The following is a 57,671-nucleotide window of genomic DNA, read 5'->3' on the forward strand; positions in this document are numbered from 1 at the left end:
CAAAAGGAACATTATGAAAACAAAATCAAAGCCCTTAAATACGACTTAGAAAAGAAAAAGGAGTTGAGTTTTAAAAGAAAACTTAGCAAGGAAGAATTACTAGAGCTTAGAAAAATACTAGCCCGTGATTATGGAATGATTTGCATAAAAGAATGGGAAATGAGTTTAGTTGCCGAAAAAATAGGAAAAGATACTGTTTTTGAAGCTGTTGTTAAGAAGCTTGAAAAAGAGCTTGATTATTGGAAAAATTATGAAAAATACGAAGAAAAATGGAAAAAAATATTAAGGAGATGAAAATGGGAATTTTAAAAAGACTTGATGAAACTATCATTATCGAAGATGATAGACAAAGTGAAAAAGAATTAGTTGAGTATTGCATTTTAGAACGTATTTCTTTAAATGATGCAAACTTAGAAAATCTAAATTTAAGTGGTTTGGATTTTGATAATGTATTTATAAATGGTGCTAGTTTTAAAAACGCTAATTTAAATGATATTTCAAGCAAGAATGCATCTTTTATAGATTGCGATTTTAGTGGAGCAAGTTTCTATTTTTGTAATTTTTTAAGAACAGAATTTGAAAATTGTATATTTGAAAATGTAAGTCTTAGGGACTGTATAGGAGATATGAAAAATATCTTTAGTATTGTCGTGGATACCTATGTTGTGACTTTTACAAAAACTATGATGAATTTAGGTTGTAATACTAAAACAATAAAAGAATGGCGTAATTTAAGCGTTGATGATTTAGAAGATGAAGAACAGAAATGGCTTTGGAATTATTACAAGGATACTATTTTTGAAATTATAGATAAAAGATTAGGAGTTTAAAATGGTTAGATTAGATATCGGAGATTACTACACAAGAAAAGAAGTTGAAAATCTTTTAAAAGTAAAAGAGCCTATAGTTCACAAATACGCCAAACAAGGCAAATTTAGAGAGTTTAAACAACATAGAAATTGTTCGGGATTGTATCCTAAACAAGATATTGAAAATTTTATAAAAAAATATTTCGGACTTGTTGATTTAGATCAGCAATCTCATCAAGATAATCTCCCCACCACTGCATAAGGATAGCTTTTTCCTTTAAATTTAAAGCATGATTATATGCAGATTTAATCTTATTTTTTTCTACATGCGCTAAACACAATTCTATAATATCGCTACTCATTTGGTGTTTATTTCTATTTTCATGGGCTAGGGTGCTAAACATAGCACGAAAGCCATGCGGTGTAAAATCATCATTAGAGTAGCCCATTCTTCTAAACATGGATCTAATTGTGTTATCGCTTATAATTTCACTTTTACTTCTTAAACTATAAAATAAATAGCCCTTATTAATACTCATCTCTTTGTATTTTTTAAGCATATATACACATTGAGAATTTAAAGGTATAGTATGTGCTCTTTTCATCTTCATATCTTCTTGCGGTATGTACCAAATACCATTTTCCAAATCAATATCTTCCCATTTTGCACTTCTTATACTAAAACTTCTTTGTGCAGTTAATAAAGAAAACATTGCTGCAATTTTTACACTAATATATCCCTTATAATCAATTATATTATCTACTAATGCTTTAATTTCTTTAGTTTCTAACAAGGTGGCATGATTTTTACTTGCTTTATTTATAAGCAATTCTTTTCTATTTAGATTTGCCATGGGGTTACTTTTAATATATTCTTTTATAACACCATGTCTAAAAATTTCATTTAAAAGAGTAAAGAACTTATCGGCACCTTCTCTTATATTTTCTTTTCTAAATTTTTCAAAACTTTTTAAAATATCCTTGATTTGCAATTTATCTAATATAATTTCTCCATAAATTCCAAAAGCAAATCTTTGTAAATAACTCATATAGCTTTTGTAGGTTTTTTCGCTTAATTCAAGTTTTTTAAGATCCATTTTTTCCAATGCTAATTCTTTAAATGTTATTTCATACTTTTCTCTTATACTGTCATTTTCAGCTAAATTTACTTTTAGATTATCTCTTTGTTTTCTAGCGTTAGCAAGATTGAGGGTAGGGTATTCTCCTAGAGTTATTCTTTTGTATCTTAAAGTTTTAGGACATTTATAATTAAATATAAAAGTTTTCTTACCGCTTGGATAAATACAAAGAAGTAGGTTGTCAAAATCAGCAATATAGTATTTTTTGTCTTTAGCTTTTAAGGCTTTTATTTTGGTATCGTTTAGCACTTTTATTCCTTTAGGTCAATAAAGTCAATAGCAAATTTTAGCTAGGTCAATAACAAAGTCAATAAAAAATATCTGCAAGTATAATCAATTAAAATAAATTAAAAATAATCTAAAGCAATTAGATATCTACGAAAAGCCTATTTTATAGATAATTAAAAAGAAGTAAAAAAAATTGAAAAAAGCTAAAAGAAGTATAAATGGTGCGGTTAGCGAGATTTGAACTCGCACACGCGGAGCGCACCACCCCCTCAAGATGGCGTGTCTACCAATTCCACCATAACCGCAAATTTTAGAATTAAAGAAATAAAAAGCCCTACTTAAAATAGAGCTTTTTTAAGATTAAGCAAAAACTATAAAAGGATTTGCATAAAGTGCTATAAGAGCAATTACAAGAGCGTAAATAACTTGCGCTTCTATCATTGCCAATGCAATAAACATTGTTGTCATTAATTTTGGCCCAAGTCCTGGGTTTCTAGCTGTTCCTGCTATAGTAGCCGCTGCAGTATTACCCATACCGATAGCACCACCTAGTGCAGCAACGCCAAGTCCTAAACCTGCCGCTAAAACAGAAAACGCTTTGATCCATACATTGATAGCTTCTTGTTCAACAGGTGCATTAGCTTCAGCTGCGAAAGCAGTTGCTGCAAGAGCTAAAAATAGAAAAAAGATTTTTTTCATTTTTGTAACCTTTCTTTAAAATTTATAGAGAGTTTTAATGTTTTAATTTTAAACCAGTTCGGCTTGCGTATCCCTACTTAAGATTTAAAATTAAGTTGAAAATATATCAAAAATTATCTTTAATTTTATTGAAATTTACTAAATTTCACATTTTTAAAGTATTTTTATTACTTTCATTAAAGATTAAAACTTTTTTTGCTTTAATAATACTTTAAAATAATTTTTTAATACAAGGTTGTAAATTTTGAACTCTAAATTTTCGAAAATAGGTTTTATTTTAGCAGTTGCCGGTTCAGCTGTGGGCTTAGGAAATGCTTGGAAATTTCCTACTTTGGTAGGACAAAGCGGCGGTTCTGCTTTTATATTGCTTTATATTATTTTAACTTTGGGTGTAGGTTTTGTTATTTTTCTAGCCGAGCTTAGTATAGGAAAGATTAGTGAAAAAGATCCTGTGAATGCTTATGAAAAACTTGCTCCTTCAAATAAAAAAGCTTGGTCTTATGCAGGTTTTACTATGATAGGAGCAATTTTAATCGTTTCTTTTTATGCTTTAGTAATTGGCTGGATACTTAAATATGCATATTTAAGTATTAGCGGAAATTTATATCCCGATCTTAATACAAGTTCTGCTGAATTTGGAAAATTAATTTCAAGCGATTTTGTAAGCCAATTTGTATGTTTTACCTTGATTTTTTTAATTGTTTTTTACACAGTATCTAAGGGTGTAAAAAATGGCATTGAAAAACTAAATGTTTGGATGATGCCAGCTTTATTTATCTTACTTGTTTTGATGCTTATTTATGCAATGACTAAAGATGGTTTTATGATGGCGGTTGAATTTCTTTTCGTGCCTGATTTTTCTAAGATTAGTACTTCTAATGTGCTTGAGGCTTTAGGACTTGCTTTTTTTAGTTTATCTTTGGGGGTAGGGACTATTATCACTTATTCGGCAAGTTTACCTGAGCGTACAAATTTTATTACCAGCACTCTAAATATCATTTTTATCAATCTTTTAATCGGACTTTTAATGGGTTTAGTCGTTTTTACCTTTATCTTTGAGTTTGGTTTTGATGCAAGCAAAGAGGGTCCAGGTCTGATTTTTGTTTCTTTGGCGACTTTATTTCAAAAACTTGGAGCTATAGGACATATTTTAGGAGCAGCTTTTTTTATATCTTTGATTTTTGCAGGTATTACTTCAGCAGTTTCAATGATAGAGCCTTTTGCTTTTTACTTAATTAATAGCTTTGGAATGAGCCGTAAAAAAGCTTTAATTTTGATAGGAATTATAGTTTATACTTTAGGAATTTTGTGTATTTTGTCTTCTTTGGATTCAACTGCATTTAAAATTTTTGGTCTTAGTGTTTTTGATCTTTTAGACACTTTATCAAGTAAAATTATTATGCCTTTGGGTGGAATTTTAGCTGCTATTTTTGTGGGTTTTGTGATCAAAAAAGAAGCTTTGCAAATTTTATTTGGTCCTTATATGAAGGGTATATTTTTTGAACTTTGGTATATCTTTTTAAGATTTATTTCGCCTTTGGCGGTTATTGTTGTTATGATTAGTGCTTTTTTAAAGTAAAATCGGATTAAAAATGAGAACATATTTTTCAAAAATAGGTTTCATTTTAGCTGTTGCAGGCGGGGCTGTAGGTTTGGGAAATGCTTGGAAATTTCCAACCCTAAGTGCTGAAAATGGCGGTTTTGTTTTTGTTCTTTTGTATTTATTTTTTACTCTTAGTATAGGGTTTAGTATCTTTTTAGCTGAAGTATCAATGGGGCGTTTAAGTAGAAGTGATTTGGCAAATGCTTACTATACTCTTGCAAAAAGTCATGCCAGAAAATGGCGTTATGGTGGAATTTTCACCTTAGGTGGAATTTTTGTTCTTTCTTTTTATTTGGTAATTATGGGTTGGGTTTTAAAATATGCCTTGACTAGTCTTTATTATTTACCTAAAAATTTAGAGCAAGCAGGAAGTGATTTTTCTACTTTAATCAGTGCTGATTTAAGCAATTCTATTTTATTTTTTTCTTTATCTTTTTTTCTTACTTTATTGATTGTGTCTAAGGGTTTAATAAAAGGCATTGAAAGACTGAATGTGGTTATAATGCCAAGTCTTTTTATCATGCTTATTTTTATGCTACTTTATTGTATGAGTTTTCAAAATGGTTTTAAGCAAGCTTTTTCTTATCTTTTTTATCCTGATTTTTCAAATTTTAAATTAAGTTCTATTGCTGAAGCTTTAGGGCTTGCTTTTTTTACATTATGTTTAGGAATAGGCTGTATAGTGACTTATTCTGCGGCTTTAAGCAAAAAAATAAATTTTATCAAAAGTTCTATTTTTATAGTTTTGATTAATCTTCTTATCTCATTTATCATGGGGCTTATAGTTTTTACTTTTATATTTGAATTTGAGGCAAATCCAAATATAAAAGGTCCAGGAATAGTATTTGTATCTTTGATGAGTTTATTTAATGAGCTTGGAATTTTAGGTTATGTTTTAGCCTTTTGTTTTTTCTTGGCACTTTTTTTCGCAGGTATTACTTCTGCGGTTTCAATGATAGAGCCTCTGACTTTCTATGTGGTTAATAATTATAAAATTTCTCGTATTAAAGCTTTATCATTTATAGGTTTTATCGTTTTTGTATTGGGAATTTGTTGTATTTTATCTTTAAATATTCATTTTTCTAGTTTTTTTAATTTTTTTGGAAAAGATTTTTTTACTCTTTTAGATAAGGTGACTTCTAATATATTACTTCCCCTAGGGGCGATTGTAAGTTCTATATTTGTAGGTTTTTTTGTGGATAAAAAGCGAATTTATAAAATATTTTCCAAATTTGTAAATCGTCAAATATTTACAATTTGGCTATTTTTTATTCGTTTTATATCACCTATAGCAATTATTTGCATAATGTGTTATCAAATTTTTGTTAAAATTTCTTAATTATTTCATATCAAGGAAAATAAATGGCTAAAAAATTTATAGATGTTATGGATACAAGTTTTAGAGATGGTTTTCAATCTGTTTACGGGGCTAGAGTCTTAATGCAAGATTTTTTTCCAGCAGTGGAAGCAGCTAAAGAAGCAGGGATAACTCATTTTGAATTTGGAGGTGGAGCAAGGTTTCAAAGCCTTTATTTTTACCTTAATGAAGATGCTTTTGAAATGATGGATAAATTCCGTTCGATTGTTGGAAAAGATGCGAATTTGCAAACTTTAGCAAGAGGTGTAAATACTGTTACTTTGGATACAGGAAGTAAAGAGCTTATTGATTTACATGCCAAGCTTTTTGCTAAGCATGGCACTACAACAATTAGAAATTTTGATGCTTTAAACGATGTAAATAATCTTAAATTCAGTGGAGAATGTATTAAAAAATACGGCTTAAAACATGAAATCACAATTACTTTGATGGATTTACCACCAAATTGTCAAAGTGCCCACGATGTACCATTTTATGAAAGAATATTAAAAGAAATTTTAGCTGCTGAAATTCCTTTTGATAGTATTTGTTTTAAGGATGCTAGCGGAACTTCAAATCCAAATAAAATTTATGAAACCATTAAAATGGCTAGAAAAAATTTACCACAAGATGTGCATATAAGACTTCATACACATGAAACTGCAGGAGTGAGTATAGCTTGTTATTTAGCAGCATTGGAAGCCGGGGTTGATGGTATAGATTTAGCAGCAGCTCCTGTGAGTGGGGGTACTTCACAGCCTGATATTTTAACTATGATGCATGCTTTAAAAGGTAAAAATTATGATTTGGGTGGATTAGAAGAAGAAAAGATTTTAAAATACGAAGCAGTTTTAAGAGATTCTTTAAAAGAGTATTTTTTACCGCCTGAAGCTACAATGGTAAGTCCTTTAATCCCATTCTCTCCTATGCCAGGAGGAGCTTTAACTGCTAATACTCAAATGATGAGGGATAATAATATACTCGATAAATTCCCAGAAGTTATTCATGCTATGCGTGAAGTTGTGGAAAAAGGTGGTTTTGGAACTTCTGTAACTCCTGTTTCTCAATTTTATTTTCAACAAGCTTTTAACAATGTCATGTTTGGACCTTGGGAAAAAATTGCTGAAGGTTATGGAAAAATGGTATTGGGATATTTTGGAAAAACTCCTGTTGAGCCTGATGCTGAAGTTAAAAAACTTGCAGCTAAACAGCTAAATTTAGAGCCCACTACAGAACTTGCTATCGATATAGCGGATAAGGATGAAACCAAAAGTATAGCTTATGTTAAGAGTTTACTTGAAAAAGAGAGCATAGCAGTAAGCGAGGAAAATATTTTCATTGCAGCAGCTTGTAAAGAAAAAGGTATAGCGTATTTAAAAGGTGAAGCTAAAGTTAATGTGCGCAAGAATGTGTCTGTGCCAAAACAAAATTCTACTGGTATTGATGAGAATAAATTTACAGTTTCAGTTAATGGAAACAAATATCATGTAGAAGTAAGTGCAGGCTTTGATAAAGATGTAAATATTAAAAGTATTCACAAAGCAGATACTCAAGAAGATATAATGCAAGATGCGGATTCAAGCGAAGGTATACAAGCTGGAATTTCGGGTAATGTATTTAAAATTTATATTAATGAAGGTGAAGAGGTAAAATCGGGTCAAGTTGTTATGATTTTAGAAGCTATGAAAATGGAGATAGAGGTTAGTGCACCAAAAGATGGTATAATAGAAAAAATTTGTGTCAAGACGGGTGATAGTGTTAGCGAAAATAATTTAGTCGCAATATATAAAAATAATTGAGGTTTTAAATGAAGAAATTTGAAAATTTAGGTTTGGAAAATATAAAAAAAGTTTATCATAATTTAAGTTTTGATGAACTCTATGAACATGAGAAAAAGAATGAAGAGGGGCAATGCACGGATAATGGAACTTTTGCTGTAGATACGGGAATTTTTACAGGAAGAAGTCCAAAGGATAAATATTTTGTAAAACAAGACCCTTCTAGCAAGTATATAGCTTGGGGTAAAGTCAATCAAGCAATCACTAAAGAACTTTTTGATGAGCTTTTAATGAAGGCTAGAAAAGAATTAAGCAATAAAGAAATTTATGTGCAAGATGTTTTTTGCGGCGCTTCTTTGAAAAGTCGTAAGGCTATAAGATTTGTAACTGAAATTGCATGGCAAGCACATTTTGTAAAAAATATGTTCATTCGTCCTAATGATAAAGAGCTTGATGAATTTAAAACCGATTTTATCGTTTATAATGCATGCAAATGTGTCAATAAAGACTATGAAAAGAATGGTTTAAATTCTGAAGTTTTTGTGATTTTTAACATAGAAGAAAATATTGCAGTTATTGGCGGAACTTGGTATGGCGGCGAGATGAAAAAAGGAATTTTTTCCATGATGAATTATTGGCTACCTCTTGAAAATAAGCTTTCTATGCATTGTAGTGCAAATGTTGGTGAAAAAGGCGATGTTGCACTTTTCTTTGGCCTGAGTGGCACTGGAAAAACAACTCTTTCTACCGATCCAAAAAGAAAGCTTATAGGCGATGACGAGCATGGATGGGATGATGAAGGAGTGTTTAACTTCGAGGGTGGATGTTATGCAAAAACTATCAATCTTGATCCTGAGAGTGAACCTGAAATTTATGGAGCGATTAAGAGAAATGCACTTTTGGAAAATGTGGTTTTAAGAAGTGATAAGAGCGTAGATTATAGCGATGCTTCAAAGACTGAAAATACTAGAGTTTCTTATCCTATAGAACATATAGAAAATCATGAACCAAGCTTAAAAGCAGGTCATCCAAAAAATATTATTTTTCTAAGTGCAGATGCTTTTGGAATTTTACCTCCTGTAAGCAAACTTAGCAAAGAGCAGGCTATGTATTATTTTTTAAGTGGTTATACAGCAAAAGTAGCTGGAACAGAAAGAGGGATTACAGAGCCTCAAGCTACTTTTTCAGCTTGCTTTGGCGAGCCTTTTATGCCTTTGCATCCAACAGTTTATGCAAGATTGCTTGGAGAAAAAATTGACAAACATGAAGTAAATGTTTATCTTGTTAATACAGGCTGGAGCGGTGGAAGCTATGGCGTAGGCAAAAGAATGAGTATAAAGGCTACTAGAGCTTGCATTAATGCTATTTTAGATGGAAGTATTACACAGTGTGAATTTGAAAATTTTGATGTATTTAATTTAGCTATTCCTAAAACTTTAGCTGGTGTGGAAAGCTCTCTTTTAAATCCTATCAATACTTGGAAAGATAAGGATGAATTTATCGCCACTAGAAATAAATTGGCAAAAATGTTCAGCGATAATTTCAAACGCTATGAAGATGTCAAAGAGGGTGTAGAATACAGTCAGTTTGGACCTAAAATTTAAGGCGCATTGATGAAAAATGAGATGTGGTCAGGACGCTTTAGCGAAGGAAGCAACGAACTCTTAAAAGAATTTAATGCAAGTTTAAATATAGATAGAGCTTTGTATGTGGAAGACATACAGGGTTCTATTGCTCATGCTACCATGCTTGAAAATTGCGGAATCTTAAAAAAAGATGAGCTAGAGGCTATTGTAAAAGGTTTAGAGCAGGTTAGAGTCGAGATAGAGCAAAATCGCTTTGTTTTCAATATAGAAGATGAAGACATTCATATGGCTATAGAAAAGCGTTTAAGTGAGCTTATAGGAAGTGAAATAGGTGGAAGACTTCACACAGCTCGCAGTCGCAATGATCAGGTTGCAACTGATTTTAAATTATTTACCAAAAAGTCTCATTTAGAACTTATAATGCTTTTAAAAGAACTTATCCAAACTCTACTTTCTCATGCTAGAACGCATAAAAGAACTATTATGCCAAGCTTTACGCATTTGCAACATGCACAACCTATAAGTTTTTCTTTTTATATCTTAAGCTATGCTTTTATGTTTATGCGTGATATCAAGCGTTTGCAAAATAGTTTAGAGCTTGCGGATTTTTCTCCGCTAGGTTCTTGTGCTTGTGCGGGAACTAGCTATGCAACAAATCGCAATCTTAGCGCTCAAATTTTAGGCTTTAAAGATATTATGCCAAATGCCATGGATGGAGTGAGTGATAGGGATTTTGCGCTTGATTTACTTTATGATATAGCAGTGATTTTTACACACACTTCAAGACTTTGCGAAGAGATGATTTTATTTTCTGCTTCAGAATTTGGATTTTTAACCATAAGCGATAGTTTTTCAACAGGAAGTTCTATCATGCCACAGAAAAAAAATCCCGATGTTTGCGAACTTATACGCGGAAAAACAGGGCGTGTTTATGGAAATTTGATTTCTCTTTTAACGATTATGAAGGCACTTCCTTTAGCTTACAATAAAGACATGCAAGAAGATAAAGAAGGACTTTTTGATAGCGTTAAAACAGCAAAAGATAGTTTGATTATTTTAAATGCTATGTTAAAAGAAGTAAAAATCAATGAAGAAAATATGTTAAAATCTTGCAAAAAAGGGCATTTGTTGGCTACAGATTTGGCAGATTATTTAGTGCGAGAAAAAAATATTCCTTTTAGAAAAGCGCATTTTATAGTCGGTAATGTGGTCGCACAAGCTGAAAAACAAGGGATTGATATAAGTGATATCGAAGATCTTTCAAAAATAGATCCTATCTTTGATGAAAAAGCGATGAAATTGCTTGATTTTGAAAATTCTTTAAATTCTAAACAAAGTGAAGGTTCAAGCTCAGTTGCTAGTGTAGAAAAACAAATTCAAATTTTAGAAAAATTTCTTGAATGTTTAGGCTAATTTTGCCTAAACATTAAATCTAAAGTGCATCACATCGCCATCTAAGACGATATAATCTTTTCCTTCAAGACGCAATTTTCCCGCCTCTTTAGCGCCATTTTCTCCTTTGTAGGTGATAAAATCTTCATAAGAAATCACTTCTGCTTTGATAAAACCTTTTTCAAAATCATTATGAATCACGCTAGCAGCTTTTGGAGCTTTCCAGCCTTTTTTAATAGTCCAAGAACGCACTTCTAAAACTCCTGCTGTAAAATAGCTTATGAGTCCAAGTTTAGAAAAAGCAGTGCGTATGATTTGATCAAGCCCACTTTCATTTACACCTAAAGAGCTTAGAAATTCAGCACTTTCCTCATTACTTAAGCCAACTAATTCTTCTTCTATCTTAGCACAAAGCTTGATAACTTCGTGATTGTTCTTATTAGCATAGTCTTTTAAAATTTTTACATACTCGTTATCTTCGCTAATACCATTTTCATCAACATTTGCCCCATAAATCACTTCTTTGGCAGAAAGAAGTCTTAGCTCTTTATTTAAAGCTTGAAAAATCTCATCTTCTTTTTGCAAATAGGTGCTAGCTGGAAGACCTTTATTTAAATGTTCAAGCAAAGAATTTGCCATTTCTAGACTTTCTTTTGCACCTTTGGTATTTGCTCTAGCTTCTTTATTGAGTTTTTCTATTTTTTTACCAAGCTGTTCTATATCTGCTAAAATAAGCTCTGTATTAATGATCTCAACATCCCTTAAAGGATCAACGCCTCCTTCAACATGGGTGATGTTTTCTTCATCAAAACATCGCACAATGTGTAAAATTACTTCTGTTTCACGTATATTGGAGAGAAACTTATTTCCCAATCCCTCGCCCTTGCTCGCACCTTTTACAAGCCCTGCAATATCTACAAATTCTATCAATGAATGCATAATTCTTTCAGGTTTTACAATTTTGGCAAGTTCATTTAATCTTAGATCAGGAACTTCAACCATAGCCTTATTAGGTTCTATGGTACAAAAGGGATAATTTGCACTTTGTGCATTTTGTGCCTTGGTTAAGGCATTAAAAGTAGTTGATTTTCCAACATTTGGAAGACCTACTATACCGACGCTTAAACTCATTTATTTTTCCTTAAAAGATGAATTAAAAAATTAACACACATTCTAACTCCTGTTCCACCCGCACCAAAGCTATTATAGCCCCAAGATTTTTCTATGTAAGCAGGTCCTGCTATGTCAAGGTGGAGCCATTTATCTTTATATTCTTTGCGTATGAATTTATCTAAAAATAACCCAGCTGTAATTGCACCACCATAACGACTAGAAGCAGAATTACTAACATCAGCAATATTTGACTTTATAAGTTCTTTTAAATGCGGGTTAAAGTGTAGTATAGTTGTATATTCTCCACTTTTTTTAGAGCTTAAATAAAATTCATTTTGCAATTCTTCATTATTTCCCATAATACCACTTGTAAATTCCCCAAGCCCCACAACGCAAGCTCCTGTAAGAGTCGCCATATCAATGAGTAAATCAGGTTTTAAATCCTGAGCATAAGATAAACAATCAGCTAAAACCAAACGCCCTTCAGCATCGGTATTTCTTACTTCTATACTCACGCCTTCGCGCGAAATTAAAACATCATCTGGTTTATAAGCGTTTCCACCTATCATATTTTCAGTTGCACCTAAGATGCAATGTACTTCTAATTCCAAAGCGAGCTCGGCAACCGCTTTAATAATTCCCATCGCAGCCGCAGCTCCGCTTTTATCCGCTTTCATAGTAAGCATATAATCAGCAGGTTTTAGGCTCAAGCCACCACTATCGTAAGTTAAGCCTTTGCCTACAAATACTATACACTTTTTAGCATTTTTAGCTTTATAGCTAAGGTGGATCAGACGCGGCGGATGAGCAGAAGCACGATTGACAGCTAAGAATGCATTCATTTTTTCTTTAGCAAGAAATTTTTCATCGTAAATTTTGCATGTGATATTTTTATTTTTTTTAGCTAAATTTTGAGCATCTTCTGCCATTTTTAAAGGAGTATAAATTTCAGGAATTTCATTAACTATATCTTTGGCAAAATTTGTCGCATTGGCTAGAATTTCACCGCGTAAAAGACCTATTTTTGCTTCATCGAGATTAAATTTTTTAGCATTTAGTTCTTCGGCAGAAATTATAAATTTTTCTAAAGTGCTTTCTTTTTTTTCGCTTTTGTATTTATCAAATTTATAAGCTCCAAAAAGCACACCCTCAACCAAAGAAGTAAAACTTCTCACAACGCAATCACCTAATATGCTAGGAAGTTTTACGCTTTTAATGTTTAATTTTTCTAAATTTTTATAAGCAGTGTAAAGTGCTAATCTTATATCCTCATAATTTAAACTTTTAAGTTCTATAAATAATCTTTTATTGTTTAAATCGAGTAAAATTCCCTCGCCTGTATAGTTATTTAATTTAAAAAAATCTTTTTCATTTGTGAATGGTTTTAGATTTTTATCTTGTATAAAAACAAGTTCAAAATCTGCTTTTATACCATGAATTTTTTTATCACTTAATTCAAATATCATTTTTTTTCCTTTTTTCTTTAAGTATAGCTTTTTCAATTTGTTTAAAGGTGAAAACAAGTAAAGATAAAAAACATATTATCATAATAGCAGCTAAATACCAATGATTTTTAGCCCAGGTTAAAAAATTCTGGATTAAATTACCAAAATGCCAAGCTAAAAGTATGGTAATAGCAGCCCAAACCCAAGCGCTAAGAAGATTGATAATGGCAAATTTTTTAGCACTATAACGCGTAATACCTATGCTCATAGGGATTACAGTTCTAAAACCATACATATAGCGTTGTATAAAAATAATAGGCCAACCAAAACGCTGTAAAAGTAAGTGCGCTACGGCGAATTTACGCCTTTGCGAACGGAGTTTCTTTTGAATATAGCGTTTGTTATATCTTCCTATATAAAAATAAATTTGATCCCCAACAAAGCCACCCAAGCCAGCTATAAATATAGCTAATACTACATGCATTTTTCCATCATGGGCTGCAAGTCCAGCAAAAATAAGTCCAAGCTCACCTTCTAAAATACTCCAGCAAAAAAGTATTAAGTAGCCCCAAGTTTCAACATGTTCATTCCAAATTCTTATAATAAATTCTTCCAAGGAGAAATCATTTTTAACCAAACCATGAATCACATAAATTATTAGAGCAATTAAAACGATAAAGATAAAAAATTTAAACCATTTTCTCATCACACCCTCCTAAAATTCTAAAACACTATATACAGAACAATGCTTTTGTAATTTTTCTTCACCGCCTAAGTTTTTCAAATTCATTAAAAAACAAGCCTCGATACATTCTCCTCCTGCTTTTTTAATAAGCTCAAAAGAGGCAAGTGCTGTCCCACCTGTAGCTATAAGATCATCTACAAGCAAAATTTTTGCATTTTTTATATTTCTAAATGCATCTTGATGAATTTCTACTCTATCTGTCCCATACTCAAGTTCATACTCGCAAGAATAGGTATTTGATGGAAGTTTATTGGGTTTGCGTATAGGAACAAAAGGTAAATTTAGCTTAGCACAAATCATTGCCGCAAAAATAAAACCTCTGCTTTCAGTTCCTGCTATAAAATCTAAATTCATAGTTTGATAACGCTTACTTAAATGATCCAGTAAAAAAGATAAGGCTTTTTGATTGTTAAGTAGAGTTGTAATATCTCGAAAGATAATACCTTCTTTTGGAAAATTTGGAATAACGCGTATGCTTTCTGATAAAAATTGCTGTTCGTTTTGTGTAAGTTTTGTCATAATAATGCCTCGATTTTTGCTTCTAGCTCTTTAATTCTTTGTCTTAGTTTATCATTTTCTAAACGGTATTGAGAATTTCTTGTTCTTAGAGAAGTTAAATCCGCTTTTATTTTATTGAGCTCTTCGGTTAAAATATCGATATTCCCAAGACTGCGTTGAAGTTGAATTTGTAGTTTTCTAATGACTATTTCAGTATCATCAAGATTGTTTTTTATAAAATCTTTTGAAGTTTTTTCTTTATTAAGCAGGGTTTTATAATAAAACAACATAACAACTAGATAAATAGTAGCACAAATAAGTGCAGTTAAAATAAACCAATTTGCAAACATTAACAATCTACCTCAATTTTTTGAATTCTTTTTACATGTCTACCTTGATCAAAAGGGGTTTGAATAAAATTTTCTATCATATCGATAGCTGCATCAATGCCTATTAATCTACCTCCAAAAGCTAAAACATTTGCATCATTGTGTTTTCTAGCAAGTTTAGCACTAAGGCTTTCATTACATAAGGCACAGCGAATGTTTTTATGACGATTAGCAGCGATGGAAATTCCTATCCCTGAACCACAAATTAAAATTCCAAAGCTTTGTTCATCTATTTTAGAAGCTAACAAATGTGCATAATCTGGATAATCACAACTTGTAGGATCTTTTGTTCCAAGATCATCAAAAGGAATTTGTTTTTCTTCAAGGAAGGCGCAAATTTTTTCTTTAAGTAGAAAACCTGCGTGATCACTGGCAATATAAATTTTTTCTCTAAGCATAAAAAATCCAAAATTTAAAAATTAAAGCATCTATATTAACATAACAAATCATAAAAAAAGCTTTTTGTTTTCAAAATAAATTTAAAACTAAGCTTTATTTTTTGTATATATGTTACAATATACATTTTAAGAATTTTAATCCATTTTAACAAATAGAGGGAAAATTAAATGAAACTCCTATTGATAGGATCATCTACCGGAGGCCCTAATCAGCTGAAGTTTTTATTAAAAGATGTGGATATAAAAAATACTTGCGTAGTTATAGCTCAACATATGAGTGCAAGTTTTATACCTTCTTTTGTAAATCAGTTTAATAAAGAAGCCTTAAGCGAAGTAAGTCTTTTAAACGACAAAGAGGTTTTGGCAAATAAAATTTATATTTGTCAAAAAAATACTATTTTATCAGGAAATTTAAATCTTATGGCAAACTGGAAAGAAGTTGTCACAAGCTTTAAACCAAATGTAGATTTGTTGTTTCACTCAGCTGTACCTTTGGTAAAGACAAACAAAATTTTAGCTGTAATACTAACAGGCATGGGAGATGATGGGGCTAAGGGGTTGTTTGAATTGTATAAAGTAGGAGTTAAATGTTTGTGTGAAAATGAGGCTGATAGTATTGTATATGGTATGCCAAAAAAAGCAAAAGATATAAATCCAAAACTAAGGCCTATGAGTTTAAAAGAAATTAAACAAGAAATTTTAAATTTTATAAATGAAGAATGAGGGTTTAAATTTATGGAAGAAAAAATTAATCCTAGCGAATTAGAGCTTAATGAATTTATTAAGATTATTAATGAAATCAGCGGTATAGATTTAAATGAAAAAAGAAATATTTTAGCTTTAAAATTATCAAAATTTGTTTCAAGTACGGGTGTAAAAACCTTTGCTGAATTTTTAAGCAAACTTCAAATAAATAGACAGCTTAGACAAGACACTTTAGATTTTGTTACTATAGGGGAAACATACTTTTTAAGAGAATTGTCGCAATTAAAAGAAATTATTTTTTATGCTAAAAGTCTTGAAAAAACAGTAAATATTTTAAGTGCTCCTTGTTCTAGTGGCGAAGAGGTGTATTCTATGGCGATTTTGGGAGCTCAAAATTTCCTTAAGGATATGATGATCTTAGGAATTGATATAAATTCAAATGTCATCGAAAAAGCAAAGGTGGGTAAATATCAAGGTAGAACTTTACAGCGTTTAGGCGAAAGTGAAAAAAGAAGATTTTTCACAGATATTGGAGAGCAAACATTTAGCATTAATAAAAGCGAACTTTGTACATGTAGATTTGAATTATGTAATGTTTTTGAAGATAAATTTTTAAGACTGGGTAAATTTGATATTATTGTCTCTAGGAACATGATCATTTATTTTGACTATGATTCTAGAATTAAATTAATGGAGCGTTTTTATCAAATTTTAGCTGATAACGGTAGGTTGTATGTGGGCAATGCCGATTTGATTCCTGAAACCACATTTTTTAAGAAAGTTTTTTCACCTCGAGGTGTGTACTATGAAAAAATTTGATTATATTTTCTTAAATTTTACAAAAAGTTACACTTTTTTATATCTTCGCTAAAATAAAGTTACTATTTTTAGCTTAAATTTTGATTTTGGTGCTATAATATTGTCAATATAATAAACCCTTGTTATTATTAATTTTTAAGTTTAATCAAAAAAGGAAAGATTTTGATAGAGTTAAGAAATGTAAATAAATATTATGGAACCCATCATGTTCTTAAAAATATTAACCTTTGTGTTAAAGAAGGTGAAAAACTTGTTATCATAGGTCCTAGCGGAAGTGGAAAAAGTACTACTATTCGCTGCATGAATGGACTTGAAGAGGTGAGTTCAGGTGAAGTTGTTGTAAATAATCTTGTTTTAAATCATAAAAATAAGATTGAAATTTGTAGGAAATATTGTGCTATGGTTTTTCAACATTTCAATCTTTATCCTCATATGACTGTTTTAAAAAATTTAACTTTAGCTCCTATGAAACTTCAAAAAAAATCACGCCAAGAAGCCGAAGAAACAGCCTATCAATATCTTAAGGTGGTTGGACTTGTAGACAAGGCAAATGTTTATCCAGCCACGCTTTCGGGTGGTCAGCAACAACGTGTTGCTATCGCAAGAGCGCTATGTACTAAAAAACCTTATATCTTGTTTGATGAACCTACTTCAGCACTTGATCCTGAGACTATACAAGAAGTTTTAGATGTAATGAAAGAAATTTCTACACAAAGAAATACAACCATGGTTGTGGTAACTCATGAAATGGGTTTTGCTAAAGAAGTTGCCGATAGAATTATTTTCATGGAAGATGGTGCTATTGTGGAAGAAAATGTTCCTAGTGAGTTTTTTTCCAATCCTAAAACTGAAAGAGCAAGACTTTTTTTAGGAAAAATTCTTAAAAATTAAACCAAATTTTAAAAGGAGAGAACAATGGTTTTTAGAAATTCTTTATTAAAATTAGCAGCACTTGCTTTAGGAGCTTGTATGGCTTTTACTAGCGCAAATGCAGCTGAAGGAAAACTTGAAGCTATCAAGGCTAAAGGAGAGTTGGTTATAGGTGTAAAAAATGATGTACCACACTATGCTTTACTTGATCAAGCTACAGGCGAAATTAAAGGCTTTGAAGTTGATGTTGCTAAAATGCTTGCTAAGAGTATTTTAGGAGATGAAAATAAAGTTAAACTTATAGCAGTAAATGCTAAAACAAGAGGTCCATTACTTGATAATGGTAGCGTTGATGCGGTTATAGCAACTTTTACTATCACTCCAGAGAGAAAAAGAGTGTATAATTTTTCAGAGCCGTATTATCAAGATGCTGTAGGGCTTTTAGTTTTAAAAGAGAAAAATTATAAATCTTTAGCAGATATGAATGGTGCTACTATAGGGGTAGCTCAAGCAGCAACTACTAAAAAAGTTATCAATACTGCGGCTAAAAAAATAGGTGTTAAAGTAAAATTCAGCGAATTTCCTGATTATCCTAGCATAAAAGCAGCTTTAGATGCAAAAAGAATTGATGCGTTTTCAGTTGATAAATCTATTTTACTAGGTTATAAAGATGAGAATAATGAAATTTTACCTGATAGTTTCGATCCTCAAAGTTATGGCATAGTTACAAAAAAAAGATGATGTAAATTTTTCAAATTATGTCAATGATTTTGTAAAACAAAACAAAACTGAAATCGACGCTTTAGCTAAAAAATGGGGTTTATAAAATGAATGAGAGTGTAGGCTTTGTGGATAAATTAAGGCAACTCCTTAGTTCTTGGGGTTTGTATGATGAAAGTAGTACAAATCCTTTTGCAATTTGGAAATTTCTAGACGCTTTGGACAATGGAGATGCTTTTATTAGCGGTTTTATTTATACTTTAGAAGTGAGCATTCTTGCATTACTTATAGCGATTGTTTTTGGAACTATAGGTGGTGTGATGGCCACAAGTAAAATTAAAATCCTAAGAGCCTACACTCGAGTGTATGTTGAGCTTTTTCAAAATATTCCCTTGGTAATACAAATTTTCTTTTTATATTTTGCTTTGCCTGGCTTAGGAATTCATCTTGATATTTTTACCATCGGTGTTTTGGGTATAGGTGCTTATCATGGTGCTTATGTAAGTGAGGTAGTTAGAAGTGGAATTTTATCTGTTCCTAGAGGGCAATTCGAAGCTTCAGCCTCTCAAGGTTTTACCTATGTACAGCAAATGCGATATATTATAGTTCCACAAACTATAAAAATTATCCTGCCGCCTATGACAAATCAAATGGTAAATTTGATTAAAAATACTTCTGTATTATTGATTATAGGTGGAGCAGAGCTTATGCATTCTGCAGATAGTTATGCTGCTGACTATGGAAATTACGCACCTGCATATATTTTTGCGGCGATTTTATATTTTATCATTTGTTATCCTTTGGCATATTTTGCAAAAGTTTACGAAGACAAGCTTAAGAAAGCTCATTTAACAAGATAAGGGGTTTGGTATGGAAAATGTTTTTAATGCTCAAAATATTGAATTTTTAATGCAAGGTCTAGTCCTTACCCTTAAAATTGCCTTGGCGACTTGTATTATATCTATCATTTTTGGAACTTTTTTAGCTATTACTAAAAATTATGGAGATAGATTCAGCAGGTTATTAGCAACTTGTTACATTGATATATTTAGAAATACTCCATTGCTTTTATGGATGCTTGCTGCTTGTTTTGTTTTGCCATCATTTTTTCCACAAATGCCACAAGCTTTTTGGGGAACTATAGGATTTTCGCTATACACAAGTTCAGTTATGGCTGAGATTATACGTGGTGGTTTAAATTCTATTCCAAAAGGACAATTTGAAGCAGCTTATTCTCAAGGATTTAGTAAATTTTTTACTCTTTTTTATATTATCTTACCTCAAACGTTTAGAAAAGTTGTTCCGTCTTTACTTTCTCAAATTGTTACCACTGTAAAAGATACGGCTTATTTGGCGGGTTTACAAATAGCAGAACTGACTTATAATTCTAAAAATATTTTGGCTAGACTTACGAGTTTTGATGAAATTTTAGCTACTATAGGTTTTGTTGCTGTGATTTATTTTGCTATATGCTTTTCATTATCCATGCTTGTAAGATATTATGCTAAAAAAACCGCTTATGTTTCTTAGAAAATATGTATTTTAATTAAAAGAGAATGGAATTTACAGCATTTTTTAAATTTTATTTTATTAAAATCTTATTTTAATATTATTTAGTAAAAGGTCTTTTATGCGCGGTTATAAAATTTTTTCAGGTTCGGCTAATGTAGAATTTGCAAAACAGATTTCTAAATATCTTTCTTTGCCTTTAAGTGATGCTGGAGTAAAGCGTTTTAGCGATGGAGAAATTAGCGTTCAAATTGATGAAAGCGTACGTGGTAAAGATGTTTTCATTATCCAAAGCACCTGTGTACCTACCAATGATAATTTAATGGAGCTTTTAATCTTAACAGATGCTTTGCGACGCTCAAGTGCAAATTCTATTACAGCTATTATTCCTTATTTTGGTTATGCAAGACAAGATAGAAAAGCAAATCCAAGGGTACCTATTACTGCTAAACTTGTTGCCAATTTAATCGAAACAGCAGGGATTGATCGTGTGGCTACTATCGATCTACACGCGGGGCAAATTCAAGGTTTTTTTGATATACCTGTTGATAATCTTTATGGAAGTATAGTATTTAATGATTATATCAAAACCAAGCATTTTAAAAATGCAATTGTTGGAAGTCCTGATATAGGGGGTGTAGCAAGAGCTAGAAGTGTGGCTAAAAATTTAGGACTTGATATAGTGATAGTAGATAAAAGACGCGAAAAAGCTAATGAGAGCGAAGTTATGAATATTATCGGAGATGTTAAAGATAAAGAGGTGATTTTAGTCGATGATATTATTGATACTGCAGGTACTATTGTAAAGGCTGCTGAAGCTTTAAAAAACAAAGGTGCAAAATCCGTTATGGCTTGTTGTACTCACGCGGTTTTAAGTGGTAAAGCTTATGAAAGAATTGCTTCAGAGGCGCTCGATGAGCTTGTAGTTACTGATACCATTCCTTTAAGAGAGCAATTGCCTAATATAAAAGTTTTAAGCGTAGCTCCTGTATTTGCTGAAGTAATACGCCGCGTTTATCACAATGAAAGTGTAAATTCTCTTTTTATTTAATTTTCTATATTTTTTTTAAATATCTTATATTAATATAAAATAAATCAGAACTATCTCTTTGATAGTTCTATGATTTTTTTGACTTTTACTAATGACAAAAAATATTTGATAGTGTATCTTTAAATATAATAACGGCTTAAAAAATAAAAGCAAACTTTTAACAAAATAAAGCAATATTCTATAAATATTTTTAACTTTAATAAAACTTGTCTTAAAAATAGTCATAAAAAATAATACAAGATTGCATGTTTATTTTTTTTGAAAATGTCACTTAAAGAAACAAAAAGAATATTTTTTTATACGATGTAAAAAAACTAAACAAACATTTTATTAAATTTATTTATAAATTTGGTATCCTTTGAAATATTTTTATTATTTTAGGAGAACTATGGCTCGTTTTGGAACTAAAATTTTATGGTTGTTTGTCGCAGCTTTAGGTGCTATTTGTTTTGCTCATTTAGCTTTACAAAATGGCGAGAGTGTATCAGCAATTTATCTAGTAGTTGCTGCTGTGTGTATCTATATGATAGGATATAGATTTTATGGACGCTTTGTAGCGTATAAGGTTTTAGAACTTGACAAAAATCGTGCTACACCTGCAGTTTTAGAAAATGATGGACGCGATTTTGTTCCTACAAATAGAACAGTTTTATTTGGACATCATTTTGCTGCTATTGCAGGTGCTGGTCCTTTAGTGGGTCCTATTTTGGCTGCTCAGATGGGATATTTACCTTCTATGCTTTGGATTTTAGTGGGAGGTGTTTTAGCAGGTGCGGTTCATGACTTTGTTGTGCTTTTTATATCCACTCGTAGAAGAGGTAGAAGTTTAGGCGAAATTATCAAAGATGAAATGGGTAAATTTACCGGTGGTGTTGCAATGGTAGCAATTTTTGGTATCATGCTTATTATCATCGCTATTTTAGCTATGGTAGTTGTAAAAGCTCTCGCAGAGTCACCTTGGGGATTATTTACCATTGCAATGACTATTCCTATAGCAATTTTTATGGGAGTATATATGCGCTTTATTCGCCCAGGTAGAGTAGGTGAGGCTTCGATTATAGGTTTTGTGCTTTTAATCTTAGCAATTCATTATGGTAGTGTTATAGCTTCTGATCCTTATTGGGCGAAAATATTCACATTAGAAGCTCCAACTTTGGCAATTATTATGATGGCTTATGGCTTTATCGCAGCTGTTTTACCTGTATGGTTTTTATTGGCTCCAAGAGATTATCTTTCTACTTTCTTAAAGATTGGTGTTATTGTTGTAATGGCTGTAGCTATTATTATCGTTGCACCTGATTTGCAAATGCCAAAAACCAATGCTCAGTATTTTGATGGAACAGGTCCTGTATTTGCGGGTGCTATTTTTCCATTTTTGTTTATAACCATTGCTTGTGGTGCTATTAGTGGTTTTCATGCTCTTATTTCAAGTGGAACTACTCCAAAAATGCTTGAAAATGAAACTCATGCTTTGCCTGTTGGATATGGCTCTATGCTTGCAGAAAGTGCTGTAGCAATTATGGCTTTAATTTGTGCTTGTATTTTACATCCTGGACTTTATTTTGCTATAAATTCAAGTTCTGCTTTAATAGGATCTGATGTTGCAAGTGCGGCACAAGCTATTTCAAGTTGGGGATTTAGTATCACTCCTGAAGAAATTTCTACTTTAACTGCAAATATAGGAGAATACACTATACTTTCTAGAACAGGCGGGGCTCCAACTTTTGCTATAGGTGTAGCTTTAATTTTACATGAGCTTTTTGGTGGTATTGATCTAATGGCTTTTTGGTATCATTTTGCTATATTGTTTGAAGCTTTATTTATCTTAACAGCTGTGGATGCTGGAACTAGAGCTTGCCGTTTTATGGTGCAAGATATCTTAGGTAATGTCTATAAACCTTTGGGAAATATTCATAATTATCCAGCTGGACTTTTAGCAACTGCATTGAGTGTTGCAGGATGGGGATATTTTCTTTATCAGGGTGCGATTGATCCCAAAGGCGGTATTTATACCCTTTGGCCTCTCTTTGGTGTAAGCAATCAAATGCTTGCAGGTATGGCTTTACTTCTTGCTACAACCATACTTGTAAAAATGGGCAAGGCAAAATACACTTGGGTAACTTTAATTCCTGCTACATTTGTTTTGGTAGCAACCCTATATGGAGGAATACAAAAAGTTATGCCTTACGAAGAAGGAAATAAAGTAGGAAATGCTGTAAGCCATGTGGCAGCAGTTACTATACAAAGTCAAAAAATTAAAGATTTAGAATTGAAATTAAACAATGCCAAAGATGAAAATGAAATTGCAGCAATTGAAAAAGAAATTTCTGTAGCTACTCAAAGTAAGATCGGAAATTTAATCAATGCCATTCTTTGTGTGTTTTTCATGTTGGCCACATTGCTTGTCATACTCTCTTGCATAGGAATTTGCCTAGGTAAGATTAAAATTCCACTAAAAGAAACCAAATATATTAAACTTGATGAATTTCAAAAAGTTTAAACACTACTATGAAAAAACCGAAAGGTTTTTTCATCCCTTAGTGGGACTTTCGAGTTATGATAAGTATTTAGAACACATGAAACACAAACATCCTGAAAAAACCCCAAAAACTAGAGGAGAATTTTTCAAGGAATGTTTAGATAAAAAATATAACAGCGGCGGTTTAAATAAATGCTGATAAGCTTAAAAGGATAAAGTTTTTATCATACAAAAAATTAAGCTTTAAGTATTTGCAAATCCATGAATTTTCTTTAATTCTTCACTAATAGGCTTTTTCTTTCCTTCTCTTGTAACGCTAACATAAGTAACTAAGGCAGAGGTTACGTTTATGCAAGAAGTACAGCCTTGTGAATCCACTCTTTGAGCACTAACTTCTACTTCTACACCTATAGAAGTCTTTCCTACGCTAACAATCTTAGAATAGCAAGAAATTATATCACCTATAAAAACAGGCTCTTTAAAAACTACCTTATCCATAGATATAGTTACGACGCGTTCAGGAGAAAGTTCTCTGGCTGCTATTGCGCCTGCTAAATCAATTTGTGAAAGTATCCATCCACCAAAAATATTACCTGCGGGATTGGTATCACTTGGCATTGCAACAATTTTTAATTTTGGTTCTCCCATATCTCTCATTTTTTACTCCTTATTTTAAAAAATGAATTATAATTCAATAAAGTTAAAAAAGGAGAATAAAAGTATGAATAATTTCAAAGAATTAGCAAAACTTGTAAAAAATCGTAAAGAAAATATCAATCTTTTTTATGATCTTTTAGATTCTGAGCAATGGGGCGAGTATTTTGAGAGACTTTTAACTCTTAGTGAGTTGAAAAGAGATAAAACAACTCTTTTGGCTATATTAAGACGCTTAGTAGATCTTAAAGAGGAAAATTTGATACAGGAGTGGAAAAAAAATAATTTCAAAGAAGAAAAAATTACCAAGCTTAAGCATAAATTCTATGAAGAGATAAGAAAATTTTATGAAAAAGAGCATCAAGAGCTAATCCATGAGATCAAAGAAAGAAAAATCGTAAATGATTTTTATCAAGTTCTTATCCAAGAAGTGCATAATATAGGCTTAGTTATCAATGCTTTTGAAGTTTCTTGGACTAAAGAGATTATAGAAAAAAACAATAAAATTTTAGCAACTCAATTTCCAAATTTAGACGATGCGATGGAATTTTTACGAAAAAATCAACTCTATCAAACAACTCCAAAGGGTGATATTTGCGAAAGAAGCTATGGTGTTTTGGTAAGAATAGGAAATATGTGGAAATTTGTTCCTTATGCAAGATTTTTTGAAGATGAAATTTTAAAACTTGAATTTGCTTTTGATGATATGATTGATAAATTAAAACAAATAGCTAAAAATGAAGATGAGCTAGCTTATATAGAGTATTTTCAAAAGCTAAAACTAGCTTTTTGTGAAAAGGAAGAAGAAAAGGTTATAGGAGCGTGGCAAGAGGCTGAATTTGCATGGATGAAAGTCAAATCTCCATTACAAGTAGGTCATCCTTTAGAATACTATGAAGATAATTACACTCATGCTGTAGCTTTAGAGTGGGATATAAGAATAGAAGATGAGAGTGATTTTGATGCCTTGAAATTTTCAAAAGATATCAAGCAAAGCTTTATGCGCGTATATGAAAATATCGGAATTCAAGATGAGCAACTTAAAAATGAAGCTTTGCATAATATTGATAAAACACAGCTTTATGTTTGCGCACCGATGATTTATTATGGAGCTGAGCTTAAGGGTTTGTTTTCTGCGCAAGTTGTTCCTAATGATGAATTTGTAAGTTCTATTGCAGGCAAAAAAATCTTTGCTTTTTTAAATTTTGTCTATGAAAATGCTAAAACAAAACCTTTTATGAGAATTGCTAGTGAAATTTTTAATAAAGATTTTTTGGATTATGGAAGAGATATTTTATTTTTCAAAGAAAAAATTTGGAAAAGAGTTTATGAGGTTTCTACTATAGGACATGAATTTGGTCATATATTTTTTATCGCTAAAGACAGTGAAAAACTTATGAATCAAAGTGGTTTTTTTAAAAATATCGAAGAATATAAGGCAACAAGTGGCGGACTTGTTAATTTCTTTTATCATGAACAAGAGGATTTGAAATTACCTGTTTTTCATGAACTTATTAAAAGAGCTGTATCTTTGATAGCTTGGCAAAGAGTTGAAGAGGTTAAGCCTTATTATACAGAAGGACTTATTCATTTATCACTATTATTTCAAAGTGGAGTTTTGAAATTTAAAAACAATAGATTAAATGTTAATTTTAATCTGGAATATTATGAAAATTTTAAAGATGCAACTTTAAAAAATTATCATGATTTAGCTAAACATTATGCTTTAAAGCTTGATGCTAAAGAATTTTTAAATCGTTTTTGTGCTTTAGAAAACGATATTTTTATGCCTCTTTATCCAGAATGCAAAGAATTTGTTCAATTCTACTATGATCTATATGAAAAAATAGGCAATGAAATTGACAATAGTGGGGAATTTGAGCGCTATAAAATGCAAAAAAAATCCTAAAAAACATGTTTTTACTTGATATTGTTTTCTAAATATGCTAGAATTAGGCGTTTCAATATAAAACAAAGGAGCTTTTATGACTAAAGCAGATTTCATTTCTCAAGTTGCTCAAACTGCTGGGCTAACAAAAAAAGATGCTACTGCTGCTACTGATGCAGTTATTTCTACTATCACTGATGTATTGGCTAAAGGTGATAGCGTTAGCTTTATAGGTTTTGGTACTTTCTCAACAGCCGAAAGAGCCGCAAGAGAAGCAAGAGTGCCAAGCACTGGTAAAACCATTAAGGTTCCTGCAACAAGAGTTGCTAAATTTAAAGTGGGTAAAAACCTTAAAGACGCTGTTGCAAAAGCTAAAAAGAAAAAATAATATTAAGGCTAGAAATTTTTCTAGCCCTGCTTAAATAAAAAATTTAAATTAATCCGACAATTTATATCCTTTATTTACTTTATTTTTATAAACTTACTTGAAACTAAATTTTTGAAAGGTTGGTTTTATGAGAGTTTATAAAAAAGTAAATGAACTTATAGGCAATACTCCTATAATACAATTAGAGAAATTTGGTGCAAATCTTTTTGCTAAATGCGAATTTTTAAATCCAAGCCATTCAATTAAAGATAGAGCAGCTTTTGCAATGATCCAAAGCGCTTTAGATGAGGGCAAAATCGATTCTAAGACTGTTATAGTCGAAGCTACAAGCGGAAATACAGGTATTGCATTAGCAATGATTTGTGCAGATTTAGGACTTCAATTTGTTGCCACTATGCCAGAATCTATGAGTATAGAAAGACGCAAAATGATAACTCTTTTTGGAGCACAACTTGAACTAACTCCTGCAAGTTTAGGTATGAAAGGTGCAGTGGATAAAGCTAATGAAATTTTAAAAAATACCCCAAATTCTTTTATGCCATCGCAGTTTGACAATTTGGCCAATAAAAATGCACACCGCAGAACTACTGCCTTAGAAATATTAAAAGATTTGGATAATGATCTTGATATTTTTGTAGCGGGTTTTGGAACAGGTGGAACTATCAGTGGAGTTGGTGAAATTTTAAAAGAAAAATTAGGAAAAATTCATGTCGTTGCTGTAGAACCTTTAGCCTCTCCGCTACTTAGTAAGGGTGAAGCTGGAAGTCATAAGATACAAGGTATAGGTGCAAATTTTATCCCTGCTATCTTAAATAAAGATGTTATAGATGAAATCATCACAGTTAGCAATGAAGATGCTATAAATACAGCTAAAGAGCTCGCTAAAAACGGTCTTATGGTAGGAATTTCAAGTGGTGCAAATGTGTTTGCAGCAAGTGTTTTGGCTAAAAAATTTCCAGATAAAAAAATTCTTACTATGCTAAATGATACAGCTGAAAGATATCTTTCAACCGATCTTTTTGCTTAAAAATTTTATTTAGAGCTTAGAAAATTTTTAAGCTCTTTTGCAACTTCTTCAGGATTCAAATCTCTAATGATCTTTTGTAGCTTTCCGTTTTCATCGATGAGAAAAATTTCGCTACTATGCGCAACGGAATATTTCATCACAGAATCATTGATATCTATTTTTTGATATTGAACTCCATAATTTTTAGCCACTTTCTTTAAAACGCTATCATTTTTTGCAATAAGAGCGTCCGCATTGGGATAAAAATATCTTAACCATTCGTTAGTTGAAGTTAAATTACCATCTCTAGAAATATCTAAAGAAATAAAAAGAACATGAGCTTTTGGATCTTTAAGGGCTTTTAAATTTTTACCGATTAAAGAGAGAGTAGAGGGGCAAATATCAGGACAAAAAGTATAACCAAAATAAACTATAAGTTTCTTGCCCTTAAAATCCTCTAAAGTAGTTTGCTCTTTAAAGGCAGATCTTAGATTAAAGTCGTATTGGTTTTTATTTATCAAACAAAAAGCTAGTATACCCATCGCAACAAAGGCGACTGCAAATAAAAAAACCTTTTTCATCTTTTTAGATCAAAATCAAAATGAAAACCTATAGGTTTATCATCTTCAAAAACTTCAGCTCTAAAACGCATAACTTCAAGAACACATGCAGCCAAAACCAATCTTGACTCATAATCTGTTTCATTTATTTTAGTAACTCTAGGCATTATATCTCCCATAAACATATTTAAGCCATAAATTTTAATTTTTAAATTTTTATAATTTCCTAAATTTTTAATTTTTAAATTGGTGATTTCTAAGGATTGGAGAGGTTTTGGATCCATAGAAATCAAAACCTCTCTATCCTTAAAACTATAAGTGCAATTTTCGATATTTAAATCACAGCTTAGAGGTGATAAAACATCAGTTTGACTTAAAGTCGTTCTATCTTTTAAAACATAAAAATCAAATATGATATAAAGAATTAAAAGAGATAGGCCTGAGGCCAAAATAAAAAATATTTTTTTCATTATCTATAACTTTTTTGATCCTATGTCACGAACTTCTAAACTTTGATTATTGTCAAAAGTTAAAGTCAAATTTGCTTTAGTATTTTCATCAATAGCTTGATTAAGCTTAAAAAGCATAATATGATAACTTCCAGGTTTTAACTCGGTACTAGAATGTGCTTTAACAGGTATCTCAGGAATTTGTATCATAGCTTTCATACCATGTTTATGTTCATGAGTGTGTAATTCGCTCACTTGATTGATATCAGTTTTTGCATCTATTAAAGAGATGTCCTTATCGGTATTGTTAACAATGGTAAGAAATATAGCACTATTAACAGCATTAGGTGGAGTTTGTTTAATAAATGCATCTTTGATTTCTATATCTTTAGCATAAAGACTTAATGCAAGCAAAGCGCTTAAAGTGATAATTTTTTTCATATTTTATCCTTATTATTTTAGTATTAAATAATTATTAATTATATCAAAACAAAAGAAAATAATCAATTATTTTTTTAAAAAATGAATTTTTTTATTAAATTTAATTTTGAGGCAAGATTGCACTATTGTATATTTTTTGCAAAGTAACATCAAAATCAAAGAAAAAGCCTGTGGGTTTATCATTGTTTAAAAACTCAACCCTAAAGCGAGAATCATCTGTAACGCTTTTTCCTGTAAAATTTATAATAATTGAATCTTTTGTGTTTGTAAATTGTGGGATAATGTTTCCTATATATGAGTTTAAACTATAAATTTTAATTTTTAAATTTGGATCAAAGGGAAAATTACTTACTTTAATGGCGGTATTTTTAAAGATTTTTATAGGTTTAGGATAAGCAGATACCAAAATTTGTTTTCCTTTAAACAAAAAGGTGCAATCTTGAGAATTTAAATCACATTTTAATAGAAGGCAGGTATTGAGTTTAAACACATTATCTTTTTTTTATCATATAAAATATAAAAGGTTAATGAAAATATAATCAGAAATATTGCTGCTATAAAAAAATTTTTCATGATAATAAAACAATGCCTTTAAAATTGATTTTTTCGTGATTTGGGATATTCTACAATTATAGCATAATAAAATTTAATATAATTAATATTTTTTAAGAAAAAAAATAATATAATCACAGACGTTTTTGTCAAAAAATATTATAAATACAGTTTTAAGGAAAAGCATTGCTTAAAAAGATTTTAGCATTTTACTTCATATGCATTTCAGCTCTTGGGGCTTCTGATTTGGTAAAAATTTATTTAAATCAGGGTTTAGATGCTGTAGGTGTAGCAATTGAAAAAGAATTAACAAATAAAGATTTTTGGTTAGATGAAATAGGCGATAGAAATATCTCTTTAGGATATTACGATGATGATGTTGCTATTGTGCTTACAAATAAGACAGATAAAATTCTCCGTGTTTATTCTTATAGTGATGGGAAGATTAAACAAGACTTTGAACAAAAAGCTATCATTACAGGACTTATGGGGGATAAACAAGTTGAGGGGGATTTAAAAACTCCAGTAGGCTTTTATGAACTTGGACGCAAATTTAATCCAGGGGATCCTTATTATGGTCCTTTTGCATTTGCAACAACTTATCCTAATTTACTTGATAAAGTTCAAGGCAAAACAGGCGGAGGGATTTGGATACATGGCTATCCTTTAGATGGAACAAGATTGGATGAATTTAAAACGCGTGGTTGCATAGCCTTATTTAATGAAAATCTTGAAGAATTTGCAAAAGTAGTACAAGATAAAAAAGTATTTGCTATGACAGAGGAAAAAGAAAAAGTAAGAGCCAAAAAAGAAGATATAGCTGCTTTACTTGCAGATCTTTTTGCTTGGAAGCTAGCTTGGACAGATAGCGATATAAATACTTATTTAAATTTCTACGATGAGAAACAATTTAAGCGTTTTGATAAAATGAAATTTGAACAATTTGCTTCTATGAAAAAGTCTATTTTTTCTAGAAAAGAAGACAAAAAGATTAAATTTTCAGATATAAATATCAGCCCTTATCCGAATGTAGAAAATGAGACTATGTATAGAATTTCATTTTATGAGGATTATTATACTAAAAACTATCAATTTAAAGGGGATAAAATCTTATATGTTAAAATTGATAGCAAGGGAAAAATGAAAATCTTAGCAGAACAATAATGTCTTTAATTAAAATCAATCAAAAAGCTTATGAAAGCAATTTAAAAATTATAGCTGAAAAAATAGGTAGCTTTTCAAGATTGATTTGTGTTTTTAAAGATAATGCTTATGGACATGGAGCAAAAATTTTAGCTCCGATTGCTAGGACTTTGGGCGTTAATTTTATAGCAGTTAAAAATGAAAAAGAAGCTTATGAGCTCGAAGATTTTTTTGATAATATTTTAATTCTTTCTCACCATCCACATGGCAAAGAAAATTCTAAATTTATTTATGCTCTAAATGATATAGATAAAATCAATGCTTATCAAAACGATACAAGAATACATCTTAAAATAGACACAGGAATGCATCGCAATGGAGTTTGCGTTGAGGATTTAAATGAAGCTTTGTTAAAAATCAAATGTTCTGCATTGAAGCTAGAGGGTATATTTACACATTTTGCAGGTGCAGATGAAATGGATGCAAGTTTTTTTATTCAAAGGGAAAAATTTTCTAAAGCTAAAGATATTGCTAAACAAATTTATAAAAATTTGATATTTCACTCGCATAATTCCGCGGCTTTATTTAGAGCTGTAAAAATACCCGAAGATGAGCTTTGTAGAACAGGCTTAGCGCAATTTGGTTATGGTGATGAAAGTCTAAAAAAAGTTTTAAGTTTATATGCTCATAGATTAAGTCATAGAGAATTACAAATAGGTCAAAGTGTAGGTTATGGTGGAGCTTTTAGTGCGACAGAAAAAATCAAAATAGCTACCTATGATTTGGGTTATGCAGATGGTTTGTTTCGTTATGATGGCAAGGGAGATTTATTGCTAGCCAATAAACAAAAAATTTTAGGTAAAATTTCAATGGATAGTTTTTCTTGTCAAGATTTTGGAAAGGAAATATGTGTGTTTGATAATGCAGATGTTTGGGCAGATTTTTTCAATACTATCAATTATGAAATTTTAGTAAAACTCCATCCTGATATCCCAAGAGTATTGGTGTAAATATGTTTAATATTGTTTTAGTTCATCCTAGAATTCCTCAAAATACTGGCAGTATAGGTAGAATGTGTTTTAATGCGGGTTTTAAATTACATATTATCAAACCCATAGTTTTTGATATTTCTCAAAAAGCAGTGCGTAGAGCAGGGCTTGATTATTGGGAAAAGCTTGAGCCTGTAATTTGGGAAAGTTTAGATATCTTTCTTGAACACAATCTCATTTACAAAGATCGTTTTTTCTTTGCGACAACAAAAAGTAATAAATTTTATTTTCAAGCCAAATTTCAAGAAAATGATTTTTTATTTTTTGGTAGCGAGAGCTATGGTTTACCGATGGAATTAATGCAGCTTAACTGGGATAATGCCATTACAATCCCTATGAAAGCTTGTGGTAGAAGTTTAAATTTGGCCACAAGTGTCGGCATTGTTTCTTATGAAGCCTTGCGTCAAAATTTTGATCGTTTTAGTTTATAATCTTACTTAACTTTATATTTTTTTACATATTTTGTAAATTATCAATATTTTTTCATAAAAAATATGCTAAAGTTGTAGCGAATTTTACTTTTTTAAAGGAGAAATATGGGTGAGCAAAATTTAACTTTAAACCCCTCAGTTCCATTCGATGAAAAGATATTAAAAATTCTCGAATATGTTCTGCCATATACTGATACTATAATGGTAGTTTTACTTATAATCTGCGGAATTTACTATAGTTTCTTAACTAGATTTGTACAATTTCGCATGTTAAAATCCGTTTTTAAAATTCTAACTGAAAGAAATGAAAATCATACCAAAGAGCACATATCTCCTTTTCAAGCTTTGATGATATCAACAGCTTCTAGGATAGGTATAGGAAATATTGCAGGCATCTCTATCGCGATCGCTGCAGGAGGAGCGGGTGCTTTATTTTGGATGTGGTTTATGGCGTTTTTTGGTGGCGCTTCAGCTTTTGCAGAAAGCACTTTAGCACAAATTTACAAGTCTAAAGATAATACAGGAGGATTTAAAGGTGGTCCTGCTTATTATATAAAAAAAGCTTTAGGTTCTCATTTTTTTGGAGCTTTTTTTGCTTTTATTCTTATTATTACTTATGCTTATGGATTTAACGGACTTCAAAGTCAAACTATGACTTCGGCTTTTAAAGTTTATTATGATATGTTTAATCCTAATGCTACAACAGATTTTGCTTCAAGTTCTTGGCCTATGATTATTGGTATTATTTTAACCCTTTTTGGAATTTGGATGTTTTTTTCACATCATACAAAAATAGGTAAAGTAAGCTCTTTAATCGTTCCTTTTATGGCATTAGCTTATATCTTACTTGCCTTTATAGCTGTTTTGATTAATTTTGAAAAAATTCCTTCTGTAATAGTGCTTATATTTGAAAGTGCTTTTGATTTTAAAGCGATTTTGGGTGGATTTGCTGGTTCTGCTTTGGTTATAGGAATTAAAAGAGGACTCTTTTCAAATGAGGCGGGTATGGGTTCTGCTCCAAATGCTGCTGCTGCTGCTCTTACAAGTCACCCTGCAAAACAAGGTATTATACAAGCGTTTTCGGTTTTGATTGATGTTATTGTTTGTACAAGTTCAGGATTTTTGGTTCTTTTTTCTATGGCATATTTTAATGTTGGAGCCGATGGAAAACCTCTTTTAACCGCAATGCCTTTAGTACAAGAAGCAATGCGTGAATATTATGGCGGTTTTGGAGTCCATTTTATCACTATAGCTATTGTTTTATTTGCTATCACTTCTTTGATAGGGAATTACTATTATGCTCAAGCTAATGTTAAATATTTAACAAATTCCAAACTTGTAATGAATTTGTTTAGAATTACAGCTGTGGCTATGATTTTTATAGGCTCGCAAATGAATTTAAAACTTGCTTGGAATTTGGCTGATTTGACTATGGCTTTCATGGCAACGACAAATATTATATCTTTATTGCTTTTAGGTGGTATAGTAAATAAAGTTTTAAAAGATTTTAATACGCAACAAAAATCTGGTATAGATCCTAAATTTAATGCTAGCAAACTTGGAATTAAAAACGCTGAATGTTGGGATTAAAATTCATAAGCCTTAGTGGCTTATGAATTAGTGATTTAAAACCTTATTTAAAAATTCTTTCAGTCTTTCATTTTTTGGATTTTCAAATACTTCTTTAGGGCTTGCATCCACTGCAAGTTCTCCTTTATCCATGAAAAAAATGCGATTAGCGACATTTCTGGCAAAACCCATTTCATGAGTAACTACTATCATAGTAAGCCCTTCAGCGGCCAAATCCTTCATGATACTTAAAACTTCTCCTATCATTTCAGGATCAAGTGCTGAAGTAGGCTCATCAAATAAAATTACATCAGGATTCATCATCAAACTTCTTGCTATGGCAATGCGTTGCTTTTGTCCGCCTGAAAGTTTGTGCGGCATTACCTCTTTTTTATCAGATAATCCTACTTTTTTAAGTAAAATTTCAGCTTTATTTATAGCTTCATCTTCGCTTAAGATTCCTGTTTTTACTGGGGCTAAGCATAAGTTTTGCAATACATTTTTATTGGCAAAAAGATTAAAATGTTGAAATACCATACTGACTTTTTGACGAATTTTATTGATATCAGTTTGTTCATCTAAGATATTGCGTCCTTTGATAAGAATTTCTCCTCTGTCTGCAAGTTCTAAGCGGTTAATACAACGCAAAAAAGTACTTTTTCCACCCCCACTTGGACCTATGATGGATATAATATCGCCTTTGGAAATTTTGGTGCTGATATTTTTAATAACTTCTAAATTTCCATATTTTTTATTTAAATTTTTAATCTCAATCATTTTTGCTCATCCTTAACTCAAGTTTTTTAGCAAAATAACTAAAAATTTTTACACTTACATAATACACAAGTCCTGTAAAAATAAGAGGTTTTGGATTGTATAATACCGCTTGAAGGCTTTGGCTTTGCATAGTAATATCAATAACGCTTATAAATCCAACCACGGAAGTTTCTTTAAACAAAGAAATAAATTCATTAGCCAAAGCGGGTAAAATGTTTTTGGTCGCTTGTGGCAATATAATTTCTTTCATTGAAGTTTTATAATCAAGCCCCATAGCGCGTGCTGCTTCCATTTGTCCTTTATCGACACTATTAATCCCGCTTCTTACGATTTCTGCTATATAAGCAGAGCTATTAAGCCCTAGGGCAAACATTGCTGCATAAAGATTATCAATAAAAGTAAAAATTACAAAAGCAAAAATCATAAGTTGTAATATTACAGGGGTTCCTCTTATGATATCAATATATTCATCTATGATAAAATTTAAAACTTTAATTTTAGAAAAGCGCAAGATAGCGAGACTAAAACCAACAACTACACCAATAATTGCCGAGCAAGCAGTAAGTAAAAGAGTGATAAAATAACTTTTTATGTAAGCTTGCGCATTTGGAGTATATCCGTAATTTATAGCCCCATCCGCTTCTTTAATTTGTAAAATTTCAATAGGAAAAGAAAAATATCCCCAAAAAAGAATGATGGCGAAAAATACAAATATTCTTATATTTTTTTGATTCAAATCTTAACCTTTATTCAAAAATTTTTAACTTAAATTCTATAAAATTATCGTTTGATTTTTCTTTAAATATTTGTAATAATATGATAGAATTTTAAAAAAGGTTTTGCGATATGATAGTTTTAGATTTTATTTTAATCGTAGCTTTTGTGCTTTTTATGATATTTTTGATAGTGGGATTTAATTATCAAATGAATGAAAAAGCTAAAATTCGGGAAGAAAAATTTAAAAATAAGGAGAGAAAAAAATGAGTAAAAAAGTATTGATTCCTTTGGCTCAAGGATTTGAAGAAGCTGAGTTTATAGGTATAGCAGATGTATTAAAAAGAGCTGCGGAATTAAGTGGGAATTTGGAAGTTATTATCGCTTCTTTGGATAATGAACTTTTAGTAAAAGGTGCAAATGGGATCAGCATAAAAGCGGATTGTTCTTTAGAAGCTGTAGATACTAAAAATCTCGATGCAATAGCCTTAGCGGGTGGTTTTGATGGTATGAATAATCTTAAAAATTCAAATGAAATTTTAAGTATTATTAAAAAATTACACAGTGAAGGTAAGATTGTTTCTGCAATTTGTGCTTCTCCTATAGTATTAAATGCTGCTGGAGTTTTAGAGGGTGAATTTACTTGCTATCCAAGTTGCGAAACAGGTCTTCAAGGAAATAGAGTGAATAAAGCTGTAGTTGTAAATAAAAATGTTATTACAAGTGCAGGTCCTGCAACGGCTATTTTATTTGGATTAGAGCTTGCAAAGCAACTATGCGGTGATGAAATTTATAATTCATTATATGAAGGTTTGCTTATTCCTTTAACAAAATAAGCATTTTGTTATGATAGTGTAAAAAACACTATCATAAATTAAAATAAAGCTTGAGGATTTTCATTCTCATCTTTTTCTTTAGGAAGTCTAAAGCCGCCTAGCATATGAAAATGTAGATGAAAAACTTCTTGACCGCTGTTTATGCCACAATTTGTTACCAAGCGATATCCACTTTTATCCACTCCTAAAAGTACAGCCAATTCTTGTATAAAACTTGTCATTTTTTCCATAAGCTTAGGATCAAATTCTTGAAAATCTTTAAAATGTTTTTTCGGGATAATAAGTATATGAATGGGCGCCTTAGGAGCTATATCATGAAAAGCTAAAAAATCATTATTTTCAAGTACTTTATTGCAAGGAATTTTTCCTTCAACAATGAGTTCAAAAACAGTTTTTTCTTTCATTATTTATCCTTCTTTAGTGTTAATTTTATACAATTATATCTTTAAACTTTAGTTTTTATGCTGAATTTAAAATAGTTTTTAATAAAATTAAAACTAAAAATAACTTATTAAGGTAGAAAATTGCAAAATTTTATCGAACAAATTCAAGAATGTAAAAATTTAAATGACTTAGAGGCTCTTCGAGTTGCTGTCCTTGGAAAAAAAGGTATCTTAACAGAGAGTTTTGCAAAACTAAAAGATTTAGCGGGTGAAGAAAAGAAAGAATTTGCAGCTAAATTAAATTCTCAAAAAGATGCTTTTAATGAGGCTTATTTATCAAAATTTAAAATTTTGGAAAATCTTGCTTTAGAAGAAAAAATGAAGCAAGATGCTCTTGATTTTAACTATTTTGATGAAAGTCCTACAAATGGTGCTTTACATCCTGTTATGAGTACTATGGATAGAATTATAGAGTATTTTGTAAATTTAAATTTTAGCATAGAAAAAGGTCCTTTAATAGAAGATGATTTTCATAATTTTGAAGCTTTAAATTTACCAAAATCTCATCCGGCAAGAGATATGCAAGATACTTTTTATTTTGACGATAAAAGACTTTTAAGAACTCAAACTTCTCCTGTGCAGATTCGAACCATGCTTGCACAAAAACCACCCATTAGAATGATAGCTCCAGGAGCAGTTTTTAGAAGAGATTTTGATATCACCCATACTCCTATGTTTCATCAAGTAGAAGGGCTTGTAGTAGAAGAAGGGCAAAGAGTAAGTTTTGTAAATTTAAAAAGTATTTTAGAGGACTTTTTGCGTTATATGTTTGGAGATGTAAAAGTGCGTTTTCGTCCTAGTTTTTTCCCATTTACAGAACCATCAGCAGAAGTTGATATTTCGTGTGTATTTTGCAAGGGTTGTGGATGTAGGGTTTGTAAGCAAACGGGTTGGCTTGAGGTTTTAGGATGCGGGGTTGTAGATCCTAATGTATTTAATTTTGTAGGTTATAAAGATGTAAGTGGCTATGCTTTTGGTCTTGGTGTAGAACGCTTTGCAATGCTTTTACATCAAATTCCTGATCTAAGATCTTTATTTGAAGGTGATTTAAGACTATTGGAGCAATTTAGATGATAATTACTAAAAGTTGGTTAAGTGATTGGTTAGATTTTGAAGATAAAAGTTTAGATGATATAGCTCATACATTAAATTCTATAGGTATAGAAGTAGATAAAATTTGCACCTTAAAAGTGCCGGATAAAATCGTAGTGGGTTTTGTCAAAGAAAAAGTAAAGCATGAAAATTCTGACAAATTAAACATTTGTCAAGTTGATGTTGGAAATGAAATCTTGCAAATAGTTTGCGGAGCCCAAAATGTCGCACAAGGGCAATTTGTCGCAGTGGCCTTAAAAGGTGCTTTAATGCCAAATGGTATGGAGATCAAAGAGGCTAAATTACGAGGAGTAGATTCTTGCGGTATGCTTTGTTCTAGCACAGAATTAGGCTTTGAAAAAATCAATGATGGCATTATGCTTTTAGACGATAGTATAGGCAAATTAGAGCTTGGAAAAGCTTTAAATTCCTATGAAATTTTTAATGATGGTTTGATCGAAGTTGAATTAACTCCAAATAGGGGAGATTGTCTTAGTATTTATGGTATAGCACGCGATTTAGCAGTGGCTTTGAATTTAAACTTAAAAGAAAAACCACCTTTTAAAGAAGGGGAAAATGTTTTAGGCATAGGTCGTATTTTACGCTTGAGTGCTGAAAAAGAATTAAACAGTCTTTATAATTACAGAGCTATAGAATTAAAAGAAAAAATTCAAACCAATCTACTCATTAGTTTAAGATTGGCACAAATAGAAAATTTTGGAAAAAACCCTATAGAAAATTTATTAAATTACGCAACACACTCTACAGGTGTACTCTTTAATGCTTATGATCTCAATTCTTTTTATAAGGAAAATGAAGAATTTACTTTTAGCTTAGTCAAAGAAACACGGGGTGAGACTAAAATTTCTTACCAAGATGAACTTCTTAGTGTAAGCGGAATTTACCAAGAAGAAAAATTTAAATGCAAAGAAGATTCTAAGATAATCATCATCGAGGCAAATTATACTGATCCAATGATTATTGCAGATGCAAAAATGGCTTATAAAAAGCAAGATGAGCAAACTATTTATAGAAGTTTTAGAGGAAGTGAGCCTAAATTGAATTTAGGTATGGATTTTTTATTGAGCGTTTTAGAAAAAAATCCAAATTTGATTATTTATAGCTCCTCACAACAAATTATAACAAATAAGGAATTGTCTAACATAGCAATCAGTATTGAAAGCATTAATAAGACTATAGGTCAAGAAATCGATAAGGATGAAGTTTTAAAAATTCTTAAAAAACTAGGTTTTGAACTTATAATTTCCGCTGATGGACTTGTTAATGTTAAAGCCCCTATGCATCGCCCTGATATAAAAAATCTAGCTGATATTTGTGAAGAAGTAGTGCGTATTATAGGTATTGATAATATCGCTTCAAAAGGTTTGGAATTTGTAGAAAAAAATCGTTTAAATTCCACTTATAAAAATTATAAAGAGCTAGTAGAACTTAGAAAAAAAGCGGTAGCTAACGGATATTTTGAAAGTTTGCATTATGTTTTAGATAATGAAGAGGAGCTAAAATCTCTTGGTTTTAATCCTATAAAATTAAAACTTATCAATCCAATTACTGCAGAGTTAAACACTCTAAGAACAACGCTTTTAAACCATCTTTTAAACGCAGCAAGTTTAAATGCGAAAAATTCTAAAAAGATTATTAAGCTTTTTGAACTTGGAGTAGTTTTTGGAACTAATAATGAAGAACTCAATCATATAGCTTTTGTACATTCAGGCTATCAGGAAGAGCCTAAAATTTCGAATAAAGCAAAGCCTGAATTGGTAAATTTTTATGATTTTCTTTTAGATCTTAAAAATATCATAGGAGATTTTAAATTAAAAGCTTCAAAGCATGATATTTTAAGTCCTTACGAGCAAGCTGATATTTACTTAAAAGATTTAAAAATAGGTTTTGCAGGTCGCTTGCATTTAAAAATAGAAAACGAAAGAGATTTGCTAAAAACATATGTTTGCGAACTTGATTTAAATTTGATTAAACATCATTTTAAATTGGCTAAACCTTATTCTAAATTCCCAAGCATTAGCAGAGATCTTAGCATACTTATACCTAAGGGTTTTGAATATGAAAAAATTAAAAATTGCATAGAAGAATTAGATTTGGAAAATCTTGAAAATTTCCGCTTGATTGATTTATATAGCGACGCAAGTCTTGAAAATTCTTATAGTTTAACTCTTAAATTTGTTTTTAGAGATATGAATAAAACCTTAGAAGAGGCTCAAGTTGCAGAACATATGGATAAAATTTTACAAAGCTTTAAAGAAATGGGGCTTGAATTAAGATGAAAATAAATGCCTTAGAATCTTTTAATACTGAAATTTCTGATATAGCAGCAGATAAAAGCATATCTCATCGTTTTGCTATTTTTTCACTTTTAACCCAAAGTGAAAATAGGGCTAAAAATTATCTTTTAGCTGAAGATACTTTAAATACTCTGAAAATAATAGAAAATTTAGGAGCTAAAGTAAAGCGAGAAGGTTCTAGTGTAAGTATTATGCCGCCTAGTGAGATACTTTCTCCTAATTGTGTTTTAGAATGCGGAAATTCAGGCACTGCAATGCGCTTGATAATAGGATTTTTAGCGGGTGTTTCAGGCTTTTTTGTTTTAAGTGGCGATAAATATCTTAACAATCGCCCCATGAAAAGAATTTGTAAACCTTTAAGTGAAATTGGTGCAAAAATTTACGGCAGAGAACAAGCAAATTTAGCTCCACTTTGTATAGAGGGACAAAAACTAAAAGCTTTTGATTATAAAAGTGAAATTTCTTCAGCTCAAGTTAAAACAGCTATGATTTTATCTGCTTTTAGAGCGGATAAAACTTCCAAATTTAGCGAGATATCTTTAAGTAGAAATCATAGTGAAAACATGCTAAAAGCTATGAATGCACCTTTAAAAATCAGTGATGACAATTTAAGCCTTGAAATTTCTCCTTTAAATCAAGCTTTAAAAGCTCAAGATATTCTTATACCTAACGATCCTTCTTCGGCTTTTTATTTTGCTTTAGCTGCGATTATTTTACCTAATTCTAAAGTAGTTTTAAAAAATATTTTACTCAATCCTACACGTATTGAGGCTTATAAAATTTTGCAAAAAATGGGTGCAAAACTTGAAATAAAAATTACACAAAATGATTTTGAAACCATAGGCGAAATTCATGCAAGCTCAAGTGAGTTAAAAGCGGTAGAAGTTAAAGAAAATATAGCTTGGCTTATAGATGAAGCACCTGCTTTAGCTATAGCCTTTGCTCTAGCCAAGGGCAAATCTAAACTCATCAATGCTAAAGAACTTCGCGTAAAAGAAAGTGATAGAATCGCTGCAACGGTTGAAAATTTAAAACTTTGTGGAGTAAATGCTAAAGAACTTGAAGATGGTTTTGAAATCGAAGGCTCTCAAATCAAAAAAGCTAAAATAAAAAGCTATGGGGATCACCGTATTGCCATGAGTTTTGCGATTTTAGGCTTACTTTGCGGAATGGAGATTGATGAAAGTGAGTGTATTAAAACTTCTTTTCCTAACTTTATAGATATTCTTACAAAAATAGGAGCTAGGATTGATTATTGAATTGGCTAAAAATTATGGCTTTTGTTTTGGTGTAAAAAGAGCAATTAAAAAAGCTGAACAAATTAAAGATGCGGCAACCATAGGGCCGCTTATCCATAATAATGAAGAAATTGCTCGCTTGCAAAAGAATTTCAATGTTAAAACCTTAGAGAACATAAGAGCTTTAAGTGATGAAAAAAAAGCCATTATAAGAACACATGGAATTACTAAGCAAGATTTAGAAGAGCTTAAAAAGAAAGATATTGAAATTTTTGATGCAACTTGTCCTTTTGTAACCAAACCACAGCAAATTTGTGAACAAATGAGTGCAGAAGGCTATGATGTGGTAATTTTTGGCGATGAAAATCATCCTGAAGTTAAGGGTGTAAGAAGCTATGTAGCCACAAAAGCTTATGTAGTTTTAGATAAAAAAGATCTTGAAAATATTAAATTACCTAATAAAATAGCAGTTGTAAGTCAAACGACTAAAAAACCTGAACATTTTATGGAAATAGTTAATTTTTTAATTCTTAGGGTTAAAGAAGTAAGAGTTTTTAATACAATTTGTGACGCAACTTTTAAAAATCAAGATGCTATTAAAGAACTTTCTGTCAAAAGTGATGTAATGGTAGTTGTCGGAGGTAAAAATTCAGCCAATACCAAACAACTTTTTTTAATAGCTAAGGCAAACTGCGAAGATAGCTATTTGATCGAAACCGAAGAAGAATTGCAAAAAGAATGGTTTTTAAATAAAACACATTGCGGAATTAGCGCTGGAGCTAGTACGCCTGATTGGATTATTAAAAAAGTTATAGCCAAAATAGAATCGTTTAAGTGCTAAAATTGTGATATTTTATTTTTTCAAAAAGTAAATAAAACTACAATTTAAAAAAATTAATAAAAATTAAAATTCTTAACACTAATTAAAGAAAAATAAGGTAAAATCAGTCAAATTTTAATTTTTTTCAAAAGGACCATGATGAGCGAGGTGAACAAAAAAGTTCAAAACAGTTTAGAGGACTATCTTGAAGATGAAGACTTTGGGCAGCTTTTAGAAGCTTTTGACAAGTCAAGAGAAGAAACTATAACTGAAGGTGTAATCGTAGAGATTAAAAATGATGAAGTCTATGTAGATATAGGCAGAAAATCAGAAGGTATTTTAGCATTAAATGAAATTCAAGATGAAAATGCTAATTTGTTATTTAAAGTAGGTGATAGCATTAAAGTTACTGTTGTAGGCTCTCGTGGTGGTAGATCTTTACTTTCTCACAAAAAAGCTTTAAGAAAAGAAAAAGTTATCGATTTTATTCAAAATTATAAAGAAGATGATGAGTATATTTTTGAAGTAAAAGTAGTAGGAAAGAATAAAGGCGGACTTGTTGTTGTAAATGATGATGATGTAGAATTTTTCTTACCAAAATCACAATACGGCTTCAAAGAAAATAACAATCTTATAGGTAAAACTTTTAAGGTTAAAATCATCAAAGTTGATAAAGAAGAGCAAAGCATTATTGTATCTAGAAAGAAAACTTTAGATGATGAAAGAAAAAAACGCAAAGAACTTATTAATAACATCGCTCAGCAAGAAGGGCTTATCGAAGGTGTTGTAAAAAAAATTACAACTTATGGTATGTTTGTTGATGTGGGTGGTGTTGATGGACTTGTTCACTATAGTGAAATTTCATATAAAGGACCTGTAAATCCTAGTATTTTATACAAAGAAGGAGATAAAGTTCCTGTCAAAGTAGTAAAATATGACAAAGATCGCAAACATTTATCCCTTTCTATCAAAGCGGCTTTACCTGATCCTTGGGGAGAAATTAAAGACAGCTTAGAAGTGGGTGATACCATTAAGGTTATTGTTTCAAATATAGAGCCATATGGTGCTTTTGTTGATTTGGGTAACGATATAGAAGGATTTTTGCATATTAGCGAAATTTCTTGGGATAAAAATATAAAAAATCCAAAAGATTATATTAGCAAGGGTCAAGAAATCGATGTTGAAGTTATTGAAATCAATTCAGATGAAAGACGCTTAAGAGTATCTTTAAGAAATTTACTTTCTAAACCTTTTGACGAATTTATGAAAAATCACAAAATTGGTGATGTGATAGAAGGAGAAGTTGCTTCAACGACTTCTTTTGGTGCTTTTGTAAAAATTGGTTCTGTAGAGGGTCTTTTGCATAATGAAGATGCATCTTGGGACAGAAATGAAAAATGTAAAGATAAATTTAACAATGGTGATATTATCAAAGTTAAGATTATCAAAATTGACAAAGAGGGTCAAAAAATTTCTTTAAGCATTAAAGAACTTAGCGAATCACCTGTTCAAGAATATGCTAAAAATCATAAAGTAGGCGATATCGTTAAAGGAAAAATTAGAGATATCAAAGATTTTGGAGTATTTGTAGAACTCAATAAAAATGTAGATGCGCTTATTCATAAAGAAGATATTAGTGCTTCAACTCTTGAGAATTTAAAAATTGGTGATGAAATTGAAGCTGCAATTGCATTTATCGATGAAAAGAAAAACAGAATTCGCCTAAGTGTTAAGAATTTGGTTAGAATTAAAGAGCGAGAAGTATTAAATGAAATCAATAGCGACGATAAAGTAACTTTAGGTGATATCATTAAAGATCAGTTAGCTTAATGATGAAAAAATATGCAACTATAAGCATTTTGAGTATTTTATTACTCATCTTGCTTATTGTCGTTTTTGTACTGCTTTGGAAATTTAAAGCAAATTCTAACTTTATTCCCGAATTTGCTAAAGATACAAATACGCATCAGATTGAAGAAAGGCAAACCCAAGAACTCACTTGGCGAGAAGAATTAGCCAAATGGCCTAGTAAAGATTTTACTCCAGCCGTAGAGCAATTTACCCTACATTTTGATGCAGATACTAGTGAGCTTAAAGAAAAAAACAAATACTATCAACTTGTTGTTAATAAGCATGATATTTACTCCATGTTTTGTTTAAGACAGACTTTAAATTCTTTTAACGTGAAGTATTTTTTATTAAAATCCGGCGAAAGTCCTGAAATCTTTTTAGATACGGGCAATAAAAATTTAATTGATGATATTATCAAAGAACTTAAAAAATATAAAATTAACACAGAAGCGAAGGAGATTTGGTTATGAAAAAAAAGATTATTGTTTGTGATGCAATTTTAGATAAGGGTGTAGAGCTTTTAAGAAAAGCCGAGGATATTGAGCTTATAGAAGCTGCTAAAGTTCCAAAGAATGAGTTAATGGATATGCTTGCAGATGTAGAAGTCGCTATTACTAGAAGTTCTACTGATGTAGATGTCAATTTTTTAAATCATGCTAAAAAACTCAAAGCTCTTATACGCGCAGGAGTAGGGGTGGATAATGTTGATATCCCTGAATGTTCCAAACGCGGTGTTATAGTAATGAATGTCCCAACTGCTAATACCATTGCTGCAGTAGAGCTTACTATGGCTCATCTTCTAAGTTCTGCTAGAAGTTTTGTTAATGCACATAATTTTTTAAAGAATGAAAGAAAATGGGAAAGAGAAAAGTGGTATGGCGTAGAGCTCATGGGTAAAACCTTGGGTGTTATCGGTTTTGGAAATATAGGTTCGCGTGTAGCCATCCGTGCCAAAGCTTTTGGTATGAAAATTCTAGCCTACGATCCATATATTTCAGCTTCTAAAATCACAGACTTAGATATGGAGCAAGCAAAAAGTTTGGATGAAATTCTTACTCAAAGCGATTTTATCACCATCCATACGCCAAAAACTAAAGAAACTGATGGTATGATTGGTGCTAATGAAATCGCAAAAATGAAAGATGGTATAAGACTTATTAATTGTGCTCGCGGGGGCTTATATACAGAAGAAGCTCTATGCGAAGGCTTAAAAAGTGGTAAAATAGCTTGGCTTGGTATCGATGTTTTTGAAAAAGAACCTGCTACTAACCATCCTCTTTTAGATTTTGAAAATGTTTCAGTAACTTCTCATCTTGGAGCTAATACTCTAGAAAGTCAAGACAATATTGCAAGAGAAGCTTGTGAACAAGCCCTAAGTGCGGCTAGAGGTGTGGCATATCCTAATGCTCTTAATTTACCTATTAAAACTGAGGATTTACCACCTTTTGTAGCACCTTACATCGAGCTTGTTTCTAAGATGGCATTTTTAGCAGTTCAAATTGATAAAAATCCTATAAAAAGTATTAAATTAGAAGCAGAAGGGGTGATAGGCGAATATGCTACTTCAATGCTTACATTTGCTACCGTAGGAGCTTTAAGTGGAATTTTAGGTGAAAAAATAAATTATGTTAATGCTGAATTTGTTGCCAAAGAAAAAGGTGTAGATTTATCTTGTGAAACCCTTCCAAATAGCGGTTATAACAACAAACTTAGTGTTAAAATTATTACAGAAAATTCAAATATCAATGTTTCAGGGACTGTATTTAACGAAAATGAACAACGCATAGTTGGATTAAATGGTTTCCAAACTGATTTCAAACCAAAAGGAAAAATGATTATTTTCAAAAATAAAGATATCCCAGGGGTTATTGCTAAAATCAGTTCTGTTTTAGCATCTAAAAATATCAATATCGCTGATTTTAGATTGGGTAGAGATGGTTTTGGATATGCTTTAGCAGTGGTATTGATCGATGAAAAAGCGCAAAAAGAAGTTTTAGAAGAATTAAGACAACTAGAGGCGTGTATATTTGTACAATATGTCGAAATCTAAAATTCTTATCATAGAAGATGATATAGATTTAAATGATTTGCTTAGTTTAAGACTTAAGGCTTGCGATTATCAAATTTTTTCCTTGTTAGATTTTAAAGGAGTTGAAGATTTGCTAGATAGTGAGCAAATCGATCTTTTGATAGTTGATAGAAATCTTCCAAGCGGGGATTCTTTAGATAGGATTAAAGAGCTAAGAAAGCAAGGTTATAAAGAAGCGGTGATTTTTCTAACCGCTAAAACCTTGCATCAAGATTTACTTGAAGGTTTTGAAAGTGGCTGCGATGATTATATGTGCAAACCTTTTGATTTTAATGAATTGTTACTTCGTATTAAAGCTATTTTAAAACGCCATAAAAGAGAAGAAGAAAAGCTAGTTTTTAAAGATTTTTCTTTGGATTTGATCAATTATGAATTTTTCTACAAGAATGAGAAATTAGATGTTTCAAATTTGGATTATGAGCTTTTAAAATGTTTTTTTGAAAACCCTAATACCTTATTAACACGACAATTTTTAAGTGAAAATGTATGGAAAGATGATACCACAAGTGACAAGACGATCAATATAGCATTAACAAGACTAAGAAACAAATTTCCAAAGCTTAAAGAGCATATTATAAGCGTTAGGGGTGTTGGTTATAAGATATGTTGAAAACTAAAAATATTTTTATAGCTTTTTTTGTTTTGTTAATTTTGTGTTTTGGTGTGATATTTTATACGCTTACAAATTCTTATTTGAATTTTTTACTCTTAAAACAATACGAACAAAAAATCAAAAGCCTTGATGATGTTTTAAAATTTTCTCTTTTAGAAGATTTAAATTCTAACAATATCAAAGAATTTGCACAAAATACAAGGGCTGATTTTATTATTTTTAAAGATGATTTTGAGATTTCTTCGGTTTTAAATGCTGATTTATTTTTAAATTTAGAAGAAAACAAAATTTATGATTTAAATTCAAAAAGAGTTCTTGTAAAAAAATTTACCTATAAAGACTATAAATATATGATCATTGTTTATCCAAGATTTTTAAATTTGCAAAATTTTTGGCTAAAAATCAGCATAAGTTTTGGGATTTATTTTATGCTTGTTTTTATTTTAGTATTTTTTATGGGAAGAAAACTAGCAAAAAGTTTTAAAAAAATTTTAGAATTTTTAAATTTTATCAACGATTCAAAACCCATTATTTTAGAAAAGAGTATTTTTAAAGAGCTAAATTTACTAAACAAAAAACTTTTAAAAACAAAGGAAAAAATCTTAAAAAATACTCAAAAAAACAAAAAACAAAGTGATAAGATTTCTCTTAAAAATACTCAATTAGCAAGTGTTATTTCTGCTATCTCTCATGAGCTTAAAAATCCTTTAAGTGTGATTGATCTTAGCTTAGAAATGCTTAAGGATGAGAATTTAAAAGATGAAAAACTCAAAAACGAATTACTAGAAAAAATTTCACGCCAAAGCCTAAAGTTGAATGCTTTAACACATAAGCTTAATTTTGTTTTTAATCTCAACCACGAAGCCTTGCAAATGCAAGAATTTGATCTTTTTACTTTGTGTGAAAAAATTGTTAAAAACCCAGGTTTTGAAAGAGTGATTTTACGCGGAAAAAACACTAGAGTAAAAGCGGATGAGTTTTTAATCGAGCAAGTGATTATTAACTTACTTTCTAATGCTCTAAAATACAGCCAAAAAGAGGTTATTTTGATTGCGCAAGATCAAAAGATTAGTGTTTTGGATTTTGGCAAGGGTATAGAAGAGAATCAATTAAAATTTATTACGAAAAAATTTTATAAAATTGACACTAAGAGCAATAATTCTTTTGGACTTGGGCTTTTTTTGGTAAAAAAAATTTTAAGCATACATAAAAGCTATTTAGAAATTTCTAGTACTGTATCGCAGGGTTCTAAATTTAGTTTTAAACTTCATTAAGGAAAAAAATGGCACTTATTGATTTAATCGACGCTTCAAAAAAATTTGGGGAAAAAATTGTTTTAAATGAGGCAAATTTTAGCGCTAATGAAGGCGAAAAAATAGCCATCATAGGAAAAAATGGAGAAGGAAAATCAAGTCTTTTAAAAGCACTTTTAGGCACTCTAGCTCTAGATAGTGGCAGAGTGGTAAGGCAAAATGGAAAAAGCATAGCCATGCTTTCGCAAACCGTTGATTTTAGCGCAAATTTAAGCGTTAAAGAAGCTATAAAAATCGAACTTGAAGAAATTTATAATACTTTAAAAGAATATGAAGCATTGCAAAGCAAACTCGAAAAAGAGCCTACAAGCAAAGAGTATTTAAAACAGATGGATGATTTAATTGCTTTAATCGATAGCAAAGATGCTTGGAATATCGAAGCTAAAATCACGCGTGTTTTAAAAGAATTCAGCCTATTAGATTACTCTGATCGTTTGGTTTGCACTTTAAGCGGTGGTGAAATTCGCAGAGTAGGTCTTTGTATACTTTTACTTAAAAATCCTGATATTTTATTGCTTGATGAGCCTACAAACCACCTTGATGTTTATATGACAAGCTTTTTAGAAGATTTGTTAAAAAATTCAAAGATGTGTGTGATTTTTATCTCGCATGATAGATATTTCATCGATGCAATTGCACATAAATGTGTAGAAGTTGATCAAGGTAAACTTAGTGTGTTTAAGGGTGGTTATGCGAATTACCTAGAGAAAAAAACTCAAATTTTAGAAAGTTTAGCTAAAAGCCATGAAACACTTTTAAAGCATTTAAAAAGCGAGGAAGAATGGCTTAGAAGAGGTGTTAAAGCAAGACTTAAAAGAAATGAAGGGCGCAAGGAGCGTATTTTTAAAATGCGTGAAGAAGCTAAAAAAAATCCTGGTGCCATCAAGCGTTTAAAGCTTGAAATTTCAAGGGCAGCTTTAAATTTTACAGGAGAAAAAATTCCTAATCGCAAAAAAATGCTTTTTGAGCTTAAAAATGTAAGTAAAAATTTAGGAGAAAAAGCTCTTTTTACAGATTTTTCAAGTCGTATTTTACAAGGTGAACGCATTGCTATAGTAGGCAAAAATGGTTGTGGAAAGTCTACTTTTTTAAAAATACTTTTAGGAGAATTAAAGCAAGATAGTGGAGAGATCAAGCGTGGAGAGATTAAAATAGGGTATTTTGATCAAGCTAGAAGTCTTGTAAATTCAGATAAAACCTTGCTTGAAATTTTCTGCCCTAATGGAGGCGACAGGGTTGAAGTACGCGGAAAAAATATGCATGTTTATGGGTATTTAAAAAATTTCTTATTTCCTAAAGAATTTTTAGATAAAAGCGTTTCCGTTTTAAGTGGTGGAGAAAAAAATCGCATTGCTTTGGCTTTACTTTTTACAGAAGAATATGATGTTTTAATCCTAGATGAGCCTACAAATGATCTTGATATAGCGACTATTAATATTTTAGAAGAGTACTTGCTTAGCTTTGAAGGAGCCATTTTGCTAGTATCTCATGATAGATATTTTGTAGATAAAATTGCTACCAAACTTTATGCTTTTGAGAACGGCGCTAAGATCAATATTTTGCATACGCTTTATACTGAATATCTTGAAAATGAAAAAGAAATGCAAGAATTTGATGATTATGTTTCAAGTCTTGATTTGCAAGAGCAAACTCGTATGCAAAAAGAAAAAAGTAGGAAAAAACTAAGCTATAAAGAAAATGAAATTTTAAAAAATCATCCCGAAAAAATCGAAATGCTTGAAAAACAAATTTCTAAACTCAATAGCGATCTTTCAAACCCAAGCGTATATCAAGAAATAGGCATAAACACTCTTTATGAAGAGCTAGAACAAGCACAAAAAGAATTAGAAAAATTAGAAAGCGAATATTTTGAAGTTTTGGAAAAAAGTGAAAATCTATAAATTTTTATCAATAAAATATGAAATTTATTGACAAAAATTATTAAAATTTATTATAATTTGACTTCAAATTGCGGGAATAGCTCAGGGGTAGAGCACAACCTTGCCAAGGTTGGGGTCGCGAGTTCGAATCTCGTTTCCCGCTCCATACTTCACAAATTTATTTTTCTTTTCATTTATCTAAAATATCTTTTAAAATAAATCCACTTTTTAAAATAACCGTCTTAATATATTAAAGTTTAAAAAGCATGATTCTTTCATCTTTTTGAAAATCTACTTTTTCTTCTTCACTGATGAGTAAAAATTCGCTTTGAATCAGAGGCAGTATCATCCCTGAACCAAATTTATTATCATTAAAAGGATAAAAAATACCCTTTTCTAAATTCCCTAAGATAAGATTATTTCTTCCACTTTTTACTTTTAAATCACTCCCCATAAAAGCTTGAATTTGTAAAGGATTTTCTAAATTCCCGTAAAGTAAAGCGATGATTTTTCTAGCAAAGATAAAAGCAGAAAGATAAGCTGCCATAGGATTTCCTGGTAAAATCAATACTAAAGTTTTATCTTTTTGATAAAGCTTAGTTGGTCTTGCAGGGCGTGCTTTTAAACCCTTAAAAAGTGGAGTAAAGCCTAATTCATTTAAAGCCTTTTCCATAAAATCAGCTTCTCCTACACTCGCACCACCTGAAGTGATTAAAAGATCAAAATTAGCATTTTCTAAAGCTTTTTTAGTTGCATTAAAATCATCTTTAATAATACCAAGATAACTTGTAGCGCAATCTTTAAATAAAGCAAGCAAAGGCAAAGCATTAGCATTATAGATATTTTCCTCATCACAATCTTGCCAAGGTTCTTTTAACTCATCTCCGCTTGAAAAAATTCCGATACGAATTTTTCTTACAACTTCTATTTTATAAAGCCCTTGAGAGGAGAGCAGGGCGATATGTCTAGCATTAAGCCTTGTGCCTTTTTTTAGCAAAAGCTCATCTTTTTTTAATTCTTCGCCCTTATAACGATAAGCGTTGTATTGTTTAGGTGGCTTTTTGATGACAAGCTTGCCTTCTTCTATGCATTCATCTTCTATCATTAAAATGGTATCGGCATTTTTGGGCATTTTTGTACCTGTCATGATCTTAAAACACTCATTTTTATAGATCTCATAAGTGTTTTTATCTCCAGCTAAAATCGTACCTTTTATATCCAAAGCTTGATTTACATCTGCATAATTAAAAGCATAGCCATCAAGCGCAGCATTATCAAAGCTAGGTAAATTTTTTATAGCATAGAGATCTTTAGCCAAAACCCTATCTTTAGCTTCTTCAAGACTGATTAATTCAAACTCATTAAGAGCTGTAATTTGATCTTGCAAATGCGCTAAAGTTTGAAAAATATTTTTCATTCTTCAAGCCTTGTGATTTTAGCGCCTAAGGCTTTAAATTTTTCTTCTAATTTTTCATAACCACGATCAAGATGATAAATTCTATGTATTCTACTTGTGCCCTTAGCCACAAGTGCTGCTAAAATCAAAGCCGAAGAAGCACGCAAATCCGTAGCCATAACATCTGCAGCATTTAATTCTTTACCACCCACTATAGTAGCAATATGCCCGTTTAACTTAATATCCGCACCCATTCTTAAAAGCTCGCTTACATGCATAAAGCGATTTTCAAAAAGTCTTTCATCGATGATGCTTGTACCCTTTGCCATCAAGGCTAAAGCCATAAATTGTGCTTGCATATCGGTTGGAAAACCAGGATATTCACTAGTCATGATCTCAGTAGCTTTGATTTCTTTTGCAGGAAATAAGGTGATATTATCATTGTCTATCAAAGTTTCAAAACCCATTTGATGGAGTTTTGCTAAAACCGCTCCTAAATGCTCGGCATTTACTTTTTTAAGTGTGATTTTAGAATTTGTAATAGCTCCTGCACACAAATAAGTTCCCGCTTCAATCCTATCAGGAATCACACTAAATTCTTTAAAATCCAAAAGTTCTTTATCCGTGCCATAAATTTCAAGCTCATCTGTGCCTATGCCTTTTATATCAAGCCCAGCCTTGGCTAAAACTTCACAAAGCTGCACGACTTCAGGCTCTTTGGCAACATTTACAAGCTTAGTTTTTCCCTTAGCTAAAGCTGCTGCCATAATGATATTTTCGCTGCCTGTAACGGTAATTTTATCAAAAAGAATTTGAGCTCCTTTTAAATTCCCACTTGCTACAACATAACCTTGTTTTATTTCTATATTTGCACCCATTTTTTCTAAAGCACTTAGGTGTAAATCAATAGGTCTTTGTCCTATAGCACATCCTCCTGGTAATGAAACTTCACAATGATTAAAACGAGCAAGCAAGGGTCCTAAAGTAAGGATAGAAGCGCGCATTTTACGCACGATATCATATTTGGCCACAGTTTTATCAAGTGTTGATGTATCTAAATATGCTGTATTTTCTTTAAAGTCAGTTTTTGCGCCTAAATTTTCAAGCAAAGAAATGAGTGTTTTAATGTCTGCAACATTAGGAACATTATTTATTTTAACTTCATTTTTTGCAAGTATGCTAGAAGCGATTAGGGGTAAAGCGGCATTTTTTGCACCACTTATTATAACTTCACCTTGAAGTTTTTGGGAGCCTTGTATTTCTAAATAAGTCATTATGATAAACCTTATTTTAAATTTCAAAGCTTAATTATACCTTTTTAAACTTTGTAAAAGTTTATTGCTTGGGCTTTTCGTTTTGAAATTTGTGATTTATTTGGAGCTTAAATTTTTCCGAGTTTGATGATTTTTATTGTATTATTTTAAATTTAAAAAGTAATGATAAATATTTTATTTTTCAAGGTGATATCATGGGTGTTTTTTTGGTTTTGCTGGGTGGAATTTTTTGGGCTATAAGTGGAGTTTTGGCTGAGTATTTGTTTAAAAACAATTATGGGGTAGATTGGGTAAGTTTTTATAGATTGTTTTGTACAGGTATAGTGCTTATTTTATATAGCTTAAAGAAAATAAAAATATTTCAATTTAAAAAAGATGAGCTTTTATCCTTTTTGATTTTTGCTTTCTTTGGTTTATTGATGACTCAATATGGATATTTTAAAGCTATTTTTTATACCGATGCGGGTACTGCTACTATGATACAATACTGTGCTCCTTTGCTTATCATGATTTATGTATGTTTAAAAGATAAAAAAATGCCTAAATTTTTTGAAAGTATGGCTTTAATTTTTATAATTCTAGCTCTATTTTTACTTGCAAGTGGTGGAGATATAAGCAATTTAAACCTAAATTTATGGGGAATTTTTTGGGCTATTTTAGGAGCTTTTGGGGTTGCTTTTTATTCTTTAGGTGCAAGAAAAATCATTGCAAAATATGGAATTTTCTTTGTTATGGGTTGGTCTAGTTTAATCGCTTCTTTTATACTTTTTGGGATACTTGAATTTAAAGAAGGTTTAGTGCATTATGATTTTGCTCTTAATTTGTATTTAGCCCAAGCAGGTATAGTATTTATAGGAACTATAGGGGCTTTTTGTTTATATCTTAAAGGGGTTGAATATATAGGGGCTTTAAGAGCAAGTATGATAGCATGTATCGAGCCTGTAGCAGCAGCTTTTATGAGTTTTTTATTTTTAGGAACAAGATACAGCTTTTTAGATCTTTTTGCCTTTGCTTTGATTATCCTAAGCGTGATTTTAAATGCTAAGAAAAGTTAAATTTTCATAAAATTTTTAAGTAATTTTTTGCCATTTTGGCTTAAAATTGCTTCAGGATGAAATTGCACCCCATAAATCTCGTATTTTTTATGCTTGATTGCCATGATGATATTTTCATCATTTAAAGCCAAAATTTCACAACTTTTTGGCATTTTGCTAATATGTAAAGAATGATACAAACAAATTTTACTTTTATTTTTAATACCTTTAAAAAGCAGACTTTTTTTAGCATTTTTCTTAAGATGCAATCTTGAAATTTTACCTTGCATAGGGTAGGGCATTGGAATGATTTTTCCGCCAAAAATCTCGCCTATACACTGATGTCCTAAACAAATTCCTAGTATTTTTTTATCTTTTTTAAAGTATTGAATCGCTTTTAAACTTAATTTTGATTCAGCAGGAGAATTTGGACCTGGGGAGATGATAAGATGAGAAAAGTCAAAGCGAGTTAAATCTTTGGCTTTTTTAAATTCATCATTTTTTACAATTTTGCATTGATAACCCAATTCTTTAAGATAAAAAACTATAGTATAGCTGAAAGAATCGTAATTATCTATGAGTAAAATTTTTTTCATTTTACACTCACTTTTTGCAATCCTCTAGCCGAATTGATACAATAAATCTCATCTGCATTTAACAAATCCTCTTTAAAAAGTTTTTTTTCTTTTATAAGTCCTAAATCAAGCAAAAATTGCCTATAAATTCCATTTAAAAGTCCACTTTGCAGAGTAGGGGTGTAAAAGACTTTATCTTTTTTAATGATGATATTACTTCTTGAACCTTCGCATAATTCATTTTTTTCATTAAAAAAAGCTATATCAAAGCATTGATTTTCTTTCCATAAAAAAGCTTTTTCATCATAAATTTGCCTTAAAGAACTTTTATGATATAAAGAATCACTTTGTGAATTTAAGGATTTATCACTTAAAAGCAAGATATTATTATCACTTGTTTTGATATGATTTTCTAAGATAGTATAACTGCCATCTTTTTGCAAGATAAGTTTAAAAATAGCCTGTTTGTGATGACTTTTAATGGTGCTTGGATAAAAAAAACTATGATTTTTATGAAAAAGTTTTTCATTTAAAGCCTGGATATTGAAATTTTTAAATTCTTTTAAATTGGATTTGTAGCTTAACACCTCTTGAAAATCTTTAATGAGTTTTTCTGTGTTAAAATTCAATTTTAAGGCAGAATTTAAGATTCTTTGCAAATGTTCTTTAAAAAATAAAATTTTACCCTTTGTATAATACATAGTTTCAAAAAGATAAAAATTTTTAGGCATTAAAAATTGAGTTTTTAACTCCAATTCTTTAAATTCTTCCTCAAGCTTAGAATCCCACACTAAGCCACTTCCCACGCTGTATTGATAATCTTGTTTTTTCTCAAGCGTGCGTATAGCAACACTAAATTTGCTTTTATTTTTATGGATACAACCTATAGCACCACAATAAATTCCGCGCTTTCTTACTTCAAGTTCTTCTATAAGTTTTATGGTTTCAAGTTTAGGAGCTCCTGTGATCGAACCGCAGGGAAATAAAGCTTTGAAAATTTGAAAATAATCAATATCTTTTTTAAGCTTGCCTTTTATAATGGAAGTCATTTGATGCAAAGTAGGGTAGCTTTGAATTTTAAAAAGCTTTGTTTTCATGCTATTTTTAACGATAAGTTTCGAAAGATCGTTTCTTAAAAGATCAACTATCATTACATTTTCGCTTAAATTTTTAACATCTTTTTGCAAAAAAAGTTTGTTTTTCTTATCTTGATTTAAATCCTTAGATCTCGCACTTGTACCCTTCATAGGCTGGGTGATTATTTTTCTTTTATGGGTTTTAAAAAATAATTCAGGAGAAAAGGAAAGAATTTCGCGTCCTTCATCTTTAATATACGCTTTAAATTCAGTATCTTGTCTTTTGGATAAAAGATTAAACAAAGAAAATCCATCAAGCAAGCTATCAAAATGAAAACTTTGGGTGAGATTGATCTGATAGCTTCGTCCTTTTGCTATAGCGGATTTTACTTGCAAAAAGTTTTTTTCATAGTTTTTAAAATCTAAATGATTTTTAAAAATAGGCATAAAATTTTCTTCATCAACCCTCATCGCAGTGAATTTTTTTCTTTTTTTATAAGCATAAAAGCTCAAATAAGCCTCTTTACTAGTGAAGTTTTTATCTTGTAAATATTTATAAAATTCATAATCCACAAGAGTTAAAAAATAATATTTATCTTTATGTTTTTGCACAAATTTAAAGTATTTTTTACTTTGTTTTTTATTGTAAGCTTTAAGAACAAATTTTAAGTCATAATAAAAATACTTACCAAAAATGGCAAATTTTGTTTCAGCGCTCACTTAATTCCTTTGCTACTTGTGCAGCAAGCTTTAATTTATCATTATCAAAATGTGTATAAATTCTTGAAGTATTTAAACTTGCATGACCTAAAGCTTCTTGCACCAAAACCAAATCTTTTTGTTTTTTATAGAGTAGGGTGGCAAAAGTATGGCGAAGCATATGAGCACCGTTTTTTTGCTTGCGAATTCCTGCGCGAAATAAAATTTGCTCTACAATACGACTTACATAAGCTTGTGTTAAAGCTTTTCCATTGCGATTGACAAAAAGTAAGCCATCTTCGCTTAAATAATTAACTCTTACATCCTTTAACAAATGCTCGATTAATTCTTTTTTTATCATCACAACGCGGTATTTATTTCCTTTGGCACGAATTCTTATAATGTAAAGTTCGTTTTCTTCGCTAATATCCTTGAATTTGATATTGATAGCCTCGCTTACGCGGATTCCTGTAAAAATAATGATTTTTATAATGAGCTTGTTGCGTATGGTATTGTTTTTAAAATCTGAATTTTCTATGGCTTCAAGGAATTTTTTTAACTCATCTTCGTTCATAAATTCAGGCAGTTTTGCTCCCTTGCTTCCTGTAATGCCTCCCCAATTTTTAAGCACGATATCAAAAATATGCGCCTTTTCATCCTCTTCATTTTGCTTATCTAAAAAATCAAAAAAATTAATCACTGCAATGCGGTAGTTTTTTTTACTCGCATCCGATAAAGCTCCAGTAATACTTGCTAAAACTTCTACCATAAGCTCTTCATCGATTTGCTTTAAGGAGTGTAATTTATAAAAATTAAGATATTCAAAAACTTTTTTTAAGGGGTTAAAATAAGTATTAACACCATTTAAACCCGCATTTCTTGCTTTTTTAGCCAAAGCATCAAGCTCTTCTATATTTTTAACACCCTTTGTAAGTGCAAAATTAACCTCTGCTAGGGCTTTTGGATTTTTAAGTTCTTTATTGGAAAGAGAGTTGAGTTTAAATTTGACATATTTTGCAAGCCAAAATAAAAAAGACTTTTCAAAATTTTCTTCACAATCTAAAGGATATTTCATAAAAACTTTTCCTAAAATCTTATAATTTTTGTTTTTAATCAATTTTAACTAAAAAAGGTATTTTATATCAACTTAGTAAAAAAAAGCTTTTCTAGCTCATTTTAACTTTAAAAAATAAATTTAAATTCCTTATATAAAATATATTAAATAATTCTTAATCATATTTGTATAATTATATGATAAAAGGTAAAAATACATAAAATTAATTATTTTGTATTGAAAACTATAATTTTCAAACTTTTATATTTATGCTCTAATTTTACAAAGCCCTATGTTGATATATATCCTATATTATAGCTATTAAAAGCTTATTTACTTTTTGTATGATTTGAACTTATCCATAAAATTTAGTGTATAAAAATGATTATTTTATTTTGTAATTTGAAAACTATAATTTATCTTTTTTAAAATCTCAAATAAAATATGTCTTGATATATCATCATGTATTTTTATCAAAATAATATAATAAATGATAATTTATAAAATAAAAATAAATACCCTATTCTTTTGAATTTACACATCAAAACATTTTCTAAATTTTAAAATTTTTAAGAATGTATTTATTATTAAGTTTTTATAATGATTGCTTTTATGTGTATTATTAAGGAGTAAAAAATAAGGTGAAAAATTTATATTGGATTGCTTGTTTTTCTAAATGGCAAGATATGCGTAATCCTTGGTTTACTATGAGTATTATAATGATAAGCCTTGTTTTAATAGCGCATTTTTTATTTCAAGAGTATTTTTATATGAAACCTTGTGAACAGTGTGTTTATATAAGATTAGATATGCTAACTATAGCTTTAGGAGGCATCATTGCGCTGATAAATCCTAAAAATACCATTATTAAAATCCTTGCCTATACTTTAGCTTTTTATGGAATTTGGCTTGGATTAGAACATTCGTTGAATTTAAATCGCATTCATGAAGCTATTAGTACGGAAAACCCTTTCAGTGGTGTTAATGGATGTCGCGATATTCCACTCTACCCTTTTAATCTGCCTTTACACGAATGGTTTCCTTCTTGGTTTAAACCCGTAGGACAATGCGGAATGGATTTTCCCATGGTTCCAAAGTCTGCTTATTTAAATGCTTT

The 57,671-nt window shown here is 30.6% G+C and carries 57 protein-coding genes, 2 tRNA genes and 2 pseudogenes (1 of these 61 running past the window's edge); 39 read left to right on the forward strand and 22 right to left on the reverse strand.

What is annotated here, in order from left to right; translation table 11 throughout:
* The 3 genes and pseudogenes from BGS43_RS07765 to BGS43_RS07775 all read left to right on the forward strand — a co-directional run.
* Positions 1 to 294 (forward strand): annotated as a pseudogene (locus BGS43_RS07765) (hypothetical protein); the annotation flags it as partial.
* A gap of 2 nt (positions 295 to 296) precedes the next feature.
* Positions 297 to 830, forward strand: a complete 534-nt coding sequence (locus BGS43_RS07770) for a pentapeptide repeat-containing protein (protein WP_096569357.1) — start codon at positions 297 to 299, stop codon at positions 828 to 830.
* Position 831: 1 nt separating this feature from the next.
* Complete coding sequence (locus BGS43_RS07775) at positions 832 to 1,071, forward strand: helix-turn-helix domain-containing protein (RefSeq protein WP_096569361.1); 240 nt, start codon at positions 832 to 834, stop codon at positions 1,069 to 1,071.
* Here BGS43_RS07775 and BGS43_RS07780 read toward each other — a convergent pair.
* The 3 genes from BGS43_RS07780 to BGS43_RS07790 form a co-directional block, all read right to left on the reverse strand.
* The gene (locus BGS43_RS07780) at positions 998 to 2,197 is read right to left on the reverse strand and encodes a tyrosine-type recombinase/integrase (RefSeq protein WP_057043641.1); all 1,200 of its coding nucleotides are present in this window, start codon (positions 2,195 to 2,197) and stop codon (positions 998 to 1,000) included. The genes BGS43_RS07775 and BGS43_RS07780 overlap by 74 nt on opposite strands.
* Before the next feature lie 198 nt (positions 2,198 to 2,395).
* Positions 2,396 to 2,481, reverse strand: a tRNA-Leu gene (locus tag BGS43_RS07785).
* Between the two features lie 55 nt (positions 2,482 to 2,536).
* Positions 2,537 to 2,875, reverse strand: coding sequence for a F0F1 ATP synthase subunit C (locus BGS43_RS07790; RefSeq protein ID WP_002785015.1), 339 nt, complete (start codon positions 2,873 to 2,875; stop codon positions 2,537 to 2,539).
* Between the two features lie 244 nt (positions 2,876 to 3,119).
* Here BGS43_RS07790 and BGS43_RS07795 point away from each other — a divergent pair, with 244 nt between their 5' ends.
* The 5 genes from BGS43_RS07795 to argH are packed head-to-tail and all read left to right on the forward strand — an operon-like array spanning position 3,120 to position 10,612.
* The gene (locus BGS43_RS07795) at positions 3,120 to 4,454 is read left to right on the forward strand and encodes a sodium-dependent transporter (protein ID WP_002801418.1); all 1,335 of its coding nucleotides are present in this window, start codon (positions 3,120 to 3,122) and stop codon (positions 4,452 to 4,454) included.
* A 13-nt stretch (positions 4,455 to 4,467) separates the two neighbouring features.
* A complete protein-coding gene (locus tag BGS43_RS07800) occupies positions 4,468 to 5,817 on the forward strand; it encodes a sodium-dependent transporter (RefSeq protein WP_002801417.1) in 1,350 nt (449 codons plus the stop codon).
* A gap of 23 nt (positions 5,818 to 5,840) precedes the next feature.
* Positions 5,841 to 7,634 (forward strand): biotin/lipoyl-containing protein, encoded by a 1,794-nt coding sequence (locus BGS43_RS07805; protein WP_025398962.1) that lies wholly within the window; start codon positions 5,841 to 5,843, stop codon positions 7,632 to 7,634.
* Between the two features lie 8 nt (positions 7,635 to 7,642).
* On the forward strand, positions 7,643 to 9,217 hold the full coding sequence (pckA, locus tag BGS43_RS07810) for a phosphoenolpyruvate carboxykinase (ATP) (RefSeq protein ID WP_042962982.1): 1,575 nt from the start codon (positions 7,643 to 7,645) through the stop codon (positions 9,215 to 9,217).
* Positions 9,218 to 9,226: 9 nt separating this feature from the next.
* Positions 9,227 to 10,612: an argininosuccinate lyase gene (gene argH, locus BGS43_RS07815; protein ID WP_057044682.1), complete on the forward strand. Its 1,386-nt coding sequence runs from the start codon at positions 9,227 to 9,229 to the stop codon at positions 10,610 to 10,612.
* Between the two features lie 6 nt (positions 10,613 to 10,618).
* Here the strand turns inward: argH and ychF are convergent, their stop codons facing one another.
* The 6 genes from ychF to rpiB all read right to left on the reverse strand — a co-directional run bounded on the left by ychF (position 10,619) and on the right by rpiB (position 15,179).
* Complete coding sequence (ychF, locus tag BGS43_RS07820) at positions 10,619 to 11,722, reverse strand: redox-regulated ATPase YchF (protein WP_002779614.1); 1,104 nt, start codon at positions 11,720 to 11,722, stop codon at positions 10,619 to 10,621.
* The gene (locus BGS43_RS07825; RefSeq protein WP_002779613.1) at positions 11,719 to 13,170 is read right to left on the reverse strand and encodes a leucyl aminopeptidase; all 1,452 of its coding nucleotides are present in this window, start codon (positions 13,168 to 13,170) and stop codon (positions 11,719 to 11,721) included. Before BGS43_RS07825 ends, ychF begins: the two co-directional genes overlap by 4 nt.
* Positions 13,160 to 13,765 (reverse strand): DedA family protein, encoded by a 606-nt coding sequence (locus tag BGS43_RS07830; protein WP_002781708.1) that lies wholly within the window; start codon positions 13,763 to 13,765, stop codon positions 13,160 to 13,162. The genes BGS43_RS07825 and BGS43_RS07830 overlap by 11 nt, the downstream gene beginning before the upstream one ends.
* 99 nt (positions 13,766 to 13,864) lie before the next feature.
* Entirely contained in the window at positions 13,865 to 14,413 is a 549-nt protein-coding gene (gene apt, locus BGS43_RS07835; protein WP_002779611.1) for an adenine phosphoribosyltransferase, read from the reverse strand.
* Complete coding sequence (locus BGS43_RS07840; protein ID WP_002779610.1) at positions 14,410 to 14,742, reverse strand: hypothetical protein; 333 nt, start codon at positions 14,740 to 14,742, stop codon at positions 14,410 to 14,412. The genes apt and BGS43_RS07840 overlap by 4 nt, the downstream gene beginning before the upstream one ends.
* Positions 14,742 to 15,179 (reverse strand): ribose 5-phosphate isomerase B, encoded by a 438-nt coding sequence (rpiB, locus tag BGS43_RS07845; RefSeq protein WP_002779609.1) that lies wholly within the window; start codon positions 15,177 to 15,179, stop codon positions 14,742 to 14,744. The genes BGS43_RS07840 and rpiB overlap by 1 nt, the downstream gene beginning before the upstream one ends.
* A 168-nt stretch (positions 15,180 to 15,347) precedes the next feature.
* On the opposite strand from rpiB, the gene BGS43_RS07850 reads away from it, so the two are divergent.
* The 9 genes and pseudogenes from BGS43_RS07850 (at position 15,348) to kcuS (ending at position 23,531) form a co-directional block, all read left to right on the forward strand.
* Positions 15,348 to 15,902: a CheB methylesterase domain-containing protein gene (locus BGS43_RS07850; protein WP_002779608.1), complete on the forward strand. Its 555-nt coding sequence runs from the start codon at positions 15,348 to 15,350 to the stop codon at positions 15,900 to 15,902.
* 12 nt (positions 15,903 to 15,914) lie between these two features.
* Positions 15,915 to 16,703 (forward strand): CheR family methyltransferase, encoded by a 789-nt coding sequence (locus BGS43_RS07855; protein ID WP_002779607.1) that lies wholly within the window; start codon positions 15,915 to 15,917, stop codon positions 16,701 to 16,703.
* Positions 16,704 to 16,865: 162 nt separating this feature from the next.
* Positions 16,866 to 17,594, forward strand: a complete 729-nt coding sequence (locus BGS43_RS07860) for an amino acid ABC transporter ATP-binding protein (protein WP_002794500.1) — start codon at positions 16,866 to 16,868, stop codon at positions 17,592 to 17,594.
* Positions 17,595 to 17,618: 24 nt separating this feature from the next.
* Positions 17,619 to 18,399, forward strand: a pseudogene (gene peb1A / locus BGS43_RS07865) (bifunctional adhesin/ABC transporter aspartate/glutamate-binding protein PEB1a).
* Position 18,400: 1 nt separating this feature from the next.
* On the forward strand, positions 18,401 to 19,153 hold the full coding sequence (locus tag BGS43_RS07870; RefSeq protein ID WP_002779604.1) for an amino acid ABC transporter permease: 753 nt from the start codon (positions 18,401 to 18,403) through the stop codon (positions 19,151 to 19,153).
* A 10-nt stretch (positions 19,154 to 19,163) separates the two neighbouring features.
* On the forward strand, positions 19,164 to 19,823 hold the full coding sequence (locus tag BGS43_RS07875; RefSeq protein ID WP_002779603.1) for an amino acid ABC transporter permease: 660 nt from the start codon (positions 19,164 to 19,166) through the stop codon (positions 19,821 to 19,823).
* A gap of 100 nt (positions 19,824 to 19,923) precedes the next feature.
* On the forward strand, positions 19,924 to 20,853 hold the full coding sequence (locus BGS43_RS07880; protein WP_057032655.1) for a ribose-phosphate pyrophosphokinase: 930 nt from the start codon (positions 19,924 to 19,926) through the stop codon (positions 20,851 to 20,853).
* A 388-nt stretch (positions 20,854 to 21,241) separates the two neighbouring features.
* Positions 21,242 to 23,353 carry a carbon starvation CstA family protein gene (locus BGS43_RS07885; protein ID WP_096569364.1) on the forward strand — a complete coding sequence of 704 codons (2,112 nt, stop codon included), beginning with the start codon at positions 21,242 to 21,244 and terminating at the stop codon, positions 23,351 to 23,353.
* Positions 23,334 to 23,531 (forward strand): KCU-star family selenoprotein, encoded by a 198-nt coding sequence (gene kcuS / locus BGS43_RS07890; RefSeq protein ID WP_057032653.1) that lies wholly within the window; start codon positions 23,334 to 23,336, stop codon positions 23,529 to 23,531. Before BGS43_RS07885 ends, kcuS begins: the two co-directional genes overlap by 20 nt.
* Positions 23,532 to 23,575: 44 nt before the next feature.
* On the opposite strand, the gene BGS43_RS07895 is transcribed toward kcuS, so the two are convergent.
* A complete protein-coding gene (locus BGS43_RS07895) occupies positions 23,576 to 23,989 on the reverse strand; it encodes an acyl-CoA thioesterase (protein ID WP_002794495.1) in 414 nt (137 codons plus the stop codon).
* Between the two features lie 64 nt (positions 23,990 to 24,053).
* On the opposite strand from BGS43_RS07895, the gene ciaB reads away from it, so the two are divergent.
* The 3 genes from ciaB to cysK all read left to right on the forward strand — a co-directional run bounded on the left by ciaB (position 24,054) and on the right by cysK (position 27,289).
* Positions 24,054 to 25,895, forward strand: coding sequence for an invasion protein CiaB (gene ciaB / locus BGS43_RS07900; protein ID WP_096569367.1), 1,842 nt, complete (start codon positions 24,054 to 24,056; stop codon positions 25,893 to 25,895).
* Between the two features lie 76 nt (positions 25,896 to 25,971).
* Positions 25,972 to 26,262: an HU family DNA-binding protein gene (locus BGS43_RS07905; RefSeq protein WP_002779597.1), complete on the forward strand. Its 291-nt coding sequence runs from the start codon at positions 25,972 to 25,974 to the stop codon at positions 26,260 to 26,262.
* 127 nt (positions 26,263 to 26,389) lie between these two features.
* A complete protein-coding gene (gene cysK, locus BGS43_RS07910) occupies positions 26,390 to 27,289 on the forward strand; it encodes a cysteine synthase A (protein WP_002794491.1) in 900 nt (299 codons plus the stop codon).
* A 5-nt stretch (positions 27,290 to 27,294) separates the two neighbouring features.
* Here the strand turns inward: cysK and BGS43_RS07915 are convergent, their stop codons facing one another.
* From BGS43_RS07915 to BGS43_RS07930, 4 genes are all read right to left on the reverse strand, one after another.
* A complete protein-coding gene (locus BGS43_RS07915) occupies positions 27,295 to 27,849 on the reverse strand; it encodes an SCO family protein (protein WP_002779595.1) in 555 nt (184 codons plus the stop codon).
* A complete protein-coding gene (locus BGS43_RS07920) occupies positions 27,846 to 28,298 on the reverse strand; it encodes a hypothetical protein (RefSeq protein ID WP_002826175.1) in 453 nt (150 codons plus the stop codon). The genes BGS43_RS07915 and BGS43_RS07920 overlap by 4 nt, the downstream gene beginning before the upstream one ends.
* A gap of 3 nt (positions 28,299 to 28,301) precedes the next feature.
* Positions 28,302 to 28,718 (reverse strand): copper chaperone PCu(A)C, encoded by a 417-nt coding sequence (locus BGS43_RS07925; RefSeq protein WP_002779593.1) that lies wholly within the window; start codon positions 28,716 to 28,718, stop codon positions 28,302 to 28,304.
* A 100-nt stretch (positions 28,719 to 28,818) separates the two neighbouring features.
* Entirely contained in the window at positions 28,819 to 29,124 is a 306-nt protein-coding gene (locus tag BGS43_RS07930; protein WP_031269383.1) for a hypothetical protein, read from the reverse strand.
* A 332-nt stretch (positions 29,125 to 29,456) separates the two neighbouring features.
* On the opposite strand from BGS43_RS07930, the gene BGS43_RS07935 reads away from it, so the two are divergent.
* The 4 genes from BGS43_RS07935 to BGS43_RS07950 all read left to right on the forward strand — a co-directional run bounded on the left by BGS43_RS07935 (position 29,457) and on the right by BGS43_RS07950 (position 33,483).
* A complete protein-coding gene (locus tag BGS43_RS07935; RefSeq protein ID WP_002779591.1) occupies positions 29,457 to 30,434 on the forward strand; it encodes a L,D-transpeptidase family protein in 978 nt (325 codons plus the stop codon).
* Positions 30,434 to 31,423, forward strand: a complete 990-nt coding sequence (locus tag BGS43_RS07940; protein ID WP_002826174.1) for an alanine racemase — start codon at positions 30,434 to 30,436, stop codon at positions 31,421 to 31,423. The genes BGS43_RS07935 and BGS43_RS07940 overlap by 1 nt, the downstream gene beginning before the upstream one ends.
* A gap of 2 nt (positions 31,424 to 31,425) precedes the next feature.
* Positions 31,426 to 31,893, forward strand: coding sequence for a tRNA (cytidine(34)-2'-O)-methyltransferase (locus tag BGS43_RS07945; RefSeq protein WP_025398957.1), 468 nt, complete (start codon positions 31,426 to 31,428; stop codon positions 31,891 to 31,893).
* A gap of 201 nt (positions 31,894 to 32,094) precedes the next feature.
* On the forward strand, positions 32,095 to 33,483 hold the full coding sequence (locus tag BGS43_RS07950) for an alanine/glycine:cation symporter family protein (RefSeq protein ID WP_257841458.1): 1,389 nt from the start codon (positions 32,095 to 32,097) through the stop codon (positions 33,481 to 33,483).
* A gap of 27 nt (positions 33,484 to 33,510) precedes the next feature.
* Here the strand turns inward: BGS43_RS07950 and BGS43_RS07955 are convergent, their stop codons facing one another.
* Positions 33,511 to 34,239 (reverse strand): amino acid ABC transporter ATP-binding protein, encoded by a 729-nt coding sequence (locus BGS43_RS07955; RefSeq protein WP_002826171.1) that lies wholly within the window; start codon positions 34,237 to 34,239, stop codon positions 33,511 to 33,513.
* Complete coding sequence (locus BGS43_RS07960; RefSeq protein ID WP_002826170.1) at positions 34,232 to 34,975, reverse strand: amino acid ABC transporter permease; 744 nt, start codon at positions 34,973 to 34,975, stop codon at positions 34,232 to 34,234. The genes BGS43_RS07955 and BGS43_RS07960 overlap by 8 nt, the downstream gene beginning before the upstream one ends.
* Positions 34,976 to 35,085: 110 nt before the next feature.
* On the opposite strand from BGS43_RS07960, the gene BGS43_RS09890 reads away from it, so the two are divergent.
* Together BGS43_RS09890 and BGS43_RS07970 are read left to right on the forward strand one after the other, a co-directional pair.
* Positions 35,086 to 35,223, forward strand: coding sequence for a hypothetical protein (locus tag BGS43_RS09890; RefSeq protein ID WP_002776989.1), 138 nt, complete (start codon positions 35,086 to 35,088; stop codon positions 35,221 to 35,223).
* Positions 35,220 to 35,789 (forward strand): DJ-1 family glyoxalase III, encoded by a 570-nt coding sequence (locus tag BGS43_RS07970; RefSeq protein WP_002776988.1) that lies wholly within the window; start codon positions 35,220 to 35,222, stop codon positions 35,787 to 35,789. Before BGS43_RS09890 ends, BGS43_RS07970 begins: the two co-directional genes overlap by 4 nt.
* Positions 35,790 to 35,827: 38 nt before the next feature.
* Here the strand turns inward: BGS43_RS07970 and BGS43_RS07975 are convergent, their stop codons facing one another.
* Complete coding sequence (locus BGS43_RS07975; RefSeq protein WP_002826169.1) at positions 35,828 to 36,193, reverse strand: histidine triad nucleotide-binding protein; 366 nt, start codon at positions 36,191 to 36,193, stop codon at positions 35,828 to 35,830.
* A 120-nt stretch (positions 36,194 to 36,313) separates the two neighbouring features.
* On the opposite strand from BGS43_RS07975, the gene pheS reads away from it, so the two are divergent.
* From pheS to BGS43_RS08030, 11 genes are all read left to right on the forward strand, one after another.
* Positions 36,314 to 37,306, forward strand: a complete 993-nt coding sequence (pheS, locus tag BGS43_RS07980; RefSeq protein WP_096569370.1) for a phenylalanine--tRNA ligase subunit alpha — start codon at positions 36,314 to 36,316, stop codon at positions 37,304 to 37,306.
* Positions 37,303 to 39,624 carry a phenylalanine--tRNA ligase subunit beta gene (gene pheT, locus BGS43_RS07985; protein ID WP_096569374.1) on the forward strand — a complete coding sequence of 774 codons (2,322 nt, stop codon included), beginning with the start codon at positions 37,303 to 37,305 and terminating at the stop codon, positions 39,622 to 39,624. The genes pheS and pheT overlap by 4 nt, the downstream gene beginning before the upstream one ends.
* Positions 39,621 to 40,901 carry a 3-phosphoshikimate 1-carboxyvinyltransferase gene (gene aroA, locus BGS43_RS07990; protein WP_002826167.1) on the forward strand — a complete coding sequence of 427 codons (1,281 nt, stop codon included), beginning with the start codon at positions 39,621 to 39,623 and terminating at the stop codon, positions 40,899 to 40,901. Before pheT ends, aroA begins: the two co-directional genes overlap by 4 nt.
* Positions 40,891 to 41,721 carry a 4-hydroxy-3-methylbut-2-enyl diphosphate reductase gene (locus BGS43_RS07995; RefSeq protein WP_002781744.1) on the forward strand — a complete coding sequence of 277 codons (831 nt, stop codon included), beginning with the start codon at positions 40,891 to 40,893 and terminating at the stop codon, positions 41,719 to 41,721. The genes aroA and BGS43_RS07995 overlap by 11 nt, the downstream gene beginning before the upstream one ends.
* A gap of 138 nt (positions 41,722 to 41,859) precedes the next feature.
* Positions 41,860 to 43,530, forward strand: coding sequence for a 30S ribosomal protein S1 (locus BGS43_RS08000; protein ID WP_025398954.1), 1,671 nt, complete (start codon positions 41,860 to 41,862; stop codon positions 43,528 to 43,530).
* A gap of 2 nt (positions 43,531 to 43,532) precedes the next feature.
* The gene (locus BGS43_RS08005) at positions 43,533 to 44,021 is read left to right on the forward strand and encodes a hypothetical protein (RefSeq protein ID WP_002776976.1); all 489 of its coding nucleotides are present in this window, start codon (positions 43,533 to 43,535) and stop codon (positions 44,019 to 44,021) included.
* A complete protein-coding gene (serA, locus tag BGS43_RS08010) occupies positions 44,018 to 45,601 on the forward strand; it encodes a phosphoglycerate dehydrogenase (RefSeq protein ID WP_057032406.1) in 1,584 nt (527 codons plus the stop codon). The genes BGS43_RS08005 and serA overlap by 4 nt, the downstream gene beginning before the upstream one ends.
* Positions 45,588 to 46,250 (forward strand): response regulator transcription factor, encoded by a 663-nt coding sequence (locus tag BGS43_RS08015; protein ID WP_025398952.1) that lies wholly within the window; start codon positions 45,588 to 45,590, stop codon positions 46,248 to 46,250. Before serA ends, BGS43_RS08015 begins: the two co-directional genes overlap by 14 nt.
* Entirely contained in the window at positions 46,244 to 47,527 is a 1,284-nt protein-coding gene (locus BGS43_RS08020) for a sensor histidine kinase (protein ID WP_096569377.1), read from the forward strand. The genes BGS43_RS08015 and BGS43_RS08020 overlap by 7 nt, the downstream gene beginning before the upstream one ends.
* 8 nt (positions 47,528 to 47,535) lie before the next feature.
* A complete protein-coding gene (gene abc-f / locus BGS43_RS08025; protein WP_025398950.1) occupies positions 47,536 to 49,467 on the forward strand; it encodes a ribosomal protection-like ABC-F family protein in 1,932 nt (643 codons plus the stop codon).
* A gap of 70 nt (positions 49,468 to 49,537) precedes the next feature.
* Positions 49,538 to 49,612, forward strand: a tRNA-Gly gene (locus BGS43_RS08030).
* 84 nt (positions 49,613 to 49,696) lie between these two features.
* On the opposite strand, the gene BGS43_RS08035 is transcribed toward BGS43_RS08030, so the two are convergent.
* Positions 49,697 to 50,863, reverse strand: a complete 1,167-nt coding sequence (locus BGS43_RS08035; RefSeq protein ID WP_052776262.1) for a molybdopterin molybdotransferase MoeA — start codon at positions 50,861 to 50,863, stop codon at positions 49,697 to 49,699.
* Positions 50,860 to 52,116 carry a UDP-N-acetylglucosamine 1-carboxyvinyltransferase gene (gene murA, locus BGS43_RS08040; protein WP_002789947.1) on the reverse strand — a complete coding sequence of 419 codons (1,257 nt, stop codon included), beginning with the start codon at positions 52,114 to 52,116 and terminating at the stop codon, positions 50,860 to 50,862. The genes BGS43_RS08035 and murA overlap by 4 nt, the downstream gene beginning before the upstream one ends.
* Before the next feature lie 194 nt (positions 52,117 to 52,310).
* On the opposite strand from murA, the gene BGS43_RS08045 reads away from it, so the two are divergent.
* Complete coding sequence (locus tag BGS43_RS08045; RefSeq protein WP_096569380.1) at positions 52,311 to 53,171, forward strand: DMT family transporter; 861 nt, start codon at positions 52,311 to 52,313, stop codon at positions 53,169 to 53,171.
* Here the strand turns inward: BGS43_RS08045 and BGS43_RS08050 are convergent.
* From BGS43_RS08050 to BGS43_RS08060, 3 genes are read right to left on the reverse strand one after another with little or no spacing between them, the layout of a single operon-like run.
* Positions 53,168 to 53,746, reverse strand: coding sequence for an anthranilate synthase component II (locus BGS43_RS08050; RefSeq protein WP_025398948.1), 579 nt, complete (start codon positions 53,744 to 53,746; stop codon positions 53,168 to 53,170). The genes BGS43_RS08045 and BGS43_RS08050 overlap by 4 nt on opposite strands.
* Positions 53,743 to 55,521 (reverse strand): bifunctional anthranilate synthase component I family protein/aminotransferase class IV, encoded by a 1,779-nt coding sequence (locus tag BGS43_RS08055; RefSeq protein WP_025398947.1) that lies wholly within the window; start codon positions 55,519 to 55,521, stop codon positions 53,743 to 53,745. The genes BGS43_RS08050 and BGS43_RS08055 overlap by 4 nt, the downstream gene beginning before the upstream one ends.
* Complete coding sequence (locus BGS43_RS08060; RefSeq protein ID WP_002826501.1) at positions 55,511 to 56,575, reverse strand: tyrosine-type recombinase/integrase; 1,065 nt, start codon at positions 56,573 to 56,575, stop codon at positions 55,511 to 55,513. Before BGS43_RS08060 ends, BGS43_RS08055 begins: the two co-directional genes overlap by 11 nt.
* Before the next feature lie 620 nt (positions 56,576 to 57,195).
* On the opposite strand from BGS43_RS08060, the gene dsbI reads away from it, so the two are divergent.
* Positions 57,196 to 57,671, forward strand: partial view of a protein-disulfide oxidoreductase DsbI gene (dsbI, locus tag BGS43_RS08065; protein ID WP_025398946.1) — the 5' portion only. It continues 220 nt past the right edge of the window; only the first 476 of its 696 coding nucleotides appear in the window; its start codon is at positions 57,196 to 57,198; its stop codon lies beyond the right edge, outside the window.

The organism is Campylobacter sp. 110 (genome assembly GCF_002383965.1).
In the GTDB taxonomy this organism is placed as follows: Bacteria; Campylobacterota; Campylobacteria; order Campylobacterales; family Campylobacteraceae; genus Campylobacter_D; species Campylobacter_D coli.

Excerpts from the sequence above, each read along its gene's own strand:
- BGS43_RS07885 (WP_096569364.1), top strand. The coding sequence starts at position 21,242 with ATGGCTCGTTTTGGAACTAAAATTTTATGGTTGTTTGTCGCAGCTTTA.
- BGS43_RS07840 (WP_002779610.1), bottom strand. The coding sequence starts at position 14,742 with ATGTTTGCAAATTGGTTTATTTTAACTGCACTTATTTGTGCTACTATT.
- BGS43_RS07925 (WP_002779593.1), bottom strand. The coding sequence starts at position 28,718 with ATGAAAAAAATTATCACTTTAAGCGCTTTGCTTGCATTAAGTCTTTAT.
- BGS43_RS07825 (WP_002779613.1), bottom strand. The coding sequence starts at position 13,170 with ATGATATTTGAATTAAGTGATAAAAAAATTCATGGTATAAAAGCAGAT.
- BGS43_RS07775 (WP_096569361.1), top strand. The coding sequence starts at position 832 with ATGGTTAGATTAGATATCGGAGATTACTACACAAGAAAAGAAGTTGAA.
- BGS43_RS07790 (WP_002785015.1), bottom strand. The coding sequence starts at position 2,875 with ATGAAAAAAATCTTTTTTCTATTTTTAGCTCTTGCAGCAACTGCTTTC.
- BGS43_RS08045 (WP_096569380.1), top strand. The coding sequence starts at position 52,311 with ATGGGTGTTTTTTTGGTTTTGCTGGGTGGAATTTTTTGGGCTATAAGT.
- apt (WP_002779611.1), bottom strand. The coding sequence starts at position 14,413 with ATGACAAAACTTACACAAAACGAACAGCAATTTTTATCAGAAAGCATA.
- rpiB (WP_002779609.1), bottom strand. The coding sequence starts at position 15,179 with ATGCTTAGAGAAAAAATTTATATTGCCAGTGATCACGCAGGTTTTCTA.
- BGS43_RS07855 (WP_002779607.1), top strand. The coding sequence starts at position 15,915 with ATGGAAGAAAAAATTAATCCTAGCGAATTAGAGCTTAATGAATTTATT.
- BGS43_RS07850 (WP_002779608.1), top strand. The coding sequence starts at position 15,348 with ATGAAACTCCTATTGATAGGATCATCTACCGGAGGCCCTAATCAGCTG.
- BGS43_RS07770 (WP_096569357.1), top strand. The coding sequence starts at position 297 with ATGGGAATTTTAAAAAGACTTGATGAAACTATCATTATCGAAGATGAT.
- abc-f (WP_025398950.1), top strand. The coding sequence starts at position 47,536 with ATGGCACTTATTGATTTAATCGACGCTTCAAAAAAATTTGGGGAAAAA.
- BGS43_RS07905 (WP_002779597.1), top strand. The coding sequence starts at position 25,972 with ATGACTAAAGCAGATTTCATTTCTCAAGTTGCTCAAACTGCTGGGCTA.
- cysK (WP_002794491.1), top strand. The coding sequence starts at position 26,390 with ATGAGAGTTTATAAAAAAGTAAATGAACTTATAGGCAATACTCCTATA.
- serA (WP_057032406.1), top strand. The coding sequence starts at position 44,018 with ATGAAAAAAAAGATTATTGTTTGTGATGCAATTTTAGATAAGGGTGTA.
- BGS43_RS07805 (WP_025398962.1), top strand. The coding sequence starts at position 5,841 with ATGGCTAAAAAATTTATAGATGTTATGGATACAAGTTTTAGAGATGGT.
- BGS43_RS07880 (WP_057032655.1), top strand. The coding sequence starts at position 19,924 with ATGCGCGGTTATAAAATTTTTTCAGGTTCGGCTAATGTAGAATTTGCA.
- BGS43_RS07940 (WP_002826174.1), top strand. The coding sequence starts at position 30,434 with ATGTCTTTAATTAAAATCAATCAAAAAGCTTATGAAAGCAATTTAAAA.
- argH (WP_057044682.1), top strand. The coding sequence starts at position 9,227 with ATGAAAAATGAGATGTGGTCAGGACGCTTTAGCGAAGGAAGCAACGAA.
- BGS43_RS07875 (WP_002779603.1), top strand. The coding sequence starts at position 19,164 with ATGGAAAATGTTTTTAATGCTCAAAATATTGAATTTTTAATGCAAGGT.
- BGS43_RS07800 (WP_002801417.1), top strand. The coding sequence starts at position 4,468 with ATGAGAACATATTTTTCAAAAATAGGTTTCATTTTAGCTGTTGCAGGC.
- BGS43_RS07955 (WP_002826171.1), bottom strand. The coding sequence starts at position 34,239 with ATGATTGAGATTAAAAATTTAAATAAAAAATATGGAAATTTAGAAGTT.
- BGS43_RS07920 (WP_002826175.1), bottom strand. The coding sequence starts at position 28,298 with ATGAAAAAAATATTTTTTATTTTGGCCTCAGGCCTATCTCTTTTAATT.
- murA (WP_002789947.1), bottom strand. The coding sequence starts at position 52,116 with ATGACTTATTTAGAAATACAAGGCTCCCAAAAACTTCAAGGTGAAGTT.
- BGS43_RS07970 (WP_002776988.1), top strand. The coding sequence starts at position 35,220 with ATGAGTAAAAAAGTATTGATTCCTTTGGCTCAAGGATTTGAAGAAGCT.
- BGS43_RS08000 (WP_025398954.1), top strand. The coding sequence starts at position 41,860 with ATGAGCGAGGTGAACAAAAAAGTTCAAAACAGTTTAGAGGACTATCTT.
- pheT (WP_096569374.1), top strand. The coding sequence starts at position 37,303 with ATGATAATTACTAAAAGTTGGTTAAGTGATTGGTTAGATTTTGAAGAT.
- aroA (WP_002826167.1), top strand. The coding sequence starts at position 39,621 with ATGAAAATAAATGCCTTAGAATCTTTTAATACTGAAATTTCTGATATA.
- BGS43_RS08020 (WP_096569377.1), top strand. The coding sequence starts at position 46,244 with ATGTTGAAAACTAAAAATATTTTTATAGCTTTTTTTGTTTTGTTAATT.
- BGS43_RS07895 (WP_002794495.1), bottom strand. The coding sequence starts at position 23,989 with ATGAGAGATATGGGAGAACCAAAATTAAAAATTGTTGCAATGCCAAGT.
- kcuS (WP_057032653.1), top strand. The coding sequence starts at position 23,334 with ATGAATTTCAAAAAGTTTAAACACTACTATGAAAAAACCGAAAGGTTT.
- BGS43_RS08035 (WP_052776262.1), bottom strand. The coding sequence starts at position 50,863 with ATGAAAAATATTTTTCAAACTTTAGCGCATTTGCAAGATCAAATTACA.
- ychF (WP_002779614.1), bottom strand. The coding sequence starts at position 11,722 with ATGAGTTTAAGCGTCGGTATAGTAGGTCTTCCAAATGTTGGAAAATCA.
- BGS43_RS08005 (WP_002776976.1), top strand. The coding sequence starts at position 43,533 with ATGAAAAAATATGCAACTATAAGCATTTTGAGTATTTTATTACTCATC.
- BGS43_RS07975 (WP_002826169.1), bottom strand. The coding sequence starts at position 36,193 with ATGAAAGAAAAAACTGTTTTTGAACTCATTGTTGAAGGAAAAATTCCT.
- BGS43_RS07870 (WP_002779604.1), top strand. The coding sequence starts at position 18,401 with ATGAATGAGAGTGTAGGCTTTGTGGATAAATTAAGGCAACTCCTTAGT.
- BGS43_RS08060 (WP_002826501.1), bottom strand. The coding sequence starts at position 56,575 with ATGAAATATCCTTTAGATTGTGAAGAAAATTTTGAAAAGTCTTTTTTA.
- ciaB (WP_096569367.1), top strand. The coding sequence starts at position 24,054 with ATGAATAATTTCAAAGAATTAGCAAAACTTGTAAAAAATCGTAAAGAA.
- BGS43_RS07915 (WP_002779595.1), bottom strand. The coding sequence starts at position 27,849 with ATGAAAAAGGTTTTTTTATTTGCAGTCGCCTTTGTTGCGATGGGTATA.
- pckA (WP_042962982.1), top strand. The coding sequence starts at position 7,643 with ATGAAGAAATTTGAAAATTTAGGTTTGGAAAATATAAAAAAAGTTTAT.
- BGS43_RS07945 (WP_025398957.1), top strand. The coding sequence starts at position 31,426 with ATGTTTAATATTGTTTTAGTTCATCCTAGAATTCCTCAAAATACTGGC.
- BGS43_RS08015 (WP_025398952.1), top strand. The coding sequence starts at position 45,588 with ATGTCGAAATCTAAAATTCTTATCATAGAAGATGATATAGATTTAAAT.
- BGS43_RS09890 (WP_002776989.1), top strand. The coding sequence starts at position 35,086 with ATGATAGTTTTAGATTTTATTTTAATCGTAGCTTTTGTGCTTTTTATG.
- BGS43_RS07950 (WP_257841458.1), top strand. The coding sequence starts at position 32,095 with ATGGTAGTTTTACTTATAATCTGCGGAATTTACTATAGTTTCTTAACT.
- BGS43_RS08050 (WP_025398948.1), bottom strand. The coding sequence starts at position 53,746 with ATGAAAAAAATTTTACTCATAGATAATTACGATTCTTTCAGCTATACT.